The sequence below is a fragment of the Aeromonas sp. ASNIH8 genome (assembly GCF_002919855.1).
GTDB classification, from domain to species: Bacteria; Pseudomonadota; Gammaproteobacteria; order Enterobacterales; family Aeromonadaceae; genus Aeromonas; species Aeromonas caviae.
In genome coordinates, this window is record NZ_PQLN01000021.1 from 1 (window position 1) to 54,702 (window position 54,702).

The 54,702-nt window shown below is 61.8% G+C and carries 42 protein-coding genes and 3 pseudogenes; 26 read left to right on the top strand and 19 right to left on the bottom strand.

Annotation, left to right across the window (positions count from 1 at the left end; all coding sequences use genetic code 11):
- Window positions 1-142 precede the first annotated feature (142 nt).
- The 6 genes and pseudogenes from C3418_RS07685 to C3418_RS07710 all read right to left on the bottom strand — a co-directional run.
- Window positions 143-580 (bottom strand): annotated as a pseudogene (locus tag C3418_RS07685) (substrate-binding periplasmic protein); the annotation flags it as partial.
- A 191-nt stretch (window positions 581-771) separates the two neighbouring features.
- Window positions 772-1,266 carry a GDYXXLXY domain-containing protein gene (locus C3418_RS07690; protein WP_042864057.1) on the bottom strand — a complete coding sequence of 165 codons (495 nt, stop codon included), beginning with the start codon at window positions 1,264-1,266 and terminating at the stop codon, window positions 772-774.
- Window positions 1,263-2,192, bottom strand: a pseudogene (locus C3418_RS07695) (DUF4401 domain-containing protein); the annotation flags it as partial. The pseudogene C3418_RS07695 and the gene C3418_RS07690, both read right to left, overlap by 4 nt.
- Before the next feature lie 287 nt (window positions 2,193-2,479).
- Entirely contained in the window at window positions 2,480-3,418 is a 939-nt protein-coding gene (locus C3418_RS07700; protein WP_103858264.1) for a DUF2157 domain-containing protein, read from the bottom strand.
- Window positions 3,419-3,635: 217 nt separating this feature from the next.
- Window positions 3,636-4,193 carry a TMEM165/GDT1 family protein gene (locus tag C3418_RS07705; RefSeq protein ID WP_010675206.1) on the bottom strand — a complete coding sequence of 186 codons (558 nt, stop codon included), beginning with the start codon at window positions 4,191-4,193 and terminating at the stop codon, window positions 3,636-3,638.
- Between the two features lie 253 nt (window positions 4,194-4,446).
- Window positions 4,447-4,776 carry a translation initiation factor gene (locus C3418_RS07710; RefSeq protein WP_181023076.1) on the bottom strand — a complete coding sequence of 110 codons (330 nt, stop codon included), beginning with the start codon at window positions 4,774-4,776 and terminating at the stop codon, window positions 4,447-4,449.
- A 118-nt stretch (window positions 4,777-4,894) separates the two neighbouring features.
- On the opposite strand from C3418_RS07710, the gene C3418_RS07715 reads away from it, so the two are divergent.
- Genes C3418_RS07715 through C3418_RS07725 form a run of 3 tightly spaced genes read left to right on the top strand, consistent with a single transcriptional unit; the run spans window position 4,895 to window position 7,677 of the window.
- Window positions 4,895-5,122, top strand: coding sequence for a FeoA family protein (locus C3418_RS07715; RefSeq protein WP_010675204.1), 228 nt, complete (start codon window positions 4,895-4,897; stop codon window positions 5,120-5,122).
- The gene (gene feoB, locus C3418_RS07720; protein ID WP_103858266.1) at window positions 5,119-7,389 is read left to right on the top strand and encodes a Fe(2+) transporter permease subunit FeoB; all 2,271 of its coding nucleotides are present in this window, start codon (window positions 5,119-5,121) and stop codon (window positions 7,387-7,389) included. Before C3418_RS07715 ends, feoB begins: the two co-directional genes overlap by 4 nt.
- Before the next feature lie 45 nt (window positions 7,390-7,434).
- Entirely contained in the window at window positions 7,435-7,677 is a 243-nt protein-coding gene (locus tag C3418_RS07725) for a FeoC-like transcriptional regulator (RefSeq protein WP_045524273.1), read from the top strand.
- 61 nt (window positions 7,678-7,738) lie between these two features.
- Here the strand turns inward: C3418_RS07725 and tapW are convergent, their stop codons facing one another.
- Together tapW and C3418_RS07735 are read right to left on the bottom strand one after the other, a co-directional pair.
- Window positions 7,739-8,875 (bottom strand): type IVa pilus ATPase TapW, encoded by a 1,137-nt coding sequence (gene tapW / locus C3418_RS07730; protein WP_029314740.1) that lies wholly within the window; start codon window positions 8,873-8,875, stop codon window positions 7,739-7,741.
- 56 nt (window positions 8,876-8,931) lie between these two features.
- A complete protein-coding gene (locus C3418_RS07735; protein ID WP_010675200.1) occupies window positions 8,932-9,288 on the bottom strand; it encodes a DMT family protein in 357 nt (118 codons plus the stop codon).
- Between the two features lie 112 nt (window positions 9,289-9,400).
- Here C3418_RS07735 and C3418_RS07740 point away from each other — a divergent pair.
- From C3418_RS07740 to C3418_RS07750, 3 genes and pseudogenes are all read left to right on the top strand, one after another.
- Window positions 9,401-10,124 (top strand): annotated as a pseudogene (locus C3418_RS07740) (substrate-binding periplasmic protein).
- 75 nt (window positions 10,125-10,199) lie between these two features.
- Window positions 10,200-11,207: a vitamin B12 ABC transporter permease BtuC gene (gene btuC, locus C3418_RS07745; RefSeq protein ID WP_039041213.1), complete on the top strand. Its 1,008-nt coding sequence runs from the start codon at window positions 10,200-10,202 to the stop codon at window positions 11,205-11,207.
- Window positions 11,194-11,967, top strand: coding sequence for an ATP-binding cassette domain-containing protein (locus C3418_RS07750; protein ID WP_103858267.1), 774 nt, complete (start codon window positions 11,194-11,196; stop codon window positions 11,965-11,967). The genes btuC and C3418_RS07750 overlap by 14 nt, the downstream gene beginning before the upstream one ends.
- 208 nt (window positions 11,968-12,175) lie before the next feature.
- On the opposite strand, the gene C3418_RS07755 is transcribed toward C3418_RS07750, so the two are convergent.
- Window positions 12,176-13,240 (bottom strand): 3-deoxy-7-phosphoheptulonate synthase, encoded by a 1,065-nt coding sequence (locus tag C3418_RS07755; RefSeq protein ID WP_010675196.1) that lies wholly within the window; start codon window positions 13,238-13,240, stop codon window positions 12,176-12,178.
- A gap of 141 nt (window positions 13,241-13,381) precedes the next feature.
- On the opposite strand from C3418_RS07755, the gene C3418_RS07760 reads away from it, so the two are divergent.
- The gene (locus C3418_RS07760; protein WP_052816484.1) at window positions 13,382-13,762 is read left to right on the top strand and encodes a diacylglycerol kinase; all 381 of its coding nucleotides are present in this window, start codon (window positions 13,382-13,384) and stop codon (window positions 13,760-13,762) included.
- A 78-nt stretch (window positions 13,763-13,840) separates the two neighbouring features.
- Here C3418_RS07760 and serA read toward each other — a convergent pair whose 3' ends face one another.
- From serA to C3418_RS07780, 4 genes are all read right to left on the bottom strand, one after another.
- Entirely contained in the window at window positions 13,841-15,073 is a 1,233-nt protein-coding gene (gene serA / locus C3418_RS07765) for a phosphoglycerate dehydrogenase (RefSeq protein ID WP_039040384.1), read from the bottom strand.
- A gap of 265 nt (window positions 15,074-15,338) precedes the next feature.
- Complete coding sequence (gene rpiA, locus C3418_RS07770) at window positions 15,339-15,992, bottom strand: ribose-5-phosphate isomerase RpiA (protein WP_039040383.1); 654 nt, start codon at window positions 15,990-15,992, stop codon at window positions 15,339-15,341.
- Window positions 15,993-16,135: 143 nt separating this feature from the next.
- On the bottom strand, window positions 16,136-16,732 hold the full coding sequence (locus C3418_RS07775) for a 5-formyltetrahydrofolate cyclo-ligase (protein ID WP_103858268.1): 597 nt from the start codon (window positions 16,730-16,732) through the stop codon (window positions 16,136-16,138).
- 104 nt (window positions 16,733-16,836) lie between these two features.
- Window positions 16,837-18,183 carry a Na+/H+ antiporter NhaC family protein gene (locus C3418_RS07780; RefSeq protein WP_103858269.1) on the bottom strand — a complete coding sequence of 449 codons (1,347 nt, stop codon included), beginning with the start codon at window positions 18,181-18,183 and terminating at the stop codon, window positions 16,837-16,839.
- Between the two features lie 316 nt (window positions 18,184-18,499).
- On the opposite strand from C3418_RS07780, the gene dapB reads away from it, so the two are divergent.
- The 6 genes from dapB (at window position 18,500) to C3418_RS07810 (ending at window position 28,972) form a co-directional block, all read left to right on the top strand.
- Window positions 18,500-19,312, top strand: a complete 813-nt coding sequence (gene dapB / locus C3418_RS07785) for a 4-hydroxy-tetrahydrodipicolinate reductase (protein ID WP_010675190.1) — start codon at window positions 18,500-18,502, stop codon at window positions 19,310-19,312.
- A 659-nt stretch (window positions 19,313-19,971) separates the two neighbouring features.
- Window positions 19,972-21,108 carry a glutamine-hydrolyzing carbamoyl-phosphate synthase small subunit gene (gene carA / locus C3418_RS07790; protein ID WP_103858270.1) on the top strand — a complete coding sequence of 379 codons (1,137 nt, stop codon included), beginning with the start codon at window positions 19,972-19,974 and terminating at the stop codon, window positions 21,106-21,108.
- Between the two features lie 16 nt (window positions 21,109-21,124).
- Window positions 21,125-24,349 carry a carbamoyl-phosphate synthase large subunit gene (gene carB / locus C3418_RS07795; protein WP_103242930.1) on the top strand — a complete coding sequence of 1,075 codons (3,225 nt, stop codon included), beginning with the start codon at window positions 21,125-21,127 and terminating at the stop codon, window positions 24,347-24,349.
- A gap of 505 nt (window positions 24,350-24,854) precedes the next feature.
- Window positions 24,855-26,513, top strand: coding sequence for a 2-isopropylmalate synthase (gene leuA, locus C3418_RS07800; RefSeq protein WP_103858271.1), 1,659 nt, complete (start codon window positions 24,855-24,857; stop codon window positions 26,511-26,513).
- 244 nt (window positions 26,514-26,757) lie between these two features.
- Window positions 26,758-27,663, top strand: a complete 906-nt coding sequence (locus tag C3418_RS07805; RefSeq protein WP_052130408.1) for a GGDEF domain-containing protein — start codon at window positions 26,758-26,760, stop codon at window positions 27,661-27,663.
- 145 nt (window positions 27,664-27,808) lie between these two features.
- Window positions 27,809-28,972, top strand: a complete 1,164-nt coding sequence (locus tag C3418_RS07810; RefSeq protein ID WP_181023077.1) for a DUF1615 domain-containing protein — start codon at window positions 27,809-27,811, stop codon at window positions 28,970-28,972.
- Window positions 28,973-29,041: 69 nt separating this feature from the next.
- Here C3418_RS07810 and C3418_RS07815 read toward each other — a convergent pair whose 3' ends face one another.
- The 3 genes from C3418_RS07815 to C3418_RS07825 all read right to left on the bottom strand — a co-directional run bounded on the left by C3418_RS07815 (window position 29,042) and on the right by C3418_RS07825 (window position 31,743).
- A complete protein-coding gene (locus C3418_RS07815) occupies window positions 29,042-29,899 on the bottom strand; it encodes a nuclease-related domain-containing protein (protein WP_103858272.1) in 858 nt (285 codons plus the stop codon).
- Between the two features lie 25 nt (window positions 29,900-29,924).
- Window positions 29,925-30,557 carry a topoisomerase DNA-binding C4 zinc finger domain-containing protein gene (locus C3418_RS07820; RefSeq protein ID WP_052816477.1) on the bottom strand — a complete coding sequence of 211 codons (633 nt, stop codon included), beginning with the start codon at window positions 30,555-30,557 and terminating at the stop codon, window positions 29,925-29,927.
- Between the two features lie 217 nt (window positions 30,558-30,774).
- A complete protein-coding gene (locus C3418_RS07825; RefSeq protein ID WP_181023078.1) occupies window positions 30,775-31,743 on the bottom strand; it encodes a hypothetical protein in 969 nt (322 codons plus the stop codon).
- 331 nt (window positions 31,744-32,074) lie between these two features.
- Here C3418_RS07825 and C3418_RS07830 point away from each other — a divergent pair, with 331 nt between their 5' ends.
- The 5 genes from C3418_RS07830 (at window position 32,075) to C3418_RS07850 (ending at window position 36,787) form a co-directional block, all read left to right on the top strand.
- Window positions 32,075-32,725: a DedA family protein gene (locus tag C3418_RS07830; RefSeq protein ID WP_039040377.1), complete on the top strand. Its 651-nt coding sequence runs from the start codon at window positions 32,075-32,077 to the stop codon at window positions 32,723-32,725.
- A gap of 245 nt (window positions 32,726-32,970) precedes the next feature.
- Window positions 32,971-34,266 carry a DEAD/DEAH box helicase gene (locus C3418_RS07835; protein ID WP_010675179.1) on the top strand — a complete coding sequence of 432 codons (1,296 nt, stop codon included), beginning with the start codon at window positions 32,971-32,973 and terminating at the stop codon, window positions 34,264-34,266.
- Window positions 34,267-34,381: 115 nt separating this feature from the next.
- Window positions 34,382-35,017: a DUF2913 family protein gene (locus C3418_RS07840; protein WP_103858273.1), complete on the top strand. Its 636-nt coding sequence runs from the start codon at window positions 34,382-34,384 to the stop codon at window positions 35,015-35,017.
- Window positions 35,018-35,270: 253 nt separating this feature from the next.
- Window positions 35,271-36,311, top strand: coding sequence for a M35 family metallo-endopeptidase (locus C3418_RS07845; RefSeq protein WP_029314738.1), 1,041 nt, complete (start codon window positions 35,271-35,273; stop codon window positions 36,309-36,311).
- Between the two features lie 44 nt (window positions 36,312-36,355).
- Window positions 36,356-36,787, top strand: a complete 432-nt coding sequence (locus tag C3418_RS07850) for a hypothetical protein (RefSeq protein ID WP_041213092.1) — start codon at window positions 36,356-36,358, stop codon at window positions 36,785-36,787.
- Here the strand turns inward: C3418_RS07850 and C3418_RS07855 are convergent.
- Complete coding sequence (locus C3418_RS07855) at window positions 36,784-36,978, bottom strand: hypothetical protein (protein WP_103858274.1); 195 nt, start codon at window positions 36,976-36,978, stop codon at window positions 36,784-36,786. The genes C3418_RS07850 and C3418_RS07855 overlap by 4 nt on opposite strands.
- Before the next feature lie 61 nt (window positions 36,979-37,039).
- Between C3418_RS07855 and C3418_RS07860 the strand changes: the two genes are divergently transcribed.
- A complete protein-coding gene (locus C3418_RS07860; protein WP_103858275.1) occupies window positions 37,040-37,618 on the top strand; it encodes an O-methyltransferase in 579 nt (192 codons plus the stop codon).
- 82 nt (window positions 37,619-37,700) lie between these two features.
- Here the strand turns inward: C3418_RS07860 and C3418_RS07865 are convergent, their stop codons facing one another.
- Window positions 37,701-39,116: an FAD-dependent oxidoreductase gene (locus tag C3418_RS07865; RefSeq protein ID WP_039040371.1), complete on the bottom strand. Its 1,416-nt coding sequence runs from the start codon at window positions 39,114-39,116 to the stop codon at window positions 37,701-37,703.
- A 12-nt stretch (window positions 39,117-39,128) separates the two neighbouring features.
- Complete coding sequence (gltB, locus tag C3418_RS07870) at window positions 39,129-43,586, bottom strand: glutamate synthase large subunit (RefSeq protein ID WP_103858276.1); 4,458 nt, start codon at window positions 43,584-43,586, stop codon at window positions 39,129-39,131.
- 613 nt (window positions 43,587-44,199) lie between these two features.
- Here gltB and C3418_RS07875 point away from each other — a divergent pair.
- The 7 genes from C3418_RS07875 (at window position 44,200) to C3418_RS07905 (ending at window position 54,606) form a co-directional block, all read left to right on the top strand.
- Window positions 44,200-45,144, top strand: a complete 945-nt coding sequence (locus C3418_RS07875; protein WP_103858277.1) for a TIGR01212 family radical SAM protein — start codon at window positions 44,200-44,202, stop codon at window positions 45,142-45,144.
- Between the two features lie 369 nt (window positions 45,145-45,513).
- Window positions 45,514-47,658 (top strand): type I secretion system permease/ATPase, encoded by a 2,145-nt coding sequence (locus C3418_RS07880; protein WP_103858278.1) that lies wholly within the window; start codon window positions 45,514-45,516, stop codon window positions 47,656-47,658.
- Window positions 47,651-49,066: an HlyD family type I secretion periplasmic adaptor subunit gene (locus tag C3418_RS07885; protein WP_103858279.1), complete on the top strand. Its 1,416-nt coding sequence runs from the start codon at window positions 47,651-47,653 to the stop codon at window positions 49,064-49,066. The genes C3418_RS07880 and C3418_RS07885 overlap by 8 nt, the downstream gene beginning before the upstream one ends.
- Window positions 49,067-49,101: 35 nt before the next feature.
- On the top strand, window positions 49,102-50,433 hold the full coding sequence (locus C3418_RS07890) for a TolC family outer membrane protein (protein WP_010675164.1): 1,332 nt from the start codon (window positions 49,102-49,104) through the stop codon (window positions 50,431-50,433).
- Between the two features lie 114 nt (window positions 50,434-50,547).
- Window positions 50,548-51,291 carry a transglutaminase-like cysteine peptidase gene (locus C3418_RS07895; RefSeq protein WP_372587717.1) on the top strand — a complete coding sequence of 248 codons (744 nt, stop codon included), beginning with the start codon at window positions 50,548-50,550 and terminating at the stop codon, window positions 51,289-51,291.
- Between the two features lie 3 nt (window positions 51,292-51,294).
- Window positions 51,295-53,220, top strand: a complete 1,926-nt coding sequence (locus C3418_RS07900) for an EAL domain-containing protein (RefSeq protein ID WP_103858280.1) — start codon at window positions 51,295-51,297, stop codon at window positions 53,218-53,220.
- Between the two features lie 267 nt (window positions 53,221-53,487).
- Window positions 53,488-54,606 carry a retention module-containing protein gene (locus C3418_RS07905; RefSeq protein ID WP_258039884.1) on the top strand — a complete coding sequence of 373 codons (1,119 nt, stop codon included), beginning with the start codon at window positions 53,488-53,490 and terminating at the stop codon, window positions 54,604-54,606.
- Window positions 54,607-54,702: the final 96 nt, after the last annotated feature.

Below are 54,702 nucleotides of genomic sequence, written 5' to 3' on the forward strand. Positions count from 1 at the left end.
GGAGCGAAGGCCGAGCTCGCTGGCCGCCTGGGAGTCCCCCCACAGAGCGGCGACGTCGTCGGTGTAGCCAATCTCATCGTCGATGGCACGGCGACACAGGGTATCGCTCCACTCCACCGTCATCCCCGGTGAAGTTGTAGGGTTTGTGCTCTTCGAAGCCGGCGTTGAGCAGCAGTTGCTCCCCCACATCGGATCGCACGGCGCCTATGGTGTAGCGCTGGGCATCTTCCAGGCGGGTCAAGGTCAAGGGGCGACTGGCGAGCCCCATCAGCACTATCTCGGCATAGCCGATGGGGCAGGCCCACTTGAACAGGGGATTGCGCGCCTCGGTGCGGGCGGTGGAGAAGAGCACCACATTGGGTTTCTGGGTCAGCAGGTAGTAACCCCTGGCCCAGGGGAGGATGCTGACGGGCTGGACAGGGGTGCCGGTCTTTTGCCACACCAGGTGCAGCAGGTCGATGGCAAAGCCGGTCGGGGCGCCATCCTCCCCGGTGAAGTTGTAGGGTTTGTGCTCTTCGGTGAGGTAGTGCAGGCTGGCGAGCGCCGGGCTGGCCTGGGTCGCGGGAGTGCCCCAGACCATGGCCGCGAGGGCGGCGCAGGCGACCAGTCTGCGAAGGGGGACTGCAATGTCTGTGTTCATCCTGACTGTCCTGCTGCCGAGTGCCCAGTTTCAAGTGTTGCCAAGTCACGGCGTTTCGCCACCCGGCGCAGACGTTATCCGCTGGGGGCCGTCATCATCTTGCCACTCACAACCGGGTCGGCGCCCCCTTTTTACCAGGCCGGGCGGGTGTGACCCAGGGGGGTGAACGCCTCATCCCTCAGCCCCACCAGCAGGGTGCTGCCATCCTCCTGCAGACGAAACTCGCCGTAGCGGGCCGACTCATACTGATCTCCCGTGCCCTCTTCGAAGAAGAAGGCATCAGGCCCGATAAACCACTGGCCGTCGCGCTGGCGCACCTTGAGCAGACGCTCCCCCGGGCCCGGGGCTTCGGGCTTGCCCCCTTCCACCCAGTGCACCACCTGATGTTCATCCAGGCGAACGACCAGGGTGTGGGGGCCGACGGCGGCCTGGCGGCCCGCCAGCTGGCGGGCGAGGGCGTAGTTCAGGCGCATGTAGTCCCCCTGCATCAGGGAGCGGGGGTCGACCGGTGCCAGCTCGATCAGCACCACCTCCCCCTGGCTCATGGCGTGCTCGAAGCGCCAGACGGCGGCGTTGATGCCGGCGAGCAGGGCAAGACCGGTCAGCAAAAAGGCGAGGCGTCTCATGAGGGGCTCCTGTGGTGAAGGTGCTTGAGCCACTGACGGGTACCGAGCAGCAGGGCCCCCGAGGCGAGCAGCAGCCAGGACTTGGTCATCAGGGTCAGCCCCAGATCGTAGTAATAGAGGGAGCCAAAGCCGAGCAGCAGGAGGCCTGCCAGGGTCATCAGGGCCAGGCTGCCGGCGTAGAAGCCGAGCACCAGCACCAGGGCGCCAGCCCCCATGCCGGGAATGATGGCGCTGATCACCACCAGCGGCAGCCCGTAGCGCAGCGGCAGCCTGAGGCGAACCATGACCGCGAGCAGCAGGGCGGCGCAGAGCAGGGGATTGAGCCAGAGGGGCAGGCGGGAGCTGCCGAGCTCATTGAGCACGCTGGTGCCTCCCTCCCACAGGGGGTGGTGCAGCCGTCCCAGCACCAGCAGGGAGAGTGCCAGCCCCAGGGTGAGGGATTCATAGAGCAGATGGCGGGCGGGATCGCGCTCCGCCTGCAGCCAGCACAGGGCGACGGCGCCCATCACCAGCGGCAGGGCCAGCAGGTGCATGCCGAGGCAGGCGAGGGCGAGGGTGAGCAGGATGGCGGCGGCGAAGCTGTGGAACAGCCTGATCAGCCAGTGCTCGAACAGGGCGGCCACCCCGAGGGAGAAGGCGGTCAGACCGAACCAGAGCCACGCGACGTTCAGATCCAGCCTGTCCAGCAGGCCGTAGAGCAGCCAGGCATCTGCCGCCAGCGCCAGCGCCAGCACGAACTGATCCCAGAGATCGCTGCGGGTCGCCATGCGGTTGAGACCGAGGGCGGCGGCCATCAGCACCATCCCCATGGTGAGGGCGTTGTTGGGGTCGCGGGTCAGCTGCTCGAAGGCCATGAAGAGGAAGAAGAGCAGGAAGAGGGCGGCTATCCAGCCCACCATGCCGAGCAGAAAACGGCCCGACCAGTGGGCAATGCTGTTCACTTAAGAGAATTTGAGTTCCAGTCTACGTAGTATCAGGACAAAAAATCGAGGGAGGCATGATGCCTCCCTCTTTCTATTGCAAGCCCCGCTGGATAAAGGCTGGAGGAAGATCGACTGGACACAGCCTTGCCCCCTCAACTCAAATCCAATTTATGAATAATCAGTCAAAAAAGTGCTTATCTGAACAGCATTGCGACCAGTGGGGCTGTTCATCCCGGGGGGCATCCCCTTCCACAAGTTGGGCAGCACGCAGGCGCTCCCAGGGGGTGAGATCAGACATGCAGCCTCCGTTGTTGTTGCAGCCAGCGGCTGGCCATCACCGACAGGCCGATGGCGATGAGAGCCAGCAGCAAGAAGCCGTTCATGTCCGGTTCCATCCACTTGCCAAGGGCCGCGAGGATCACGGCGATGAGGCTCAGGCACCCCATGGCGAGCCCGGCGATGAACCTGTGGTGCCAGCGCAGGTAGGCGGCGCCGAGCCAGGCGAGCCAGGCAGGCCAGACCCAGGGAGAGGCGGCATCGAACAGGGCCAGCAGGGTAAGCAGGGTGATGCCGAGCCCCGCGGCCAGCCCCGCGAGCCAGGAGGGCATCAGGGCGTAGCGGGCGGGCACCAGGATGAGCAGACCCCAGAGGGCGGCGTTGAGCAGGGTCAGGCACCAGCCGAGGGCCTCCTCGTTGAAGGAGAAGAAGAGATCGAGAAGGCCGAGCCGCCAGTAGAGCACCAGGGCGAGCTGACCGAGCAGCCAGGCCAGGGTCCAGAGCAGCGGGCTTCTGCCAAGGGCCGCCAGCGGCAGCAGCATCAGGGCCCAGGTGGCGAAGAGCTGCCAGGGGTCGGCGCCGGTCTGGTAGGTCTGGCCCACCAGGGCGAGCAGGGCGCCGAGGTTGAGGGCCAGGGCCAGCAGCAGGGCCTGGCGAGGGGTATCACTCATGGGTTTGCGCCAGAGCACCAGGAGCATGGTGAGCAACGGCAGCTCCAGCAGGGCGAGACGTGAGAGGCGCCCCAGGGCCTGCCAGTTGAAGGCGACGAAGAAGACGAGGCCGGCGCCAAGGCAGAGGCAGCCGAGCCAGAGCAGCAGCCTGTCGAACAGCCACTGCCAGCGGGCAGGGCCGGGGGGCAGATCGCACAGGGCCAGGGCGGCAGGCAGCGAGGCCCGTGGCAGGCGGCCGCGCCTGACCCAGTCGAGCAGGGTCTGTCTTGAGGTGAGGTGCATGGGGGCTCCTGAAGCCGTGATGCCTGAAAGATAAGGCATTATGGCACGGCGACGCGTCTTGGGGCAGGGGCGCCGTCGGCGCTGCGACACAGGTCGCGGCACGGGGCCATGTCTTTGCACTAAAAAGGCCCCCGCCGTGAGGAGGGGGCCTGAAGGACGTCCGGGGCGGCGGTGGCGATCAGTGCTCACGCTGATCCCCCGCCGGCTTCTATGGAGGTCAAGCGAAGATCAGGGTGGAGATGCCAAGCCCCGCAAAGAGGATGGCGCAGGCAATGCGGATCCCCTTGAGGGGGAGCTTGTCGGCCCCGAGCTTGCCGAGCAGCACCACGGGCACGTTGGCCAGCATCATGCCGAGGGTGGTGCCGGTGATCACCTGGATCAGGGAGTCGTACTTGGCTGCCAGCAGCACGGTGGCTATCTGGGTCTTGTCACCGATCTCGGCGATGAAGAAGAGCACGAAGGTGGCCATGAAGGGGCCGTACTTGTCCAGGGAACTCTCTTCATCGTCCATCTTGTCCGGCACCAGGATCCAGGCGGCCATGGCGATGAAGGCGCCAGCGACCAGCCAGGTCATCACCTTGGGATCCATCCAGCGACTGATGAATTCCCCTATCCAGGCGGCCCCTGCGTGGTTGAGCAGGGTGGCAGCCAGCATGCCGGCGATGATGGGCCAGGGTTTGCGAAAACGACAGATGAGCAACAGGGCCAGCAGCTGTGTCTTGTCGCCAATCTCGGCGATGGCAACGCTGATGGTGGAGGTTAACAAGGCTTCCATAAAAATGACCGGGGGACGGAATTGTTATAAACCAAAGACAAGCCTGCGCCATCCGTCCCCGGTTTTGGCACTGGCCCGTCAAAGGTCTTGTCAAATCCGGCATTGCCCGGATCACCCTGACCATGGTGAGTTGGCACCAAGTATGTTGATCAGGATCGCGCACGAAACGGGTCCGTGGCGAGACTACTCCCCCTCGATGGGAGCGGGCATTCTAGGGAAAAACCCCCGGTGAGGCAAGGCGCGGGATGGGGAATTATCCCCCCACCAGTTTGACCTGAAAGCCGGCCTTCTCCAGTTCGGCCTTGATAAGGTCCCGTTTGTCCCCCTGGATCTCGATGACCCCCTCCTTGAGACCGCCGCCGGTACCGCACTTCTTCTTGATCAGGGTGGCGAGGGCCTTCTGCTGGTCGGCGGGAACGCCGTGGATGCTGATGACCCCGGCCCCCTTGCGTCCCTTGGTCTCGCGGCGGATGCGCACGACCCCGTCGGCGGGGAAGGGGGAGGCGTGCTGGGCAGGGGCGGATTCCTTGATCATGCCGCCGTCCGTGCTGTAGACCAGGCGGCTGTTGTTGTCGTGACTCATGGCAATACTTTGTCGGTTAGCTAAGCGGAGTTTGATTTTACGCAAATAAATGTTGAGGGCACAGCTTATAATCCCCCATTAAAAGCGAATTATTCTTGTTTAACTTCAGGAGCCCGTCATGGTACTCACAGAGCTGTCGCCGGGACAGAGCGCTCGCATCACGCACATGAACCACCTTGGCCGCGCCTTGCGGCGCAAGTTGATGGTGATGGGGCTGCTGCCCCAGACCGAGATCCTCTATCTGCGGGCCGCCCCCCTGGGGGACCCGCTCCAGATCCAGTGCCAGGGCATCTGCCTCTCCATGCAGCGGAGTCTGGCCCAGCAAATCGAGGTGGAGCCGGTATGAGCTACAACCTGGTCACAGTGGGCAATCCCAACAGCGGCAAGACCTCCCTGTTCAACGCCCTGACCGGCTCCCGCCAGCAGGTGGGGAACTGGAGCGGGGTCACCGTCGACAAGAAGATGGGGGCCTTTGCTGCCCGCGGGCAGGAATACACCCTGGTGGACCTGCCCGGCATCTATGCCCTGGCCAACCAGGAGGCGAGCCTGGACGAGCAGATCGCCAGCCGCTTCGTCCAGCGCCAGCAGCCGGATCTGCTGCTCAACGTCATCGATGCCGCCAACCTGGAGCGCTCCCTCTACCTCACCCTGCAACTGCGGGAGCTGGGGCTGCCCATGGTGGTGGTGCTCAACAAGATGGATCTGCTGCAAAAGCGACGCATCACCATCGACGAGGCCTTGCTCGCCAAGGCGCTGGGGTGCCCCGTGGTGTCGCTCTCGGCCCACAATCGCCAGCAGGTGGCGGCCTTCAAAGAGGGGATCCACCAGTTTATCGGCCAGTCCCAGCCCGCCCTCGTGCTCGACTACGGTCAGCCCCTCGAGGGAGACATCGCCGAGCTGGAGACTCTGCTCGCCCCCCATCATCTGCATCGCCGTGGCCGCGCCCTGCGCCTGCTGGAGGAAGACATCGCCATGCAGGAGACCCTGGCGGCGGGGCAGCAGGCGGCGGCCGACAACGTGGTGAGCCGCGCCCACCACGCCCAGGACATCGACCTGCAACTCGCTGATTTGCGCTACGGCCATATCCACCACTGGTGCCAGCAGGCGTGCCGCCATCAGGACAAGCTCACCGTCGCCCAGAGCGAACGGCTGGACAGGGTGCTGCTCAACCGCTGGGTGGGCATCCCCTTCTTCCTGCTGGTGATGTACCTGATGTTCATGTTCGCCATCAAGGTGGGCAGCGCCTTCATCGACTTCTTCGACATCCTCGGGGGGGCCCTCTTCGTGGACGGGGTGCACCACCTGCTGGGGCTGATGAGTGCCCCCGACTGGCTGGGAGCCGTGCTCGCGGACGGCGTGGGTGCCGGTTTGCAGACGGTGGCGACCTTCATCCCCGTGGTGGGCTGCCTCTTTCTCTTCCTCGCGGTGCTGGAGAGCTCCGGCTATCTGGCCCGTGCCGCCTTCGTGGTGGATGCCCTGATGCGTCGCCTCGGCCTGCCCGGCAAGGCCTTCGTCCCCATGCTGATGGGCTTTGGCTGCACCGTGCCCGCGGTGATGGCAACCCGGACCCTGGGGTCGGAGCGCGAGCGGCTGATGACCTCGGCCATGGCGCCCTTCATGTCCTGCGGTGCCCGTCTGCCGGTCTACGCCCTGTTCGCGGTGGCCTTCTTCCCCGAGTCGGGGCAGAACCTGGTGTTCGGTCTCTATCTGTTCGGCATCCTGGTGGCGGTGCTCACCGGCCTCTTCCTGCGCAGCACCCTGCTGCCGGGCAAGAGCGACTCCATGGTGATGGAGATGCCCGATTACGAGTGGCCCCGTCCGGTGGACGTGGGGCTGCGCACCTGGCAGAAACTCAAGGGCTTCATCTTCGGCGCGGGCAAGACCATCGTCCTGATGGTGGCGGTGCTGAGCGTGCTCAACTCCCTCGGCACCGACGGCAGCTTCGGCAACCAGGATCAGGAGAACTCGGTGCTGAGCAAGCTGAGCCAGTCCGTGACCCCGGTGCTGCATCCCATAGGCGTGCGGGACGACAACTGGCAGGCCACGGTGGGCATCCTCACCGGCATCTTTGCCAAGGAGGCGGTGGTCGCTACCCTCAACAGCCTCTACGCCGGCGGCGCCGGTGATGAGGAGGAGAGTGAATACTCCCTGCTGGGCAGCCTGAAAGCGGCGCTGGCCACCATTCCCGCCAACCTGGCGGACATCGACCCCGCCGATCCCATGGGGCTCAAGGTGGGGGATCTGGAGGACAAGCAGGCGGCAGCCGAGGCCCAGGAGGTGGACACCTCCACCTACGGCAACATGCAGACCCACTTCGACGGCGTGGCCGGAGCCTTTGCCTACCTGCTGTTCGTGCTGCTCTACATGCCCTGCGCCGCCGCCATGGGGGCCCTGGTGCGAGAGACCGGTCGCCAGTGGGCCCTGTTCACCGCCGCCTGGTGCAACTACGTCGCCTTCCTGTGCGCCACCCTCTTCTATCAACTGGCGACCTTCGCCGCCCACCCGGCGCAGAGCCTGGTCTGGAGCCTGAGCTATCTGTTCTCCCTGGGGCTGCTCTGGTGGCTGGGGCGTCGTCACGGCGACATCGTCGCCCGCAAGGTGGTGACCCTGTGAAGGGGCTCATGGTCAGGGGCGAGTGCGCCGAGAGGGGGGGATTCTGTGATCCTGCGTGAACTGGGGGACTATCTGGCCCTTCACAAGAAGGTGAGCCGGCGGGCGCTGGCCCGCCACTTTCACACCTCCGAGGATGCGGTAGAGGCCATGCTCGGGGTCTGGATGCGCAAGGGGCACGTCGCCAAGCGGGAGAGCCGCCTGTGTGGCGGCTCCTGCTGCGGCAAGCACGAAGAGGTGACGTTCGAGTGGTGCGAGCCCGGCCAGATAGGGCTGGTCCAGAAGGGCTGACGCCTGCCCATATGCAAAAGGGAACCCGAGGGTTCCCTTTTTCGTGGCCGCCGTGCCCGTCTCAGAAGAGGTCGCCCTCGTCCTTGGTGGGCTCCAGGCTCCAGCCGCTCGCCGCCGCGCTGTTGCCAATCTGGCCCTTCTCCCGCCAGAGTTTGATCTTGAGGCGCAGGTTGTTCTGGGAGTCCGCGTTCTTCACCGCCTCCTCCTCGTCGATCACCCCCTCGACCACCAGATCGAACAGGGTGCTGTCGAAGGTCACCATGCCAAGGGCCCTGGATTTTTCCATGATCTCCTTGAGGCCGCCAAACTCGCCGCGCTTGATGAGATCGCGCACCGTGTGGGTTCCGAGCATCACCTCCACCGCCGCCCGGCGCCCGCCGTCCGTGGTCTTCACCAGCCGCTGGGAGACAAAGGCCTTGAGGTTGTTGCCAAGGTCGTTGAGCAGCTGGGGTCTGCGCTCTTCCGGGAAGAAGTTGATGATGCGATCCAGCGCCTGGTTGGCGTTGTTGGCGTGCAGAGTGGAGATGGCCAGATGCCCGGTCTCCGAGAAGGCGAGGGCATGCTCCATGGTCTCCCGATCGCGGATTTCACCGATGAGGATGACGTCCGGCGCCTGGCGCAGGGTGTTCTTCAGGGCCGCGTGGAAGCTGCGGGTATCCACCCCCACCTCCCGCTGGTTGATGATGCTCTTCTGGTGGCGATGGACGAACTCCACCGGATCCTCGATGGTGATGATGTGGCCGCCGCTGTTGCGGTTGCGATGATCGATGAGGGCCGCGAGCGACGTGGACTTGCCGGACCCCGTGCCGCCGACGAAGAGCACCAGACCCCGCTTCTCCATGATGGTGTCGAGGAGCACCGGAGGGAGTTTGAGATCCTCGAAGCGGGGGATCTCGGTCTTGATGTTGCGCGCCACCAGGGAGACTTCATTGCGCTGCTTGAAGATGTTGACCCGAAAACGGCCTATCTGGGGCAGGGAGATGGCGAGGTTCATCTCCAGCTCTTTCTCGAACTGCTGTTTCTGCTCGAGATCCATGATGTCGTAGGCGATGCGGGCCACCTCGCCCGGCCCCAGGGGCTCCTGGGTGAGGGGGCGCAAGGCGCCGTTGAACTTGGCGCAGGGGGGGGCGCCGGTGGAGAGATAGAGATCGGAACCGTCCTGTTTGGCCAGGATCTGCAGCATGTCTCTCAATTCCATGAGGGGCCTCGTCGCTCAAAGGGCTGGGGGATGATGAATGGCTTGAGTGTACAGCCTCAGGCGCCGGTCAGTTTTTCGCGGAACACAAAAAAGACCGCGCCCAGGATGCACAGACCTGCCCAGAGGTAGTCCCACTTCAGATCTTCTTTCAGATAGAAGATGGAGAAGGGAACGAACACGGTGAGGGTGATCACCTCCTGCAGGATCTTGAGCTGGCCGACGGAGAGCACGGTGTGGCCGATGCGGTTGGCGGGCACCTGCAACAGGTATTCGAACAGTGCTATCCCCCAGCTCACCAGGGCGGCGATGATCCAGGGTTTGTGATTCATGCTCTTGAGATGGGCGTACCAGGCAAACGTCATGAAGACGTTGCTGCAGATGAGCAGGCCGATACTGGTCATGATGGGGTTCATTAGGTTCTCCTTTTAAATCAATGCATTTTATCTCGACTCCATGGGTTTTCATAAGTGGTGCTTGAGGGTATTTTTAGCTCACAAGGATGTAACAAAAGAAGGCGAAAGCTGGATGGGCAAGACAAGCTGGGGTGCGCTTTGTCTGTTGTTTGCCTGCTGGGCGCAAGGTGCGCCGACCCTGACGGTGGCCACCGATGTCTGGCCGCCGTTTCGCATGCTGGCAGAGAACGACGACTTCCAGGGGCTGGATATCGACATTCTGCGCCAGTTGCAGGCACGCAGCGGCATTGTGCTCACCCTCAAACGGGTGCCCTGGGGACGGGCACTCAAACAGATGCAGACCGGTCAGGTGGATCTGATGATAGGGCTGGCTCACACCGAGGAGCGGGCCGCCTTCATCGACTACCTGCAGCCGTCCTATTACCAGTGCCGGCCTGCCTTCTATGGCAAGCCCGCCGCCGTGGCCGGTCTCAGGCGCTACGAGGATCTGCGAGGCCGCGAGATAGGCTATGTGCTCAACTCCGCCTACTTCCCCCCCTTCGATGGCGACACCCAGCTCGACAAGCACGGGGTCCCCACCGAAGACCAGTTGCAGCGCATGGTGGAGCGGGGCCACCTGCCTCTGATGATAGGGACCGACTGCCAGGTGGATTACGCCCTGAGCCAGCGCAACGACGCCGGCCTCGTCAAGGCGCCCTTCCAGCCCGGTGGTGCTCTACCTCGGGATGAGCAAGCACTCACCCCACCATGAGCTGGGCCCCAAGCTGGCGCAGGCGTTGCTAGCCATGGTGGAGAGCGGCGAGATAGCGGCGCTGGCCAAGCCCTACCAGCCTTGACCTTGGGTGGTAACGCGCTGTTATCATGCAGCTTTCCTGCCTGCCCCCCGGCGGGCCTCGCTTCTTGGGGATCCCGTGTATCTCGCTCTCATCCGTCGCCAGCAGCGCTGGCAGCGCCGCTGGCTGCTCCTGCTGTCGCTGCTGACCCTGGCCCTGTTCCTGCTCTCCCTCGCCCTCGGGGAGTTCGTACTGCTGCCCTGGCAGCCGCTGGGGGATCTGGAGCTGCGCATCCTGCTGGAGCTGCGCCTGCCGCGCGCCCTGCTGGCCCTGCTGGCGGGGGCCTCCCTTGCCTGCGGTGGTGCCGTGCTCCAGGTGATGCTGCACAACCCGGTGGCGGAACCCGGCCTGCTTGGCGTCTCGAGCGGCGCTGGCCTCGCCGCCATGGTGGCGATGGCGGTGGCCAAGGGGCTCGGGCTCTATCTGCCAGGTTGGGGGTTGTCGCTGGCGGCCTTTGGCGGCGCCCTGGTGGTGACCATGCTGCTCATCCGTCTCGCACGCCGGGCACGGCTCGGCCATGGGCGGCTGCTGCTGTTCGGGGTCGCCATCGGCATCCTTACCAATGCGGCCATGACCTGGCTGATGTATTTCGCCGACGACGGCGCCTTGCGGGAATTCATGTTCTGGATGATGGGCAGCCTCGCCTACGGCAGCCAGCAGCTTGCCTGGTGGTGGCTGGTGCTGCCCCTCACCCTCGGCTGGCTCTGCTGGCAGGGGCGGGCACTGCAACAACTGCTGCTGGGGGAGACCCAGGCCCGCCTTATGGGGTTGAACGTGGACAGCATGCGGGTACGCCTGGTGCTGGCGGTCTGCCTGCTCACCGGGGTGGCGGTCTCCCTGTGCGGCGTCATCGGTTTCGTCGGCCTGGTAGTGCCTCACCTGCTGCGCCTGTGCGGTGGCAGCGATCAGCGCTTCCTGCTGCCCGCCTCGGCGCTTGGGGGTGGCGCCCTGCTGCTCGGGGCCGATCTGGTGGCCCGCTCGGCGCTGCACGCCGGTGAGTTGCCCATCGGGGTCATCACCGCCTCGGTGGGCGCCCCGCTCTTTATCTATCTGCTGCTGAGGCAAGATGCCGATGTGTCCCGCTGATCCCGCCCCCTGGCGGCTGGAGGCCCGCGCCCTGGCCATCCCCCATCGCCTCGCCCCCCTGGATCTGGCCTGGTTCGGTGGTCAGCTGGTGGCCCTGCTCGGCCCCAACGGCAGCGGCAAGTCCTCCCTGCTCGGGGCCCTGGCGGGCCTGCTGCCCGCCGATGGCGCCGTCTTGCTGGGAGGAGAGGTCATCACGACCCTGAGCTGGCCCGAGCTTGCAACGCGGCGCGCCATGCTGCCCCAGCGCCAGCCCCAGCTGTTCCACATCCCGGTGTTCCAGGTGCTGAGCCTGGGGCTGGAGGAGGGGGGCCCCGATGCCCAGGCACAGGCGGTGGCGGATGTGTGCGACGCCCTGGAACTGGCGCCCCTGCTGGCACGGGACTTCAGCCGCTTGTCCGGGGGGGAGCAGCAGCGGGTGCTGATCGCCCGCACTCTGCTGCAACTGTGGCCAAGCCTCAACCCGACCGGGCGGGTGCTGCTGCTGGACGAACCCCTGGCGGGGCTGGATCTGCATCACCAGATGGCGCTGCTGCGGCTGCTCAAGCAGCTGGCCGCGCAGGGATTGCTGGTGGTGGTGGCCATCCACGACATCAATCTGGCCATCGACTGGGCGGATCGCGTGCTCTGCCTGCAACAGGGCCGCGTGGTGGGGGAAGGGGACGTCGGGATCATCGACGAGGCGCTGCTGGAGCGGGTGTTCCAGATCCGCACCGATCGCATCGAGGCGGCCGGCCGCACCTGGTTTATGCCGAGCCTGTGAGGCGGGCTTCCCCCTCATCCCCAGCCCTTCTCCCATTCTTTTGAAACAAGTGGGAGAAGGGAGCTGCTCCGTCGACTACGGATACAGCATTGAAAACCTGCAGAGGCTGAGTGAAGCCAAGGTGGGCGAGTGAATCACTGTGGAAATGAAAAGAGCCAGGCATCCGTGATGCCTGGCTCTTTTGGTAGAGAGAGCGTTGAGCGGTTGCTCAGGCTTTCTGCTTGTCCAGCCGCACCTGGGCGGCTTCTGCCAGCATGGCCAGCAGGGTTTCGGTGTCACTCCACGACAGACAGGCATCGGTGATGCTCTGGCCGAAGGTGGCGGCACAGCCGTTCTCCACGTCCTGACGCCCTTCCACCAGGAAGCTCTCGGCCATGATGCCGGCGATGCCGGTGCGGCCGCGGCGCAGCTGATCGCAGATATCCTGGGCCACCAGCAGTTGGCGGCGGTGATCCTTCATGCTGTTGCCGTGGCTGAAGTCCACCACCAGGCGCTCCGGCAGGCCCACCTGGGCCAGAGCCTCGCACGCCTCGTCGATGCTGGCGGTGTCGTAGTTGGGCCTGTGGCCGCCGCGCAGGATCACGTGGCCGTAGGGGTTGCCGGCGGTGCGGTAGATGGTCATCTTGCCGTCCTTGTCCGGGGAGTAGAAGATGTGGCTGTGACGGGCGGCGCGCACCGCATCGATGGCGATGCGGGTGTTGCCGTCGGTGCCGTTCTTGAACCCCACCGGGCAGGAGAGGGCGGAGGCCATCTCCCGGTGAACCTGGGACTCGGTGGTGCGCGCGCCGATGGCGCCCCAGGTGATGAGATCGCTGATGTACTGGCCGGTCACCATGTCGAGGAACTCGGTGGCGGTGGGCATGCCGGTCTCGTTGATGTCCACCAGCAGTTTGCGGGCCAGTTTGAGCCCTTCATTGACGTCGAAACTGCCGTCCAGGCGCGGATCATTGATGAGCCCCTTCCAGCCGACGATGGTGCGCGGCTTTTCGAAGTAGGTGCGCATCACGATGCACAGGCTCTCTTTGTACTCTTCACGCAGGGTGTTCAGACGCAGGGCGTATTCGTGGGCGGCGGCGGGATCGTGGATGGAGCAGGGGCCGACGATGACCAGCAGGCGCTGATCCTCACCGGACAGAATGGCTTCCACTTGGCGGCGGGCATCCAGCAGGTTCTGGGCGATGGTGTCGGTTAACGGGAAGGCGTGCGCCAGCTCGCTGGGGGTGATCAGGGCCTCCAGGCGACGGGTGCGCAATTCATCGGTGTGAATGGACATACGACTCAATTCTCGAGTGGATAAGGTGGGCGGGATGCCAAAATGCAAGGGAATAAAATAAAGCAAAAGTCACCCGATGGAAACCTTGGGCGGCTCTGATAGGATGTGAACCCAAAAGCCATTTCAAATGAGGTAGTTATCGTGGCAAAGCCAGGCGCGACCGGGATCACCCGCATCATCAACGCAACCGGTTACAGCATGAAAGGTCTCAAATCGGCCTGGGTCAACGAGGCCGCCTTCCGTCAGGAGCTGCTGCTCATCTTGCTGCTGATGCCGCTGGCATTCTGGATAGGTGACTCCCTCAACGAGATCCTGCTGCTCGTCTGTATCAGCTGGCTGGTGGTGATCGTCGAGGTGCTCAACTCCGCCGTGGAGGCGGTGGTGGATCGCATCGGCTCCGAGCATCACGAACTCTCGGGCCGCGCCAAGGATCTGGGCTCCGCCGCCGTCTTCATCGCCCTGGCCCTCAATGCCCTGGTGTGGGGTGCCCTGGTGGGCCGCAACCTGCTGGGCTGGTGGTAGGTTGCGAGAGCAAGCTTTCTTCTGACATAAAAAAGCCCGTCATCACGACGGGCTTTTTGCTGCGCAGATAAGGGTTTATCAGTGCAGGATCCGGGCACGGATGGTGCCATTGATCTCTTTGAGACGGGCCAGGGCCTTCTCGCTGTGCTCGGTTTCGACGTCGATGACCACGTAACCGATCTCGCTGCTGGTCTGCAGGTACTGACCGGCGATGTTGATCCCCTCGTCGGCGAAGATCTGGTTGATCTGGTTCATCACGCCGGGCTGGTTGCGGTGAATGTGCAGCAGGCGGCTGGAGCCCTTGTGGCCGGGCAGGGAGACTTCCGGGAAGTTGACCGCGGAGAGGGTGGAGCCGTTGTCGGAGTATTTGACCAGCTTGTTGGCCACTTCCAGACCGATGTTCTCCTGGGCTTCCTGGGTGGAGCCGCCGATGTGGGGGGTCAGGATCACGTTGTCCAGGCCGCGCAGGGGGGTGAGGAACTCCTCGTCGTTGGACTTGGGCTCCACCGGGAAGACGTCGATGGCGGCGCCGGAGAGGTGGCCGCTCTTGATGACGTCGGCCAGGGCGTCGATGTCCACCACGGTGCCGCGGGAGGCGTTGATGAAGATGGCGCCCGGTTTCATCATGCGCAGTTGCTCTGCACCGATGAGATCCTTGGTGGAGGCGGTTTCCGGTACGTGCAGGCTGATGACGTCAGACATGTTGAGCAGCTCCACCAGGTTCGGCACCTGGATGGCGTTGCCAAGGGAGAGCTTGTTCTCGATGTCGTAGTAGTAGACCTTCATGCCGATCATCTCGGCGATGATGCCAAGCTGGGTACCGATGTGGCCGTAGCCGATGATGCCGAGCTTCTTGCCGCGGGCTTCGACGCTGCGGTTGGCCAGCTTCTCCCAGACGCCGCGATGGCACTTGGCGTTCTTCTCGGGAATACCGCGCAGCAGCAGCAGGATCTCCCCCAGTACCAGTTCGGCCACGGAGCGGGTGTTGGAGAAGGGGGCGTTGAAGACGGGGATGCCGCGCACGTGGGCGGCGTCGAGGGAGACCTGGTTGGTGCCGATGCAGAAGCAGCCGATGGCCACCAGCTTGGTGGCGGCATCCAGCACCTTCTCGGTGATCTGGGTGCGTGAACGCAGGCCCACGAAATGCACGTCACGAATGCGCTCGATCAACTCCTCTTCCGACAGGGACGTCTTCAGATATTCCACATTGGTGTAGCCGGCTGCCCGAAAGGTCTCCACCGTGTTGGGATGGACTCCCTCCAGCAGCAGTACCTTGATCTTATCCTTGTCCAGCGAAAACTTGGCTGTCATGACGTTCCCTCTATTGTTTTGAAAAATGCGTTCAGGCTTGCAGTGTGAAGAAAACCGTAAAGTAGCAAAAACGTTTGGGAGAGGGAATATTTGTGACGAAAGTCAAATTCTTTGAAGTTATCAACGATTGTTGCAGATGTGCTGCTACAAGCCATTGAGGGATAACCAGAAACGGCGCCATGAGGCGCCGTTGTCCATTTGGGGCAGTCAGATTGACTGACCCGGGCAGGGGCTTGCCCGGAGGGGGAGGTCCGGGGAGCAGGCCTTAGTTGGTGATCACACCCTCGGGGGTGCCGATCAGCACAACGTCGGCGCCACGGTGGGCGAACAGGCCGTTGGTGACCACGCCCACGATGCTGTTGAGGCGGGTTTCCAGAGCCTTGGCATCGGTGATGGCCATGCCCTTGACGTCCAGGATGATGTTGCCGTTGTCGGTCACCACCCCTTCACGCCACACCGGGTTGCCGCCAAGGGCGCGGATCTCGCGGGCCACGTATTCGCGGGCCATGGGGATCACTTCCACCGGCAGGGGGAAGGTGCCCAGCACGTCGACGGTCTTGGTGTTGTCGATGATGCAGATGAACTGGTCGGCCACGGCGGCGACGATCTTCTCGCGGGTCAAGGCGGCGCCGCCCCCCTTGATCATGTCGCGGCTGGCGTTGATCTCGTCGGCACCATCCACGTAGACGGAGAGGGCATCGATGTCGTTGAGGTCAAACACCGGGATGCCGAGACCCTTGAGGCGCTCGGTGGAGGCGATGGAGCTCGACACCGCGCCCTTGATCTGGTCTTTCATGGTCGCCAGTGCGTCGATGAAGTGATTGACGGTAGAGCCGGTGCCCACCCCGACGATGGTGCCGGGTACCACGTATTTGAGCGCAGCCCAACCGGCCGCCTTCTTCATTTCATCTTGAGTCATGATGGATCCTTATGGAAAAAGCGGGCGCATTATATCCAAGCATCCCCCCCAGAGCGACCATGGTGCTCACGTTCCGGCGCAAAAATCCCCAAGATGTAAATCGTTTGCCTGTTTATTGAACCGAAGGGGGCGCCCCCGCCTGATCAGGCAAAGTGCCAGCTGCGGCTGGGGGTGATGATCTGGGGGAGCGGCACGTCCCACTGCTCCCGGGGGACGGCATCCACCTGCTGGCAGTCGTGGGCGAGCCCCAGGGGTCTTGGGCCGAGCTGGTGCTCGTGCCAGCAGGCGAGGGTGCGATCGTAGTAGCCGCCCCCCATGCCGAGGCGGTTGCCAGCCTCATCGAAGGCCACCAGCGGGGTGCAGATGATGTCCAGCATGCTGTGGGGCAGCACCTGCTGCACGTCGAGCTCGGGCTCGGCGATGCCGTAGCGGTTGCGGGTCATGGGGGTGGTGGCGGTGTAGCGCAAGAAGAGCAGGTGACCCGGGGTGAAGGGGTGCAGCACCGGCAGGTAGACCTCCTTTTGCCGGGCCCACAGCCAGTGGATGGCGGGCAGGGGATCGAGCTCCCCGTCGTTGGCCAGATAGAGGGCGATGCGACTGGCCGCGAGGATGCCGGGGTGTTCCTGGAAGCGTTCGACCAGCTGTTGGGCCGCCGCCTGCTGCTCGGCCTGGCTCAGGCTTTTTCTGCGCTGGCGAATGAGCTGGCGCAGGTTCTGGCGTTCGGGTTGGGTATCCGGCATGGGGACTCCTGGGCAAAGGTGGGCTGGCGCTACCTTAGCAAGGGGCCGACGGGATGAAAAGCTGATGGCGGGGCCGCCAGCCGGGCGGCCCCTGAGGTCGGGTGTCAGGAACGGTGGGGGGCGGGAGCCACTGCGCCCATCTGGTGCTTGAGGAAGACGGCCACGATGGCGGCCAGGGCCAGCGCCATGGGGTAGAGGCTCATGCTCACGACCAGGATCGGCGAGAGGGCGAAGATGGAACCCAGCAGCAGCGCCTGGGCGCCCCAGGGAATCAGCCCCTGTACCACGCAGGAGAAGATGTCCAGCATGGAGGCGGCGCGGCGCGGGGTGACCCCGTGATGGTCCGCCAGATCCCTGGCCACCTTGCTCGCGACTATGATGGCCACGGTGTTGTTGGCGGTGCACAGGTTGGTGAGGCTCACCACGCCGGCGATGCCGAGCTCGGCCGCCTTCTCGTTCTGCTCGCCATCGTGGTGGCGGGTGAAGCGGGCAATCAGGGCGGCGATGCGCTCACTTATCCAGGCTAGCCCCCCCTGGCGTTCCATCAGGGCACCCAGACCACCGATGAGCATGGAGAGCAGGAAGATCTCCTGCATGCTGGTGAAGCCCTGATAGATGTCCTTGCTGAACTGGCCGAGGGAGTAGCTGCCAAGCAGCCCCACGCCACCGGCCGCCAGGATGCCGAGCCCCAGTACCATGAAGACGTTCATGCCAGAGAGGGCCAGCACCAGGATCAGCAGATAGGGGGCGACCTTGAGCAAGTCCGCCTCGGCGGTGGGGGCCGGCGCTTCACCGGTGGAGCCCAGCACCAGATAGAGCAGGATCACCAGCACGGCGGCGGGGGCGGCAATCTTGATGTTCTCGCGAAACTTGTCCTTCATCTCGCAGCCCTGGCTGCGGGTGGCGGCGATGGTGGTGTCTGAGATGATGGAGAGGTTGTCCCCGAACATGGCGCCGGAGAGGATGGTCCCCGCCATCAGCATCGGATCGATGCCGGCGGCCTGGGCGACGCCCAGCGCCACCGGTGCCACGGCGCCGATGGTGCCCATGGAGGTACCCATGGCGGTGGCAATGAAGGCAGAGATGAGGAAGAGCCCCGGCAGCAGGCACCAGCCCGGAATGAGGGAGAGGCCGAGGGCGACCGTGGCATCCACCCCGCCGGTGGCCTTGGCCACGGTGGCGAAGGCGCCCGCCAGCAAATAGATGAGGCACATGGCCATGATGTTGCTCTCGCCCACCCCCTTGAAGAAGGTCTCGAGGTTCTTGTTGAACCCCTCGCGTCCCATCAGCAGGGCCAGCATGACGGCAGGCAGGGCGGCAACGGGGGCGGGGAGCTGGTAGAAGGCGAACTCGACCCCCTGCAGGGTCAGCCAGGTACCGGTACCGATGAAGAGGGCAAGAAAGACCAGAAGGGGCAGCAGGGCTCTGGCACGGGGTTGGGTCTGGATCATGTGTTCCTCGAAACTTGAACAATGACCTCCTGTCGTTGCCTGTGGCGCCTCCAGGGCGGGCACAGGGCGGGCATCCTGCCACCATGGGGGGCCAACAGTAGTGAGTCGGCCCGCCCGGGTCAAGATAGCCATCCAGATGGATAGGGCTTTTTACTTCGTTATTCTGATTTGTCTGTTTATTCCGTCATTTATTCTGTTTTTATTGAATTTATCGTTTAAATGTCGGGGTGGTTTGGCGGGCCAGATCGGGCTTTTCAAAGGGGGCGCGGGCTGGTAAAACGGTCTCTTTCCATAATAAAGAGATGAGAGGGTGGAGATGGACAATCCGATCCGTGTGGCCGTGATGGGCTGTAATGGTCGTATGGGCAAGGTGCTGCTGGAGGCTATCGCCAACGCCGAGGGCGTGGTGGTGGGAGCGGCGCTGGAACGACCGGGCTCTGCCGTGATCGGTCTGGATGCGGGTGAACTCAACGGCCTGGGGCGCCTTGGCGTCATCATCAGCGACAGTCTGGAGAAGGTGAAGGACGAATTCGATCTCATCATCGACTTCACTCGCCCCGAGGTGACCCTGGCGAACCTCGCCTTTGCACTGGCGCATGGCAAGCAGATGGTGATCGGCACCACCGGCTTTGACGAGGCGGGCAAGGCGGCCCTGCACGAGGCGGGCAAGCAGATCGGCATCGTCTTCGCCTCCAACTACTCGGTCGGGGTCAACCTGGTGTTCAAGCTGCTGGAGCAGGCGGCCAGGGTGATGGGGGAGTACACCGACATCGAGATCATCGAGGGGCACCACAGACACAAGGTGGATGCTCCGTCCGGCACTGCGCTCTCCATGGGGGAGGTGGTGGCGAAAACCCTGGGCCGGGATCTCAAAGAGTGCGCCGTCTATGGCCGTGAGGGGATCACCGGTGAGCGGGATCGCAACACCATCGGCTTTGCCACCATCCGCGCCGGCGATCTGGTGGGGGAGCACACCGTCATGTTCGCCGACATCGGCGAGCGGGTCGAGATCAGCCACAAGGCTTCCAGCCGTCTGACCTTCGCCAACGGTGCAGTGCGGGCGGGCAAGTGGCTCGGCCAGCAAGGGGCCGGTCTCTATGATATGCAGGATGTGCTCGGTCTGAAATAAACCGTCTTCAGGGGGAGTGCAGACTCCCGTACTGGTTGCCAAACCCCGGTCCGCCGGGGTTTTTTGTCACTTTTTTGTAGAAATGAGCCTTAATCATCACTTTTTGAGTGAACCTCGCTAAATCCTGCCATTCTTACAAGCCTGCCACCCTCTTGCGACAAAAATGTCATCAAGGGGTAACGGGTTTGGGTCTCAATATTCCCCTGCGGGGGGCATTTCGCCTTGATGTGAAATAGACTAAAAATGCAATCCAAGAAAAACGTTTTCTATTCTTGGCGTTCACTTTTCTGGCTTCAAATGGTGTTTTTGCTGTTGTGTTGTTTATTTTTTAATTTTCTATCTTGCTGTTTATTAAGTGGTAAATTTGGTTTTTTGTACGTTGCATGGCATCGGGCGCCGCTTTGTGGTCTGTGTTTGGCTTTTCTTTTTGAAGAGGGGGTTGCAAAGCGAGTGAGTGCATAGATAATGGGTAATGTTGCTTGTTTATTGAATTTAGATGCATTTCAAACGAGAAAAGACGTTGAAATGAGATCGTTTTTAAGTAGAATGCGCCCAATTTGCCAGAAATCTGCCGGGTTCGAGTCCTGTCAAAGACCGGAACCGAGCCCGCAACACCCAGGTAAATTGCTGAATTTAAAGCTAAATAACTGGAGGTTGTCTTGAATCACACTGCATTGCTAGTGCTGGAAGATGGAACTGTGTTCAAAGGCGTGTCGATAGGCGCCGAGGGATGTTCCGTTGGTGAAGTGGTTTTCAACACGTCGATGACGGGTTATCAGGAAATCCTCACAGATCCCTCCTATTCCCGTCAGATCGTTACCCTCACTTACCCCCATATAGGCAACACCGGCACCAACAGCGAAGATGAAGAGTCCAGTCAGGTCCATGCTCAGGGCCTCATCATCCGGGACCTTCCGATACTGGCCTCCAACTTCCGCAATCAGCAATCCCTCTCCGATTACCTCAAGTCTCACAACATCGTTGGCATCGCCGACATCGACACCCGCAAGCTGACCCGCATCCTGCGTGAAAAAGGCGCCCAGGCCGGTTGCATCCTGGCCGGCAAGCAGCTCGATGAAGCCCATGCCCTCGAACAGGCCCGCGCCTTCCCCGGTTTGAAGGGGATGGACCTGGCCAAGGAAGTGACCGTGAGCGAATCCTACAGCTGGACTGAAGGCAGCTGGCAGCTCGGCAAGGGTCATGTCACCCCGACGGCCGATGAGTTGAAATACCATGTGGTGGCCTACGACTTCGGCGTGAAGCGCAACATTCTGCGCATGCTGGTGGACCGTGGCTGCCGCCTGACCGTGGTGCCGGCCAAGACCCCGGCCGCCGAGGTACTGGCGATGAACCCGGATGGTATCTTCCTCTCCAACGGCCCCGGCGACCCCGAGCCGTGCGACTACGCCATCGAGGCGATCAAGACCTTCCTTGATACCAACACGCCGGTGTTCGGTATCTGCCTGGGCCACCAGTTGCTGGGCCTGGCCTCCGGCGCCAAGACCATCAAGATGAAGTTCGGCCACCACGGTGCCAACCACCCGGTGAAGAGTCTGGACGACAACACCGTGATGATCACCGCCCAGAACCACGGCTTTGCGGTGGACGAGCAGACCCTGCCCGAGTGCCTGCGTGCCACCCACGTCTCCCTGTTCGATGGGTCGCTCCAGGGCATCCATCGCACCGACCGTCCGGCCTTCAGCTTCCAGGGTCACCCCGAAGCGAGCCCGGGCCCGCACGATTGTGCCGGTCTGTTCGACCACTTTATTGAATTGATTAAGCAGTATCGCGCCTAAGAGGATAAAGAGAGCCATGCCAAAACGTAACGACCTACAGAGCATCCTGATCCTCGGCGCCGGCCCCATCGTCATCGGTCAGGCCTGCGAATTCGACTACTCCGGCGCCCAGGCGTGCAAGGCCCTGAAAGAAGAGGGCTACCGCGTCATCCTGGTGAACTCCAACCCGGCCACCATCATGACCGACCCGGAGATGGCCGACGCCACCTACATCGAGCCCATCACCTGGGAAGTGGTGCGCGAGATCATCAAGAAAGAGCGCCCGGACGCCATCCTGCCCACCATGGGTGGTCAGACTGCGCTGAACTGCGCCCTGGCGCTGGAGCAGCATGGCGTGCTCAAGGAGTTCGGTGTCGAGATGATCGGCGCCACCGCCGACGCCATCGACAAGGCCGAGGATCGCTCCCGCTTTGACAAGGCCATGCGCAGCATCGGTCTCGAATGCCCCCGTGCCGGCATCGCCCACAACATGGAAGAGGCCTGGGGCGTGCAGCAGATGGTGGGCTTCCCCTGCATCATCCGTCCCTCCTTCACCATGGGCGGCTCCGGTGGCGGCATCGCCTACAACACCGAAGAGTTCGTCGAAATCTGCGAACGCGGCCTGGATCTCTCCCCCACCAAGGAGCTGCTCATCGACGAGTCGCTCATCGGCTGGAAAGAGTACGAGATGGAAGTGGTGCGGGATCGCAACGACAACTGCATCATCGTCTGCGCCATCGAGAACTTCGACCCCATGGGCATCCACACCGGTGACTCCATCACGGTCGCGCCAGCCCAGACGCTGACCGACAAGGAGTACCAGATCATGCGCAACGCCTCCATGGCGGTGCTGCGCGAGATCGGCGTCGAGACCGGCGGTTCCAACGTCCAGTTCGGCATCAACCCCAAAGACGGCCGCATGGTCATCATCGAGATGAACCCGCGGGTGTCGCGCTCCTCTGCGCTGGCCTCCAAGGCGACCGGCTTCCCCATCGCCAAGATCGCCGCCAAGCTCGCCATCGGTTACACCCTGGACGAGCTGATGAACGACATCACCGGCGGTCGCACCCCGGCCTCCTTCGAGCCGGCCATCGACTACGTGGTGACCAAGGTGCCGCGCTTCAACTTCGAGAAGTTCGCCGGTGCCAACGACCGTCTGACCACCCAGATGAAGTCCGTGGGTGAAGTGATGGCCATCGGCCGCAACTTCCAGGAGTCCCTGCACAAGGCCCTGCGTGGTCTCGAGACCGGCAAGACCGGCTTCGACCCCATGGTTGACCTGAACGCCCCCGACTCCCTGACCCGCATCCGTCACGAGCTGCAGGATGCCGGTGCCGAGCGCATCTTCTACATCGCCGACGCCTTCCGCGCCGGTCTCTCCATGGACGGCGTGTTCAAGCTGACCAAGATTGACCCCTGGTTCCTGGTGCAGATTGAAGAGCTGGTGAAACTGGAAGAGCAGGTGAAAGAGCGCGGCATGGCCGGTCTTGACGCCGACTTCCTGCGTGCCCTCAAGCGCAAAGGCTTTGCCGACGCGCGTCTGGCCAAGATCCTCGGCGTGGCCGAAGGGGAAGTGCGTAAATTGCGTGCCCGCCACAACATCTTCCCGGTCTACAAGCGGGTCGATACCTGCGCGGCCGAGTTCGCCACCAACACCGCCTACATGTACTCCAGCTATGACGAGGAGTGCGAGGCCAACCCCACCAACCGCGACAAGATCATGGTCATCGGTGGCGGCCCGAACCGTATCGGTCAGGGCATCGAGTTCGACTACTGCTGCGTACACGCGGCCCTGGCCCTGCGTGAAGACGGTTACGAGACCATCATGGTCAACTGCAACCCGGAAACCGTCTCCACCGACTACGACACTTCCGACCGTCTCTACTTCGAGCCAGTCACCCTGGAAGACGTGCTGGAAATCGTGCGGGTCGAGCAGCCCAAGGGCGTCATCGTCCAGTACGGCGGCCAGACTCCGCTGAAACTGGCGCGGGCATTGGAAGCCAACGGCGTGCCGGTGATTGGTACCAGCCCGGATGCCATCGACCGCGCGGAAGATCGCGAGCGCTTCCAGTCCGCCGTCGAGCGCCTGGGGCTCAAGCAGCCGGAAAACGGCACCGTCACCGCCCTGGAGCAGGCCGTGCAACTGGCCACGCGCATCACCTACCCGCTGGTGGTTCGCCCCTCCTACGTGCTGGGTGGCCGCGCCATGGAAATCGTCTATGACGAGCAGGACCTGCGCCGCTACTTCGCCGAGGCAGTGAGCGTCTCCAACGAGTCGCCTGTGCTGCTGGACCGCTTCCTGGACGACGCCACCGAGGTGGACGTGGACGCCATCTGCGACGGCGTTGACGTGGTCATCGGCGGCATCATGGAGCACATCGAACAGGCCGGCATTCACTCCGGTGACTCCGCCTGCTCCCTGCCGCCCTACACCCTGTCCAAGGCGATTCAGGACGAGATGCGCGAGCAGGTGCGCAAACTGGCGCTGGAACTTGGCGTGGTCGGTCTGATGAACGTGCAGTTCGCGGTGAAAGACAACGAGATCTACCTCATCGAGGTGAACCCCCGTGCCGCCCGTACCGTGCCCTTCGTCTCCAAGGCCACCGGCGCTCCGCTGGCCAAGATTGCCGCACGCGTCATGGCCGGTCAGAGCCTGAAAGAACAGGGCTTCACCACCGAGATCATCCCGCCCTACTACTCGGTGAAGGAAGTGGTACTGCCGTTCGCCAAGTTCCCGGGTGTGGACCCGCTGCTGGGGCCGGAAATGCGCTCCACCGGTGAAGTCATGGGGGTGGGCAGCAGCTTCGCCGAGGCCTATGCCAAGGCGCAGCTGGGTGCCGGTCACCAGGTGCCGAGCGAAGGTCGCGCCCTCTTGTCCGTGCGTCACGGCGACAAGGAGCGGGTGGTCAACCTGGCCGCCAAGCTGCTGGAGCTGGGCTATGACCTCGACGCCACCCACGGCACCGCCGTGACCTTGGGCGAGGCGAGCATCAACCCGCGTCTGGTCAACAAGGTGCACGAGGGGCGTCCGCACATTCTGGATCGCATCAAGAATGGCGAGTACACCTACATCGTCAACACCGCCGAGGGTCGTCAGGCCATCCAGGATTCCAAGCAGCTGCGCCGCGGCGCCCTGCAGCACAAGGTGGCCTACACCACCACGCTGCACGCGGCCTTCGCCACCTGCATGGCCATCAGTGTCGATGCCACCGCCAACGTCAACTCGGTGCAGGAGCTGCACGAGAGGGTGAACAACCGCTAAGAGCACCGGCAGCACGCTGCCCGCTCGATGCACGCAAACCCCGCCAGCGATGGCGGGGTTTTTTTATTGCCTGCGCCCGGCCACTCCCGGTGGGGGCGCCAGCAAGGAAGATGGGTGAGATGGCGGATAATGCATCATGGGTGGTGATACTCACCCCTTTATTGGAGATTCACTGCATCCATATTGCTGAATTGGTATGATGGGGTGCAATCTTCGCAATCTCTCGCCCCCACGACCTCCCTATACTGGGTGCTCATACAAACAAGGTCGTCTGCGCCGACACACCGAAAGGTGGCGTGCGAGAGGATCAGCGCCCGCAGCCCGATCCGGCTGCCGTGGCCGGCCCCGGTGACCGACGGGGGCCGCAGGAAAACCGGTCGCGGGGTTACCGCCGCGCGACTCGTCAGGGACGGTGTTACCGCACCAACCCGCTTCCCCTCCTTGCCCCACCCGCCTGTCGGCCCGGTCGTCCGGCGCCTCGCCCATCCGTCAAGGGAATCTGAATATGAGCTTCGATCATCGCAAATACCGCCGTGCCCCCGTGATCAACCTGGCGGATCGCCAGTGGCCCAACCGGGTACTGGAGCGGGCACCGCTCTGGTGCGCCGTGGACCTGCGCGATGGCAACCAGGCGCTGGTCGAGCCCATGACGGTGGCCCAGAAGCTGCAAATGTGGGCGCTGATGACCCACATCGGTTTCAAGCACATCGAGGTGGGCTTCCCGGCGGCCTCCCAGCCCGACTTCGATTTTGTGCGCGAACTCATCGAGCGCAACCTCATCCCCGATGACGTCACCATCCAGGTGCTGGTGCAGGCGCGCGAAGATCTGATCGCCCGCACCTTCGAGGCGCTCAAGGGGGCGAAGCGGGCCATCGTTCACGTCTACAACTCGGTCAACCCGACCCAGCGCAACTATGTGTTCAACTCAGGCAAGGACGGGGTCAAGGCCATCGCCGTGCAGGGGGCGCGCTGGGTGAGGGAGTATGCGGCCCGCAATCCGGGCACCGAGTGGAGTTTCCAGTATTCTCCGGAGAGCTTCAGCAGCACCGAGGTGGAGTTCGCCGTCGAGGTGTGTGACGCCGTCATCGACGAGTGGCGTGCCGCTGCCCGTCCCATGATCCTGAACCTCCCCGCCACGGTGGAGGTGAGCACCCCCAACGTGTTTGCGGATCAGGTGGAGTGGTTCTGCCGACACCTCAAGGCGCGATCCGAGGTGAGCATCTCTATCCACACCCACAACGACAGAGGCTGCGGGGTGGCCGCCGCCGAGCTGGCGGTGCTGGCGGGGGCGGATCGCATTGAGGGCACCCTGCTCGGCAACGGGGAGCGCACCGGCAACATGGACATCGTCACCATGGCCATGAACCTCTACAGCCAGGGGATTGACCCCGAGCTGGACCTGTCCGACATGGATGCCATCGTCGCCACCGTGGGGGCCTGCACCCAGATTGCCCTGCACCCGCGCCACCCCTATGCCGGCGAGCTGGTCTACACGGCGTTTTCCGGCAGCCACCAGGACGCCATCCGCAAGTCTCTCGCGGCAGAAAAACCGGATCACTACTGGGACGTGGCTTACCTGCCCATCGATCCTGCCGATCTCGGTCGCAGCTACGAGGCGGTGATCCGCATCAACAGCCAGTCCGGCAAGGGAGGGGTGACCTATCTGCTGGAGCGTGACCTCGGTCTGCAACTGCCGCGCTGGCTGCAAATCGACTTCAGCCGCCGGGTTCAAGCCGAGGCTGAGGCGAGCAGCAGCGAAATCAGCCCGGAGCAGATCCGCACCCTGTTCGAGCAGCACTATCTTGAGCCGGCCCACGGCTATCGCATCGGGCGCTTCCAGCTCGGTCATGACAGTCAGGAGAGCCTGCGCCTGGAGTTGCAGACCCCCCACGGCACCCTGCAATTGTGTGGTGAAGGGGAGGGTGCCATCACGGCCCTGGTCAACGGCTGGCAGCGTCAGACCGGCATGCACATCGATGTGCTGGATTACTCCGAGCATGCGCTCACCGCCGGCACCGAATCCCGCGCCGCCGCCTATGTGCTGCTGAGCGTCGAGGGCACCCGGATGTGTGGCGTCGCCGTCGGTCGCGACGTGGTCAACGCCTCCCTGCAGGCGGTGATCAACGGCGCCGCCCAGCATCAGGCCCTGCGCCAGAGCGCCTGAGGCGGCACTGCCCACTTGCCGTGAGGACGAGCAGGGAAGGGCCGCCCGCCCCGATGTCACGGCAGATCGCGCCGTCCCCGTTGCAACAATCCCCTGACCCCTATGGTGAGGGGATTGTTTTTTATGGAAAAATCGGCCCACAATATCAGTGATTTGCCACCAGGAATGCCGTCGGGGTTCGCTGGCGATGGCAGCCAACGGCTGCCATTCGGGATAGAAGACATGCGCGCTTGGAGCCCAAAACATGATGAAGACTCCCCTCAGGTTATCCGTTCACCCCGCCCGGTTCTTCTCGCTTCCTCCCTGCCGTCGTCTCGCGCTGGTGAGCCTGCCCTGTCTGTTGCTGCTGACGGGGATCCTGGCCGGGGTCAGCTTTGATCCCCTGGCAGAGCACAACCTCTATACCGTCGGGGCTCTGGCCGAAGCGCTCAACGTGCTGACTCTGCTGTTCATGTTCTGGGTAGTGCAGTGTGCCCAGATCACCTTGAGAACCTATCTCTCCCTCACCGGCGGGCTGACCCTCTGGCTCGTTTCCGGCGTCATCGATCTGATGGATGAAGTCTATTTCCAGCCCTGGTGGCTCTCCACGGTGGAAGACAGCCTGCGCACGATCGGCATGCTGGCCTCGGCCTGGGGTGTGCTGCTGATGGTGCAGCAGATGTATGGCACCCAGATGCGGCTCTCCTCTCTCGCCATGTCAGACGAGCTGACCGGGCTCTCCAATCGCCGCGCGTTTCGCGCCGTGCTGGAGGCGCACGGAGAGGAGGGGACGCCGCTCCTGCTGCTGGATCTCGATCACTTCAAGCTGATCAACGATCGCTATGGCCACGCCATCGGCGACAATGTGCTGCGTGAATTCAGCACCCTGCTGCGCCAGCTCTGCCCATTGGATGGGGTGGTGGCACGCCTTGGGGGAGAGGAGTTTGCCATCTGGCTGCCCGGCATGACGGGCGACAAGGCCCGTGCGCTGGCGGAGCAGATAAGGTGCGCGACCGAAGAGCTGGTCTCAGGTGACGGGGTAAGATTCACCGTGAGCCTTGCCCTGGGCATCAGCCAGAGCGGGGAGGGGGTGGATGCCCTGCTCCAGCGCACCGATCTCGCCCTCTATCAGGCCAAGCACCTGGGACGCAACCGGGTGGAGCTGGCGTGATGACGCCAGGGAATGCCGCAGCCAGCGGGCCAGCCGGTTCATCCGCCTTCATCTTGTCAGACTTGTTCCCTACAATGTCCGCCTCCATGCATTCGAGCCCTCTCATTCGCGATGAGGGGCAGGTCCCGCTCTTCAGGAAGCCTTCATGATCCCCTCTCACTCCTTGTTTGATGCCCATTGGCGCTGGCTGTCACTGCTTTCCCTTGCCCTGCTGTCGGGTTGTGCCAGCGAGCCTCCCGCCCCGACCAGCCCGGCGACGCCGGCGGGGCGCCCCATTCCCAAGGCGATGCAGCCGCAAAAACCGGCCGACATGAAGAGCCGCATCGTGCGCTTCCTGCCGCGCAGCGTGGTGGACAAGCCAGGCTGGGCCAATGACGTGGTGACGGCGCTCACCACCCAGGGGCTGACGGTGAGCGATCACAACGTCTGCAGCGTGCTGGCGGTGGCGGAGCAGGAGGCGACCTATCAGGCGGACCCCGTGGTGCCCAACCTCAACAAGATTGCCTGGAAGGAGATCAATGCCCGGGCCGGCAAGCTGCTCATCCCCGAGTTCATGGTGCGCACGGCCCTCTCCATCCAATCCCCCACCGGCAAGAGCTATGCCGAGCGCATCGACAAACTTCGCACCGAGCGGGAGATGAGCGAGATCTTCGAAGACATGACAGGCAGCGTCCCCATGGGCAAGCAGCTCTTTGGCAATCTCAACCCGGTACGCACCGGCGGCCCCATGCAGGTGAGCGTCGCCTTTGCTGAGGCCAACGCCCGTGGCTACCCCTATCCCGTGAAGGAGTCCATTCGCCACGAGGTGTTCACTCGTCGCGGCGGCATCTGGTTTGGCACCAAACACATCTTCGGCTATCCCGCGGACTACCCGGATACCCTCTATCGCTTCGCCGACTTCAATGCGGGCTGGTACGCGAGCCGCAATGCGGCCTTCCAGGCGGCGGTAAGCCGGGTGAGTGGCAAGCCCCTGGCCCTGGATGGGGATCTCATCCGCTACGACTCGGATCTGCCCGGCAAGACCGAACTCGCGGTCCACAGCGTCGCCAGCCGCGTCAACATGAGCAAGCAGGCCATTCACCAGAGCCTGAAGCTGGGGGACAGCAGCGACTTTGCCAAAAGCGATCTCTACCACAGGGTCTTCGCCCTGGCCGACAAACAGGCCGGGACACGGCAACCCCGCGCCATCTTGCCCGGTATCCAGCTAAAGAGCCCCAAGATCACCCGCAATCTCACCACCGCCTGGTTTGCCAAGCGGGTGGATGAGCGCGAGCAGCGCTGCGTGCAGAAGATGGCAACGATCCGCTGATTTGCTGAAATAACAAAGGCGGCCAATTGGCCGCCTTTGTTTTATGCCTCCGTCGTTCAGCCTTCCCATCTACTTCATCAGCGCTCTGGTCCCCCTGCATGTGGGGAATTCATGGCATCCCCAGAACGGTTTTCCCTTGTTGTCACCTCTACCGGCAGTGCGCAATACCATGGTGCTGCCACATCTGGGGCAGATCGGGGGTGGATTGTCCGGTGGCGATACGCTCTGTGAGGGTGGGTTTGCAACTGATTGCCTGACAGGTTCGCGGGTGGAAACATGGTTGGCGGATGGGTCGGCATGACGAGTCTTGAGCTGGGTGACATGCTGTCTGTGAGTCTGCCAGTTGGCGGCAAGTCGCCCTTGTTGAATGGTGTCGACAACGTGAGCGACCTCGCTCTCGGCCAATACCGGCGTGGTTATACCCTTGACGTAGCGAATGAGCCCGCGGTTCATCACGTTCTGCGGCATAGGGGTCTTGAAGGTGCAGTCGCCGATAAAGAAGATGACGGAGTGAAGCTGGTTGTCTGAGAGCCCCAGCAGGGATTTGAGGGTCATCATGTGCAGGTGGTTCTGATGCAGCGGGTTCTGGAAGCTGTGCTTGCGGCGATAGATCTGCTGGGTCCAGCTTTTCTGGGTCGGGTTGCCGAATATCCAGCCCTTCATGTTCTTGGTCTCAATCACGAATAGCCCGAAGCGAGAGACGATCACGTGATCGATCTGAGTGCTGCCCTGGGGGGTGGGCAGGGTCACGTCCTTGAGCAGGCGATATTCCCGCTTGTCGAGAAATAGCCGAATACAGAGATTGATAAACCACTCCCCGACCATCCCTTTGAACCAGGCCGTTTTGAGCAGGGTGGCAATCAACAGCAGTGGCAGGAGAAACCAGAGCTGAGTCAGCAGCGGCGCTATGGCAGCAGTGATATCCATGTGATTTAGCCTTCACAGATCCCGGTCAGGGATGGGTCTCGATGGGGATGATGCTGCGACACTTGGGGTATTCGGGGCAGCCCCAGAAGCTGTTACCCTTGGTATCTCCCCGTTTGCTGGTCCTCAGTACCATGGTTGTGCCGCATTTTGGACAAACCGGTGCTGTACCTGCATGGGCGGCCACGTTGTCCTGCGGGTCACTGTCGCTTGCGACGCGCTCCAACGTGATGCGCACCTCCTCGCTCACCCGAATAATGCGCTGAGCTTCATCGTAGGCATCGCGGTACAGCTCACTGTCATCCGCCCGCCGGATCAACACCCCCATCTCGTTGTTGTTCACCTGGCTGAATTCGTAGAGGTTCAGGCTGGTGACAATGCACATCTCCTCATTGAGGTAGCACTTGGCATGGAGATTTTTGCAAAAGCTGGTGCGGATATAGGTGAGCTCCTTGAGCCAGCTGATCTCTTCCGGTTGGAGTTCGCTCTTGCCATAGACGATCCGCACATCGATCTTGAGCCGGTTCTTGTCGGTCAGCAGCTCCTTGATCCTGTCATTGAGTTTGAGAAAGGGGCTGATCAGGATTAACCGCTCCTTGGCATCCTTTATCAGCTCTTCGAGGAAATAGTTGGTTGCGCTGGTATTCAGAAATTTGGCCATAACAAGCTCCCTGTCCCTGGAAATGTCATGTGTTCTCTGCTCAACAGTAGGTAGTCAGCCTGACCACAATCCCCGGCGTGGTTCTGCTTTACGTCTTCACCCACCGTCCGTATCCCCATGCTAGGAGATACAGGTGGGACCTCATAGCGGCAATGGAGTCAAATGTGCGTTCAGTCAGAGATTTGGTGATGGGGACGGTTCATGTCGCCTTGCTGCGCTAGAAACTCATCGCCAGTCCGATGGAGTAGCCGCTGGTACTGTTGCTGAACATATAGCGGGCCACCAGCCGGGTGCGGGTGATGAAGATGTCGTACTTGCTGCTGTCGAGTTCGAGGCCAAGTCCCAGGGAGTTGAGGCTGTTGAAACCGAGCTGCCCCCGTTGCTGCCCCAGGTATTCGGTTCTGGCCCCTTCCAGCACGTAGCGAAGGGGCCTGTCCAGCAGGGTCCAGTGCCACAGGGGGGCGCGGCGGCGCAGGTAAAGCCCGAGGTTTTCCGCATCGGCCTGACCGCTGACGCTCTCGGCGGTGCCGGTGAAGCTTTGCAGATGCTGGTAGGAGTAGCGCAGCTCGGCATCGATGTCCTGGGCGGCGGAGAAGAGTTCATAGTCCAGCATCAATGAGCCGCCGAGGCCATAGACATTGAGGGTGCCGCCGTCGAGGAAGTCCAGATTCTGGCCACTCCTGTGCTCGAGCAGGGCGGCCCCGATGCGAAGGTCGCTGGCCACCGTGCCCAGGGTGACATTGGCGATGGGCCGCAGCACCAGATTGCCACCAAAGCGATCCCGGTGGACGCCGATATCCCAGCCGATGCCGCCGGTGGCGCTCAGGCTGTTCCATTTGGTGGGTATGGTGCGGGTCTCGTTGCCATCGGTGAACACAAACTGGGGATCGTAGCGGCTGTAACCCAGGGTGCCCTCCAGATAGAGGGGAACATCCTCGCTCAGGGTGGCGCCACCCCCGAACTGGGTGATGGTGAGGGCGGAGGTGTCGTTGGTGCCGCTGCCGATATTCAGGTTGCTGGCGGTGATATCCGGCACCACGGCGTAGCTCATCAGGGAGACGACGGCGTTGGCGCGCTGTTGAACCAGGCTCTCGTCGCTGGCACGGGCCTTTGTCACAAGACCGGCAGAGACGCCGGCAATAACCGCCAGCAAGGAAAGTGTGTGAAAAGAGAGCTGTCTTGCCATACCTGGCTCCATGAGTACCCCATCCATTGGGGCATGTTCACACTGTAACGGGTTTCATCTGGCTTGGCAGCCTGGCAAGGGCCGACCCGTCCTGTTTTGGGGTGTGCGCATTGGCCTGATGGGCCAAGCTGCCCTCGCTTTGGCGGGGGCAGGGGGGGCGAGAAGGGTGAACCGCTGGGCAGAAATCACAGACATTAATTTATTGTTCAGTTCCCCGGGTGTATAAGAGGCCTCCCATACGAACATTGGGGTGGTAGCAGGGATGGATTACCAGACGGGGCCTTCGGGTCATCATGACGAATGCGCATTACGTTGATGGGAGTCACACCAGATGCAGGACATGCTGCTTGCCATATGGCATCAGGATTTTGATCAGCTTATACAAATGCAGGCAATCGGTCTGCTCGTCACCTGTCTGGTGGTGATCCTCTTCCTTGAATCGAGCTTCGTCTTTCTGCCCCTGCCCGGTGACAGCCTGGTGCTGCTGGCGGGCGGTCTGGTGGGCATGGGGGTGCTGGGGCCCGAGGTGACCTTGCTCTATCTGCCGCTCGCGGCCGGGATAGGGAGCGTGCTCGCCTACTGGCAGGGGCAGGCACTGCATGGCACCCGTTTCATGGGCCATGTGGAGCGAATGATCCCGGAAGGGAGCCTGCCCAGGGCCTCCCGACTGCTGGATCGTTACGGCTTCTGGGCCATGTTCGTGTCCCGTTTCATCCCCTTCGTGAGAGTGTTGACCCCCATGTTGATGGGAGTCTCCCGCCTGCACCTGCTGCGGGTGGCCGTGGCGAGTTTTGCCAGCGCCTTCCTCTGGTCCCTGGTGCTGAGCATGGCCGGCAAGATGGTGATGGCGACCCCGGTCTTTGCCCATCATCAGGAGCTGCTGACCAAGTGCCTGCTTGTCACCTCTTTCGGGTTGTTCGTCATCGCGGTGGCGGCCATCGGCATGCGGCTGCTCAAGCGTCCGAGCAAGCGGGTGCGCTGATCTCACTGCCCGGGCTGCGCCTGCTGCCGCGTCTGGCGGGCGCAGCCCCCGGAAAAATACAGACCATTTGAGGCGGCATTCCTGCCGCCTATCTGTTACACTTCGCGCCCGCCATTTTCCGGCTCATCTTCTGATCTGATGTCAGACCCAGCCGTCCTTGGCTTCACGCCTCGCCGATGCCAGGCCACACGCCGGCCCAGGCCACCCACGCCAACTACAGCTCCGCTGGAACACAGGAACCCAACATGAGATTTGAATCGTTCGATTTTGCCCCCGAGATTTTGCGCGCCATCTCAGATTGCGGTTATCAGGAGATGACCCCTGTGCAGAGCCAGGCCATCCCGGCCATTCGCCGTGGCCGCGATGTGCTGGCCAGTGCCCAGACCGGTACCGGCAAGACAGCCGCCTTTGCGTTGCCCATCCTGCAACGCCTGGTAGACAACCCGGCGCCGGTGCAGCCTTCCAATGCCCGCGTGCTGATCCTGACCCCGACCCGCGAGCTGGCGGCCCAGGTGGCGAGCAATATCAACGATTTTGCCAAGTATCTTGATATCACTACCCTCACCATCGTGGGTGGTGGCAAACAGGATGTGCAGGCCAAGAAGCTCAAAGCGGGCGCACACATCATAGTGGCCACCCCTGGCCGTCTGCTCGAGCACCTCACCGCCTGCAACCTGAGCCTCTCCGGGGTCGAGACCCTGGTGCTGGACGAGGCGGATCGCATCCTCGACATGGGCTTTAGCGCCGATGTGCAGCAGATCCTGCAGGCGGTCAACAAGACCCGCCAGAACCTGCTCTTCTCCGCCACCTTCTCCGAGGCGGTGAAAAAGCTGGCCAACCTCATGCTGGACAAACCCCAGGTGGTGGCCGTCGACAAGCAGAACTCCACTGCCGACACCGTGAGCCATACCGTTTATCCGGTGGAACAGAAGCGCAAGCGCGAGCTGCTCTCCGAGCTTATCGGCAAGCAGAACTGGCAGCAGGTGCTGGTGTTTGCCAGCACCCGCGAGAGTTGCGATGAACTGGTGGAGGAGCTCAACCTAGACGGCATCAAGTCTGCCGTGGTGCACGGTGACAAGGCCCAGGGGAGCCGTCGCCGTGCCTTGCGTGAATTCACCGAAGGCAAGCTGCGGGTGCTGGTGGCCACCGAGGTGGCCGCCCGCGGCCTGGACATTCCGAGCCTGGAATACGTGGTCAACTATGATCTGCCGTTCCTCGCGGAAGATTACGTGCACCGTATCGGCCGAACCGGTCGCGCTGGCAAGAGCGGCATGGCCATCTCCTTCGTCAGTCGCGAGGAGGAGCGCACCCTGCTGGAGATCGAGGCCCTCATCGGCCAGAAGATCCGCCGCATCATGGTGCCGGGTTACGAGGTGAGCAGCCGTGACGACCTCATCAAGCAGTTGCAGGAGCGCCGCCGCTTCGGCAAGCGCCCGCAGCGTGAAGACAATGCCGCCGCCCAGGCCATGGCCGAGGCGAAACTGCAAGGTCAGCGCCTCAAGCGTCTGGCGGCGGCCAAGAAGCCCCGTCAACCGAAATAAGGCAACGTCGCACCCTCCCGGTCGGGGAGGGGCGTTTACTCTCCAAAGGCGCCACTGGCGCCTTTGTGCTGTCGATGACGCGGCCCCTGGCCGCCCCGTTTCAAGAGGATCCGAGATGACCCTTCCTGCTTACAATCAGGCCCTGCTCGAGATGGCCCGCCAGAGCCTGGCGGAGCTGGAGCGCACCGCTGCCCAGAAGACGGGCAAACGCACCCCCGCCCAGGAGAGCCACTTTCTCTGTACCTGGATGGCGGATTCTCTCAAGGAGAAACGCTTCTCCCGGCTGGTGATGGAGGATCTCAAGGCCTGGGTGCAACTGGGGCGGACGCTGGGGGCGGGGGCCGATCTCAAGGGGCTGCTTGAGCGGGTGCAGCGCCAGTATGAGCGTGCCATGCATGAGCCGGTACAGCTGGGGGCGCGCCTGGCCGATCTGCTTTTGGTGCTGGAGGGGGCGGGCTGGCTGGTGTTCACTGACAGCGAACTGCACACCCGGCAGCGGCTGCTGAGCCAGGGGCAATCCAGCCTGATCATCTCGGCCAGCGAGTATCAGGGCCATATCGAGGGAGGTGAGCTGGTCAAGCCCCTCACCCTCTATGTGCGCGGGGACGAGCAGGTACTGGCCGAGGCGGCATTTGCCCGGGGCCTGCTGCTGAGCCAAGGCAACAAGAAAACCACCCTGGTCAAGCACCACAAGGCCTATCGGCTGATGCCGGGCAACGCGCAGCCTGCCCTGGCGCTGCTGTCCTCCTGATCCCGCCTTCTCATCCCGTCACCCGGCCCTGCGCCGGGTTTTTTTATGGCAAATGCACCCCACGGGGTTGCCTGCACGCTCGGGCCGGGCGGGCAATCTTTGTCGCAGCCAAGGGGCTCCCCCTCTGATGGGGGGCGTCCCCCATATGGAGGGATGGTGGGGTGGTGCTTCTGCTCTAGGGTGGATGGGCCCCAAAGAGGGCCTTAAAGGAAGCAGACCGCCTGACAAGGCGACACTCAATGAATGAGGAAACATGATGAAAGCGACTCCAATTGCCCTGTTGCTGGCCGGCGTGCTGGCGTCCCCGCTCTGCGCCGCCGGACTCGATGCCCGGCTCACCCTGGTGGAGGGCAGCACAGACGATGTGCGCGTCAACCTGACCCTGACCAACACCGGGGAGAAGCCGGTTCGTCTGCTCAAATGGCAACTGCCGGGCAGCGAGGATGCTCCCCTGTTCCAGGTGGAGCGTGACGGCCAGCCGGTGGATTACGAAGGGGCCCTGATCAAGCGGGCCGCACCGAGTGACAAGGACTACCAACTGCTCAAGGCGGGCCAGAGCCTGACAGTGCAGGCGGAGGTCTCCGGTCTCTACGACATGAGTGCCCAGGGCCAGTACAGCATCCGTTACCTGCTGCCGACCGTGGCGCAGGAGGGGAAAGCGGCCAAGGCCAAACAGGCCCAGGCGAGCGAGTCCAATGCCGTGACCCTCTGGGTGGACGGGGTGAGCGACGATCGGGTGCTGGCCAAGGCGGCGGTGGCCGAGCCCCAGGCGGTGAGCGCCTCGGTCAGCTTCAGCGGCCGTTGCACCAACACCCAGAAGAGCGACATCCTGGCGGCGCTCGATGCCGCGAGTGGCATCGCCAACAACTCCAGCAGCTACCTCGCGGTGGACAAGCCGAATGGGCAGCGCTACCGCAGCTGGTTTGGCGCCTATGACGCCACCCGCTGGAACCAGGCCGAGACCAACTTCAGCAAGATCAAGGATGCCATCGACAACAAGCCGCTCACCTTCGACTGCGGTTGCAAGCAGAGCTACTTTGCCTATGTCTATCCGGACCAGCCCTACAAGGTCTATCTGTGCAAGAGCTTCTGGACAGCGCCGGTCACCGGGACCGATTCCCGCGCCGGCACCATTGTCCACGAGCTGAGCCACTTCAACGTGGTGGCGGGCACCGACGATCTGGGATACGGTCAGGCCAATGCGCGCAATCTGGCGAGCACGGATCCCCAGAAGGCCCTGAACAATGCCGACAACCATGAATATTTCGCCGAGAATACCCCGAGCGAAAATTGAGTTGCAAACAGGGGCCGGATGGCCCCTTTTTTGACGGAGGCACCATGATGACACTCTTGCTTACCACCCTGGCACTGGCGCCCTTGCAGTGCGAGCTGTCGGTCAGCGCAGAGAGCGGGGTGAACGAACCCCTGCCCCTGGTGATGACCCTGACCAACCGGGGGGAGACGCCCCTCGAGGTATTGACCTGGTTCACCCCCTTCGAGGGGTGGTTTGCCGATGCCATCGACCTGACCCGCGATGGGCAGCCGCTGGACTATCGAGGGCCGCTTGCCAAGCGAGGTACCCCCGGGGACGGCGACTTCCTGCACCTGGGGGCGGGGGAGCAGAGCCAGGCCGATGCAGACCTGGCGCAGGCCTACGATCTGTCCCAACCGGGCCGCTACCGGCTCAGCTATCGTGCCCAGCCCCTGACGCTGACCAAGGGCGTGGCGCCCAGCTGCCCCGCCATCGACTTTACCCGGGTGGCCCCCTAGGCGATCTGCTGCTTGCCCTTGGTATCCAGCAGCCCGACGGCGCGGGGGGCCACCGCCAGACCGCGTGACGATTGGCTTTCCCGCCAGCAGCAGTGCACCAGCGTGATCACATGGTGAGCCAGGGTGTTGTCTTTATCCGGATGACGCAGGGGATGGGCCACCGAGTGGGTCGATAGCAAAATGATGAACATGAGGGGCGGTCCAGCCATGCCATGCACCGGGCCGACTCGTTTACACCGTCAAGGAGGAGACATGGCACTGGAACAACTGAAACGGGAGCTGGAGCGCTTTGGCGAGCAGAATGACGGCGCGCAACACTCCCGTGGCAGCAAGATGCTCAACATTACCCGCGACACCGGCGAACTGCTGGCGGTGCTGGTGCAGACGAGGGGGGCGCAGGCTGTGCTGGAGATCGGCACCTCCAACGGTTACTCCACCCTCTGGCTGGCCGAGGCAGTGAAACGGCTGGGGGGCCGGGTCACCACCATCGAGCTGGACGAGGGCAAACGGACCATGGCGGCGACCAACTTTGAGCGGGCCGGGCTCACTCCCTGGATTGAGCAGTTGGCGGGGGAGGCCGGCAGCCTGTTGCCCTGCCTGCCGACGGCGGGCTATCAGCTCATCTTCCTCGACTCCGAGCGCCGCCACTACCAGGCCTGGTGGCCCGAGATCCAGCGCCTGCTTGCCCCTCGTGGCCTGCTGGTGGTGGACAATGCCATCTCCCATGAGGACGAGATGAGGGAGTGGATGGCACAGGTGCGGCGTGACCCCGATTTCCTGACTTCCCTGGTGCCGGTGGGCAAGGGGGAGTTTCTGGTGGTGCGGTGCTAGAGCGCAGCACCAAAGCCAGGCATAAAAAAACAGCCCCGCACGAGCGGGGCTGTTTGCATGGCTGCTTGGTTATGGCGGCAGATCACACGGCCAGGTAGTCCATGATCCCTTCGGCCGCCTTGCGACCCTCATAGATGGCGGTCACCACCAGATCCGAGCCGCGCACCGCGTCACCACCGGCGAACACCTTGGGGTTGCTGGTCTGGAAGGCGTACTCGGCCTTCTCGGGCGCCTTGATGCGATCCCGGCCGTCGAGCTCGACGCCGTGCTCTGCCATCCAGGGTTGGGGGTTGGGCTGGAAGCCGAACGCCATCACCACCGCATCGGCGGGCAGCACCTGCTCGGAGCCTTCAATGACTACCGGATTGCGGCGGCCATTGGCATCGGGGGCGCCGAGCTCTGTGCTCACCACCTTGATGCCGCAGGTGCGGCCGTGAGCGTCCAGTTCGACCCCGACAGGTTGCAGGTTGAACATGAATTCCACCCCTTCCTCCTGGGCGTTTTTCACCTCCCGCTTGGAGCCCGGCATGTTCTCGGCATCCCGGCGGTAGGCGCAGATCACCCGATCGGCCCCCTGGCGGATGGCGGTGCGCACGCAGTCCATGGCGGTGTCGCCGCCCCCCAGCACCACTACCTGCTTGCCGGCGAAGTCGATGTAATCGGCTTGCGCCTTCTCAAAGCCCAGCAAGCGATTGGCGTTGGAGATGAGGTAGGGCAGGGCGTCATAGACCCCCGGCGCCTCTTCGTTGGCAAAGCCGCCCTTCATGTACTTGTAGGTGCCGACCCCGAGGAAGACCGCATCGAACTCGCCGAGCAGGTCGGCGAAGGTGACGTCACGGCCCACTTCGGTCTCGAGGCGAAACTCCACCCCCATCCCCTCGAAGATCTCGCGGCGGCGCTGCATCACCTCTTTCTCCAGCTTGAAGGAGGGGATACCGAAGGTGAGCAGGCCGCCGATCTCCGGGTACTTGTCGAACACCACAGGGGTGACGCCATTGCGTGCCAGCACGTCGGCACAGGCAAGGCCAGCTGGGCCCGCGCCAATGACGGCGACCCGCTTGCCTGTCTTGACCACCTTGGAGAGATCCGGGCGCCAGCCCATCTCGAACGCCTTGTCGGTGATGTATTTTTCGATGTTGCCGATGGTCACGGCGCCGAATCTGTCGTTGAGGGTGCAGGCACCCTCACACAGTCTGTCTTGCGGGCAAACGCGGCCACATACCTCCGGCAGGCTGTTGGTCTGGTGGGAGAGCTCCACCGCCTCCAGAATGCGTCCCTCGTTGGCCAGCTTCAGCCAGTTGGGGATGTAGTTGTGTACCGGGCACTTCCACTCGCAATAGGGGTTGCCGCAGTCGAGGCAGCGATCTGCCTGCATGCCGACCTGGGCCTGGTTGAAGGGCTCGTAGATCTCCACGAACTGGATCTTGCGGATCTTGAGCGGCTTCTTGGGCGGGTCGACCCGCTGGACATCGATAAACTGGAATACGTTCTGGCTCATAGGGTTCCCTCCTTATTGCGCCTGGATTCTGAGTTCTGCACTGGAACGGCTGGTGTGGCCAAGCAGCGATTTGACGTCGCTGGACTTGGGTTTGATCAGCCTGAACTTGGGCACATAGGAGTCGAAGTTGGCCAGGATCTCCTCGGCACGCGAGCTGCCTGTCTCGTTGAGGTGCGCCGTGATGATACCGCGCAGGTGCTCCTGGTGGATGGCCAGATCCGCCACCTCCAGCAGTTCGACCAGCTCGGGGTTGGTGCGCTTGGCAAAGTTGCCGCACTCGTCGAGCACGTAGGCAAAACCGCCTGTCATGCCCGCCGCGAAGTTGACACCGGTCTTGCCGAGCACGGTGACGATGCCGCCTGTCATGTATTCACAGCCGTTGTCGCCAATCCCCTCGACCACCGCCAAGGCCCCTGAGTTGCGCACCGCGAACCGCTCGCCTGCGGTCCCTGCGGCATAGAGCTTGCCGCCGGTGGCGCCATAGAGGCAGGTGTTGCCGATGATGGCCGCCTCGTGGGATTTGAACGCCACGCCGACGTGGGGTTTGATCACCAGCTTGCCGCCGGTCATCCCCTTGCCCACGTAGTCGTTGGCATCCCCGGTGAGGATCATCTCAAGGCCACCGGCGTTCCAGACGCCGAAGCTCTGGCCGGCGGTGCCGTTGAAGTGCACCTTGACCGGATCGGCCGCCATGCCCTGGTTGCCGTGGCGCTTGACGATTTCGCCGGACAGACGCGCACCCACGGAGCGGTCGGTGTTGCGGATGTCGTAGCGGAACTCGCCGCCACTCATGTTTTCCACCGCATCCAGCAGGTCTTCCACCATCTTGAGGTTCAAGGGCCCCTTGTCGAAGGTGGGGTTGTGCTGCTGGCTGAACAGACTGGAGCCTGCCGGTGCAACCGGGGCCGCCAGGATGCCGGACAAGTCCAGCTTGGCCTGACGGGCGGTGAGGCCGGGCAGGGCTTCCAGCAGGTCGGTACGACCGATGAGGTCGGTGAGCTGGGTGACGCCCAGCTCGGCCATCAGCTCGCGCGTCTCCTCGGCGATGAACTTGAAGTAGTTCATCACCATCTCCGGCAGGCCGGTGAAGTGTTCGCGGCGCAGCTTCTCATCCTGGGTGGCGACGCCGGTGGCGCAGTTGTTCAGGTGGCAGATACGCAGGTATTTGCAACCGAGCGCCACCATGGGGCCGGTACCGAAGCCAAAGCTCTCGGCGCCGAGGATGGCCGCCTTGATGATGTCCAGACCCGTCTTGAGGCCGCCATCCACCTGCAGACGCACCTTGTGGCGCAGGCCGTTGGCCACCAGGGCTTGCTGGGTTTCGGCCAGGCCCAGCTCCCAGGGGGAGCCGGCGTATTTGACCGAGGTGAGCGGGCTGGCGCCAGTGCCGCCGTCGTAGCCGGAGACGGTAATGAAGTCAGCATAGGCCTTGGCCACGCCACAGGCGATGGTGCCGACGCCAGGTTCGGACACCAGTTTCACCGACACCAGGCAGTTCGGGTTGATCTGCTTGATGTCGAAGATGAGCTGGGCCAGATCCTCGATGGAGTAGATGTCGTGGTGGGGCGGCGGGGAGATCAGGGTCACGCCGGGCACGGAGTAGCGCAGCTGGGCGATTTGCGCGGTGACCTTATCACCGGGCAGCTGGCCCCCTTCACCGGGCTTGGCACCCTGGGCGACCTTGATCTGCACCACGTCCGCGTTCATCAGGTAGTGAGGGGTGACGCCAAAGCGACCGGAAGCCACCTGCTTGATGCGAGAGTTCTTCTCGGTACCAAAACGCTTGGGATCTTCACCGCCTTCGCCGGAGTTGCTCTGACCGCCGAGGCGGTTCATGGCGATGGCCAGGGCCTCGTGGGCTTCAGGGCCGAGGGCGCCGATGGACATGGCCGCGGAGTCGAAGCGGGGGAACAGCCTGGCGGCTGGCTCCACCTGATCCAGCGCAACCGGGGTGGTGCCCTGTTTGAGCGACAGCAGATCCCGCAAGGTGGCGACCGGCCGCTCGTTCACCAGACGGGCATACTCCTTGTAATCGGCGTAGTTGCCGGAGCGCACCGCCACTTGCAGGGTCTGCACCACGTCCGGGTTGTAGGTGTGGTACTCGCCACCGTGGACGAATTTCAAGAGGCCGCCCTGGGTCAGCGGCTTGCGGCCGAGCCAGGCCAGACGGGACAGATTGATCTGATCCTGCTGGATGTCGGCAAAGTCGGCACCCTGGATGCGGCTCGATACGCCGCGGAAGCAGAGTTCGACAACAGCCTTGGAGAGGCCCACCGCCTCAAACAGCTGGGAGCAGCGGTAGCTTGCCACCGTGCTGATGCCCATCTTGGACATCACCTTGTAGAGGCCCTTGTTGATGCCGTTGCGGTAGTTGAGCATGGCCTGGCGCAGGCTCATCTTGAGCACGCCTTCTTCTACCTGCTTGGCGAGGGTCTCGTAGGCGAGATAGGGGTAGATGGCGGTGGCGCCAAAGCCCAGCAGCACGGCGAAGTGGTGCGGGTCGCGCACGCTCGCGGTCTCCACCAGGATATTGGCGTCGCAGCGCAGGTTGTTGTCCACCAGGGTACGCTGCACCGCCCCCACCGCCATGGCGGCCGGGATGGGCAGGGTGTCCGGGCTGATGTCCCGGTCTGACAATACCAGCAGCACCGCGCCGCTGCGGGCCGCTTCAGCTGCCTCGTGGCAGAGGCGCTCGAGGGCGGCTTGCAGCCCCTCTTCGGGCAGGTAGTTGAGGCTCAGCACCGCATGGCGGTAGTGTTCCCCCTCCAGGGCCAGCAACTGATGGAAGTCGGAGTAGAGCAGGATCGGCGACTGGAACAGCACCCGGTGGGCGTGGCCGAAGGTCTCGTTGAACACGTTCTGTTCGCGGCCGATACAGGTGGCCAGGGACATGACGTGATTTTCCCGCAGGGGATCGATGGGCGGGTTGGTCACCTGGGCGAACATCTGGCGGAAGTAGTCGTACAGGGTTCGCTGGCTGGAGGAGAGCACCGCCATCGGGGTGTCATCCCCCATGGAGCCCACCGCCTCCTGGCCGTTCTCGCCGAGCACGCGGATCACCTGATCCAGCTCTTCAAAGGAGTAGCCGAACAGCTTCTGGTAAGTCTTGAGCCGGTCATCCGGGAATTCCCGCGATCCCGTGCTGGCATCGTCCATCTGCTCGAAGGGCACCAGGCGCTTGCAGTGCTTGTCCATCCACTGCTTGTAGGTGTGACGGCTCTTGAGATCGTCGTCAATTTCGAAGCTGGTCCAGATCTTGCCGTTGCTGGTATCGACCACGAACAGCTCCCCCGGGCCGACACGGCCCTTCTCCAGCACTTCGTCCGGGGTGTAGTCCCAGGTGCCCACTTCGGAGGCCAGCGTGATGAACTTGTCCTTGGTGATGACGTAACGTGCCGGACGCAGACCGTTTCTGTCGAGTGCGCAGGTGGCGTAGCGACCGTCGGTCATGACGATGCCGGCCGGGCCGTCCCAGGGCTCCATGTGCATGGAGTTGAAGTCGTAGAAGGCGCGCAGGTCGTCATCCATGTTCGGGTGCTTCTGCCACGCAGGCGGGATCAGCAGGCGCATGGCACGGAACAGGTCCATGCCGCCGGCCAGGAAGAGATCCAGCATGTTGTCGAGGCTGGAGGAGTCCGACCCCGTGGTGTTGACGAAGGGGGCGGCCTCTTGCAGATCCGGGATCAGCGGGGTGGCGAACTTGTAGCTGCGCGCCTTGGCCCACTGGCGGTTGCCGGCAATGGTGTTGATCTCGCCGTTGTGGGCGAGGTAGCGGAACGGCTGCGCTAGCGGCCAGCGCGGGCTGGTGTTGGTGGAGAAACGCTGGTGGAACACGCAAATGGCGGCCTGCATGCGGATGTCGGCCAGATCCAGATAGAAGCGCGGCAAATCCACCGGCATGCACAGTCCCTTGTAGACGGTGACCAGGTTGGAAAGGCTGACCACATAGAAGTAGTCGTCGCTGATGCGTTTCTCGATGCGGCGGCGCACGATATAGAGGCGGCGCTCGAGATCCTTGTCGACCCAGCCCGGGGGCGCGTTGACAAAGACCTGTTCAATACTGGGCAGGGACGCCTTGGCGATGGAACCGAGTACATTGGTATCGATGGGCACCTTGCGCCAGCCGACCAGACTCAGGGTCTCTCTTTCCAGCTCCTCGTCGATGATGTCGCGAGTTGCCTGGGCCAATACGGGGTCCGGGTTGAGAAACAGCATACCGACCGCGTAGTTGCGGCCCAGGTGCCATCCCTTCTCTTCGGCGACCGCTCTAAAGAAGCTGTCGGGTTTTTGCAGCAACAGGCCGCAGCCGTCGCCGGTCTTACCATCAGCGGAGATACCGCCGCGGTGCTGCATGCGAGCCAAGGCTGACATCGCGAGACGGACAAGCTTGTGGCTGGCTTCCCCTTCCATGTGGGCCAACAGGCCGAAGCCACAGTTATCCCTCTCCAGCTTTGGATCATATAGTGACATTGCATTTCTCCCTTGCTCGGCCTTCCATCGCACTGTCATCAACAGACTGCATAAATTGCGATTGGCTCTTGTGGTTCCGTCCGCCTGAGGTGGCGAATCTCCAAACTAATGGGATTTTCGGGCAAGGTCAATTGGACATCCCGCTTGTTTGCAATGTTACATCACCATAACAAAATGTGGGTTTTTGAGACTCAATCAGCATTTTTGTGTATTTATGACTGACTTTTATTTATTTGTTGGATTTATATTCTGTTTATGGACGATTTAGTGGTTGACTGCATGGTGGCGGGAAACTGTAGTAATTTTACAAAGTCATCTCTGGTGTGCTTGGCGGGGATCACATTTCAGGATCCTGCGTCTTGCATTTGTCCATAAGCAGACTAAACAGGATTTTTTCAGTAGTTACAGCCGGTTATGGGCGAGAGGTTATGACACTTTTCTCCAGGTGGCAGGAGTGACAGGTTGTCAAAAGTGACCGTGAATGCTGACTGTTGGGTATTTATCGCATCTAACGTGAATATTTATATGATTTTTGGGTAGAGAGCGGGATTGATCCAGCGCAGCCTGCCCGCCGGGCTGCGTCGCTAGAATGACACCTCATTTCGGAGGTGTCATGCAGTTACACGAACTCATCAATACATTTGGCCAGGATCTCAAGCTGCGCCACGGCCAGAAGATCCACAAGCTCTCCATCCATGGGGCCTTTACCTGCCCCAACCGGGACGGCACCCTGGGCCGGGGTGGCTGCACTTTCTGCAATGTCTCCTCCTTTGCCGACGAGTCGGCCCAGCAACTCTCCGTGGTGCAGCAACTGCTGGCACGCCGGGACGAGGTGACCCGGGCCAGGCGCTATCTGGCCTACTTTCAGGCCTATACCAGCACCTATGCCGAAGTGGAGTACCTTCAGCGCATGTATGAAGAAGCCTTGTCGGTGAGCGACATGGTGGGGCTCTGCGTCGGAACTCGCCCTGATTGTGTACCCGATGCGGTGCTGGATCTGCTGGCAGGTTATCAGGCCCGCGGCTACGAGGTGTGGCTGGAGCTCGGGCTGCAGAGCGCCAACGACAAGACGTTGCAACGCATCAATCGGGGCCACGGCTATGCCGCCTATGTTGACGCTGTAACCAGAGCCCATCTGCGGGGCATCAAGGTGTGTGCACACCTCATCGTCGGCCTGCCCGGCGAGGCGCCGATGGACAGCCTGGAAACCCTGCACCGTGTCGTGGAGACCGGCGTCGAGGGGATCAAGCTTCACCCACTGCATGTGGTGGAGGGGAGCACCCTTGGCAAGGCGTGGCAGGCGGGACGGCTGGATGTGTTGACGATGGAGCAGTATGTGGCGGCGGCGGTCGCCATGATCCAGTACACGCCTCCCGAGGTGGTCTATCACAGGGTCTCGGCGTCGGCGCGCCGCCCGACCCTGCTGGCCCCCGCCTGGTGCGAGAATCGCTGGAGCGCCATGACCGCCATTGCCGCGGCGCTGGCACGCTCAGGCCCTCAGGGGCACTGCCTGGGACGCCCTTTTTCTCTCCCTTCCACGGGCGAGTGCCAACTCTAATTTCGTCAAAAAACAGTGGGTTATTAGATGAAATTCAGTCTTTGGAGTATAGTTTCGTTCAAGTCACCTTGATAAGATGGTCGGCTTGAAAAAAGATATAGTTATCAATAACTCTTTGCAGTTTGTATACCGGGCGGTGTCTCTTCGAACCGGGTGGCATATTTCTTGGCAACACCAGGTGCCTGGTATGTCCCCTCCGTTTCCGGCATGAAAATCTGTGAGGGAGGCGAGACATGCAGTGTCCCGGCTCTGTGCGCTAATCGGGTTGTGGGTCTGGGTGGCGAGGTCTGTTCTGTTTTTCCGGATCGCCGCCGGGCTTTGGATATTCGGCCCCGAGACAACCTTCTGAATCATGTTTGATGGGATGCTATGCAAGCAGAAACCAGCCATATAGATGAACTGTTGGAGTGCCTGGTCTTTTTGACCCGCTTTTACGGGGTGCCCAACAGTCAGGATGCTCTCACCACCGGCTTGCCACTGGTCTCCGGGCGTCTCAGCACGGCGCTCTTCAGTCGTGCCGCCGAGCGGGGCGGTCTCTCTGCCCGCGAAGTGATCCAGCCCCTTGAACAGATCTCCTCCCTGCTGCTGCCCTGCGTCTTGCAGACGCGCAATGGCGGCGCCTGCATCTTGCTTGAATGGAATGAAGAACGCACCCAGGCGAGGATCATCTTTCCCCAGGCCGGAGACGCGGCCCAATGGGTCAGTCTTGCCCAGCTGGGTGACGAGTACAATGGTCGTCTGTTCTACGTCAAGCGGCAGTTCAAGTTTGATGAGCGCTCGCCCAAAGTGCTGGAGACCCGTGATGGTCACTGGTTCTGGAGCACCTTGTTCGAGTCCCGCGGTATCTATCGGGATGTGCTGGTGGCCTCGATCCTCATCAACCTGTTTGCCATCGCCAGCCCCCTGTTCACCATGAACGTCTATGACAAGATTGTGCCCAACCTGGCATTCGACTCCCTCTGGGTGCTGGCGGTTGGAGCCATGGTGGTGTTCACCTTCGACTTCGTGATGCGCCAGCTGCGCAGCTACTTCATCGATATTGCAGGCAAGAAATCCGACGTGCTGTTGTCGGCCAAAATCTTTGCCAAGGTGATGGGCATGAAGATGGAGTCCAGGCCTGCGTCGACCGGTGCCTTTGCCAAGCACTTGCAGGAGTTTGAATCGGTGCGCGAGTTTTTCACGTCGGCCACCGTCTCCACCCTGATCGATCTGCCGTTTGCCATCTTCTTCCTCTTCATCATCTGGATTTTCGCCGGTGTGATGGTGGTGGTGCCCATCATCGCCATCCTGATCCTGGTGGCCTACAGCTTCTACATTCAGGCACCGCTGAAGCAATCCATCGAGGAGGGCTCCCGGCTCGCCTCCCAGAAGAACGCCAATCTGATCGAAAGCATCTCGGGCCTTGAGACCGTGAAGATTTTCGGGGCCGAGAGCATGTTCCAGCACCGCTGGGAGCAGGCGGTGTCCCACATCTCGACCTGGGGCGTGCAGACCCGGCGCATCACCAACTCCATGTCTTCTCTGGCGAGCTACATCCAGCAGGTGGTGACAGTGGGACTGGTGATCGTCGGTGTTTACCAGATCTCGGAAGGGTTGGTGACCATGGGGGGCATGATAGCGGCCGTGATGCTGTCGAGCCGGGCCATCGCCCCCATGGTGCAGCTGTCGGTGCTTTCCACCCGCTACAACCAGGCCAAGTCGGCGCTCGAGATCCTGGAGAAGATCATGATGACGCCGGGTGAGCAGGAGGAGGGCAGGCAGTACATCCACCATCCGGTCATCCAGGGGCGCATCGAGTTTGAAAATGTCTCCTTCAAGTATCCGGGCATGGAGAGCAGTACCCTGCACAACATCAACCTGCGCATCGAGCCGGGTGAGAAGGTGGCCATCATTGGACGCATCGGTGCGGGTAAAACCACGCTGGAGAAATTGCTGATGGGCCTCTATCGCCCGACTGACGGCCTGGTGCGTCTGGACGGCTTTGAGCTGGACCAACTGCCGCCGACCATCATTCGCCGCAACATCGGCTGTGTGCCGCAAGATGTGACCCTCTTCTTTGGTTCCGTGCGGGACAACATCATGCTGGGTAATCCCCTGGTGGACGATGCCCGTGTCTTGCGCGCCGCCAAGCGGGCCGGGGTCACCAACTTTACCAACCGGGATCCCAACGGTCTCGACAGACAGATAGGTGAAGGGGGACGTCAGCTCTCCGGTGGCCAGCGTCAGTCCATCCTGCTGGCTCGCGCCTTGCTCAACGATCCCCCCATTCTGGTGATGGACGAGCCGACCTCCAACATGGACAACCAGTCAGAGATGCACGTGAAGCAGGAGCTGGCACGGCTCGGCCCCGAAACCACCCTTATCCTCATCACTCACAAGACCTCCATGCTGGATGTCGCTTCCCGGGTCATCGTCGTGGAGCAGGGGAAGATAGTGGCGGACGGTCCCAAAGAGGTGGTGTTGCAGCAATTGAAGGAAGGCAAGGTGCGGGTGCAGGAGACGGCGAATGGCTAACCACTGGTTCAAGAAAACGCCCTCAGATACGGTCTTGCCTGCACCCGAGCATCTCGAGTACGTGGATGACGGCGCCGCCGCCGTGCTGCTGACGACACCCACCCGTGCCAGAGTCCTGCTGTGGGCCTGCTTCCTGTTTTTTGTCAGCGCCATCGTCTGGGCAGCCTGGGCAGAGCTGGATGAAGTGACCGTCGGCCAGGGCAAGGTGATACCGTCGCGCCAATTGCAGGTGATCCAGAACCTGGAAGGGGGGATCGTCAAGGAGATCTTCGTCAAGGAGGGGGACATCGTCGAGAAGGGACAGCCACTGCTGCGCATCGACGATACCCGCTTCAAGTCGGATTTTCGCGAACGGGAGCAGGAGCTGGTCACCCTCAAGGGGGATATCGCCCGCCTGCGCGCCGAAATTCGCAGCGTGGTGGTCAAGAACGAGCCCAATCTGGGCTGGCGCGAACAGGTAGCCATCGACAAACAAGCCATCGAGTTCCCCGAAGGGTACGAGAATGTATTCGCCGAATATGCCGCCCGTGAAAGATCGGTGCAGGAGGCGCGGTTAAACAACCTCAAGAACCAGCTCTACATCTTGGGACAGCAGATCGAGCAGAAAGAGCAGGAGACCATAGAGCTCAATGCCAAGATCCGGACCGTGGGCCGCAGCGTTGATCTGGCTCGTCAGGAGCTGAACATCAGCCGTCCTCTCGCAAAAGAGGGTATAGTTCCTCAAGTGGAGCTAATTAAACTGGAGCGGCAGGTCAACGAAATGCAAGGGGAGCTGGAGGCGAACCGCCTGCTGGTGCCCAAGCTCAACTCGGTACTGCGGGAGACCATCTCGAAGCGAAATGATATCGCCCTGAAATTCCGGGCGGACTCCCAGACCGAGCTAAACGAACGTCAAGGCAAGTTGAGCCAGTTGTCGGAGGGTCAGGTCGGCCTCAGGGACAGAGTCGATCGTACCAGTGTGATCGCGCCTCTCAAGGGGACCATCAAAAAGCTGAAGATTAATACGCTGGGTGGGGTCGTTCAGCCGGGCATGGACCTGATGGAGATAGTGCCGCTGGAAGACACCCTGCTGGTTGAAGCCAAGGTGTCGCCAAAGGACATCGCGTTCCTCAGACCCGGACTGGAGGCCGTGGTCAAGATAACTGCCTATGATTTCACTATTTATGGAGGTTTACATGGCAAGGTTGAACAGATAAGTGCCGACTCAATCCAGGATGAGGAGGGTAATTCCTTCTATCTGGTGCGAGTACGAACCGAGAAGAGTTATCTGGGCGATGAGCTTAACGCACTTCCCATCATCCCCGGTATGTTAGCCAGTGCATATATTATTACTGGTAAAAAAAGTGTCCTAGACTACTTGCTGAAACCCATCTTGAGGGCTAAGCAGTCGGCACTGAGAGAACGATAAGCCAACAATCTAAAAACAACATGACTGGAGATACCATGAAGAAGACGATTGTTGCCATGCTGGTTAGTGGCACCATACTGTTCCCGGGCCTGAGCCAGGCACAGACGCTGGAACAGTCAGTGGCGCAGTCACTGGCTACCCATCCGAAAATCAAGGAAGCTTTTGATCTCTATCAGGCACGACTGTATCAGCATGATGGAGCCAAGGGCGGCTATTACCCCACCATTGATCTGCGTGGTGGCGTCGGTTACGAGAAGACTGACAGTCCCTCGACCCGTGCCGCAGGTCCCAATTCACAGACGATCGATGACTCCATGACGCGCAAGGAGGCCGGGATCAGCCTTCGCCAGATGCTGTTTGACGGCTTTGATGTCAGCAGCAACGTGGCACGGACCGATGCCGCCGCCCAGGCCCAGCGCCTGGCGATGATCTCCGAGGCGGAGAACACGGCCCTGCGCGTGGCCGAGGTCTATCTCAACATGCTGCGTCAGCAGGAGATCCTGGAGCTGTCCAAGCAGAACCTTGAAACCCACGAGCAGATCCGCAGTGACATCCAGAAACGGACCGACTCCGGTCTTGGGTCGACCGCTGACCAGACCCAGATCGACGGTCGTGTGGCTCGGGCTTACTCCAATCAGGCGGCAGCGGAGAACAACTATCGGGATGCCGAGAGCGAGTTTATCCGTGTCGTCAATGAAGTGCCCAAGGATCTCGTTCAGCCAGTACCGAACACCCAGCTCCTGCCCGCAACACTGGAAGATGCGCTGAAGACGGCAACAGAGGTTCACCCGACCCTGCTGTCATCCCTGCAGGACATCGAAGAGGCGAAGTACCAGCATGAAGGCTCCAAGTCAGGGTTCTACCCGAACGTAGCCTTTGAAGTGGATCAGAACTGGAACGAGGACATCGATGCGGTCAAAGGCCGTAACGACGATCTCACCGCCATGGTCCGGATGCGTTACAACCTGTTCCGCGGTGGGTCCGATCTGGCAGAAAGTAAGGCAACCTCAGCGCTCTATTCCCAGGCCAAAGACATTCACATGAATGCCTTCCGTCAGGTGGAAGAGGGGACCCGCCTCGCCTGGAACGCCAAAGAGTCGCTGGCCAAGCAAAAAGTCTTCCTCAAAGAGCACGTGGACGCCAGCTATGACACCGTACAGGCGTACAAGAAGCAATTCGGCCTGGGCCAACGGACCTTGCTGGACGTGCTGAACACGGAGAACGAACTGTTCGAGGCTCGCCGCAGCTACATCACTGCCGAGTACGACTCCCTGTTGGCGGATTATCGTATCCTCAATGCCACCGGTGGTCTGCTCAATGCCCTGAATGTGCAGCAACCGGCTGAATGGCAGGCCAACAACAACTGATGGCCCTGCCACTGATGTCATATCAGGCAAGGGGAATGGCTGCAGCGTGCTGCAGTCATTCTTTTATGCGTCCGGCGGTCAGGGGATGATGGCGGCGTCATGACACAGAAAGAAGTGGCATCGACAGGTTGGAGCCGACGTGATGGGTATCGAGCTGTCGCAGGTGCACGTGCGCCCTGGCGGGTTCGCCTGCTGTGGCTGGCCCTGCTGGCGATCCCCCTGCTGCTCAGCGCCAGCCAGCCTCTCTCACCGGAGGATATGAAACTGGTCAAGCGCGCGGAGGAGACCTATGGCCCCAGGGCCGGCAAACGGGTCACCAGCTGGCGCACTTTGGCAATGCAGAACAAGGCGGCGGGGCTGACGGATCGGCAGAAGCTGGAGAAGGTGAACCAGTTCTTCAACCAGATGCGTTTCATCGATGACATCAAGTTGTGGCACAAGAAGGATTATTGGGCGACACCGCTGGAATTTCTGGGCGCAGCGGGGGGAGATTGTGAAGACTTCAGCATTTCCAAGTATTTTACCTTGCTGGAACTTGGCATCCCTGATGAAAAAATGCGAATGGTATATGTCAAGGCATTGGATTATAACCAGTTTCATATGGTCGTTGCCTACTATGAGACGCCTGCGGCAGTACCCCTGATTCTGGACAATCTTGTCGGATCAATTCGCCCGGCGACCCAACGGGCGGATTTGTTGCCAATTTACAGTTTTAACGGTAGTCACTTGTGGCTGATGAAGGCGCGTGGTCAAGGGGAACTGGCCGGGCAATCATCCCGCTTGGGATTATGGACAGACTTACGCAATCGCATGACATCGGGGCGATTGGCTCGGCCTGCGGTCAATTTGGATGATTAACCTATGACGCTCTACAGACAACTATTGGCAACCATGCTGCTGCTGTTCGGATTGCTGTTTGCCGCCACCTATTGGGTGCAATTCAATTCGACCCGCAACTACCTGGCGCAGCAGCAGGAGACCACCGTCATCAATACGTCCACCGCACTGGGTCTGGCGCTGACCCCCTATCTGGAGAACGGCGACAAGGTCAGTGCCGAATCCGTGATCAAGGCGGTGTTCGACGGGGGTTACTACAAGCTGGTCCGTCTCGATCTGCTGGCCTCCAAGGATGTCATCGAGCTGGAGAACAGCAGCCATATCGAAGGGGTCCCACAGTGGTTCATTGGGCTGGAGCTGTTCCCTGAAGTGGCCAATGAATCGATTTTGACGTCAGGTTGGCTGCAACTGGGCAAGCTGAAGGTCGTCGGCCACCCTGGACAAGCCTACTACGAGCTTTGGAAAGGAATGAGCGAACTGGCCACCTGGTTCCTGGTCGGCTTTCTCGTCACCACTCTCTTGCTGATGCGGGCGCTCAATTATCTGCTCAAACCGCTCAAGCTGATTTGCGATCAGGCGGTTGAAATCGAGCTGCACCATTTCGGCCACGCCATTCCCGAGCCCAAGACCCGCGAGCTGCGGCAAGTGGTACAGGCCATCAATACCCTTTCCAGCAAGCTTGCCGTGCAGTTCAAAGAGCAGGCCGACGAGGCCGAGAATCTGCGAGCCCGCGTCTATGTGGATGCCGTCTCCGGGCTTGGCAACCGCTCTTACTTCGTCGGGCAGGTCAATGCCTGGATTGCGGAGGCCGGGCAGGGCGGGGTCATGCTGGTGGCCGTCGACATGCTGGACGATCTCTATCGGGAAGAGGGCTTTGCTGCAAGGGACAACATGGTCAAATCCATTGCACAGGTGCTCAGGGAATTGCTGGATGGCTGGGATGGCGCGGCGCTGGCCCGGATCTCGGCGACGGAGTATGCCTTGCTCTGCCCCACCGATGATCTGTCTCAGCTCAAGGAGCTGGCGGAGCTCATCAACAGCCGTATCGCCGATCTGGTTGTCAATCCCATGGGAGAAAGCGGTGCGCTGTCCGTCGTCGGCATCGCTGGCCGTGATGGCAATGACGATCTCTCGGCCCTGCTGACGAAGGCGGATAACGCCCTTGGCAAAGCGCGCAATGAGCGGCGCGGTGCCGTCGTGATGGAAGGCGGCAATGAGCAGGGACTGATGGGACGCCTTGCCTGGCGAGACCTGGTGCAGGATGCCATTGCCAGACATCTCTGGCGCTTCAAGGCACAGCCTGCATGCCGCTTCGATGATGGTACCCGCCTGCATGCCGAGTTGTTCGCGGCCATCTCGCGAGATGGAACGGATTACTTCGCAGGGCAGTTCTTGCCTGCGATCGAGCAGTTCAAGATGGGGGCCGAGTTTGACAAGGCGGTGCTGGAAGCCTGCGTCCCCTTGTTCAAGCAGCAACCGGAATTGGTGTTGGCAGTCAATATCACGGCGGGTTCTCTCTGTTCGGATGAGTTCCTGACATGGCTCAGAGGCTATCTGTCGCTGAACTTGGAGCTGAAGGAGCGACTGCTGTTCGAGATCCCGGAAGCGGCCATCATGAAACACAAAGAGTATGTGACTCATCTGGTTGAGCTGTTGCGAGAGCACGGCTTCTTGTGGGGGGTCGATCACTATGGCCGGCACTTCCAGTCCCTCGGCTATCTGGAAGAGCTGACCCCCGCTTATGTCAAGGTGGACCACGGGTATACCAGCCAGGTCATGGAACCAGGCGCCGATACCTCCTTCCTGGCGGCTGTCTGTCGGGCTGCCCACAACGCGGGTGTCACGACCATCGCCACCCGTGTGGAAGATAAACGGCAGGTTGAATTGTTGTCCAGTTTGCATATCGATGGTTATCAGGGGTTCGTTCACCCTGCATTTCCACTGGCATAAGCGGTACAACTCGATAGAAAGGGGCCCATTAAGGGCCCTTTTTTATATCTGTTTAGAATATGTACATCATTTTTACGCGACATATAGGTAATATCACTAAAACTCGCGCTGTTACCTATTTGATTTTTATATGTAAAAAATATTCGTTCGATTCGCTGCATCGGATGAAGTCAAAGAGACTCAACCCTGTACATTTTTGCAACGGAAGCAGGACGGGGGCGTATCTAGAGTGTAGGCATCAAGATCTGTCACCCTGGAGCAATGGATATGCGCACCCAAATCATCGACAAAACCGTGGTCGTCTCTTCCGTAGAAGGCAACGTTCAGATCCTGCTTGCCGATGGCAGCAGTCGCCCTCTCCAGCCTGGCGAGATACTGCAGCCTGGCGCCAGACTCAATATCGCTGATGATGCCAAATTGATGCTGGCGCCCTACGATGACAAACCTGCAGAGGGCAATGGTGTCCCGGCAGGGACAGAGATGCCTCCAGAGGGGCAATCTTCCTCATCGGTTGCCAATCATCAGCAAGGCTCGCCTGAAGTGTCGCCAGAAATTGCGGCGTTGCAACAATCCATCCTGCAAGGGGTTGACCCGACCAAGAACTTCGAAGCCTCTGCTGCCGGTGGGGCACCTGCCGCCGGTGGTGGTGGCGGTATCGGCGGGGTCGCTGGGGCCAGTGGCAATGGTGGTTTTGTTGTCATAGATCGCATCGGAGATGCGACCATAGCCGAGGCCGGATTCGATACCGGCTATGACACGTTGATCGATCAGAATGTGCTGCAGGAAGACGATCTTCTGCCCGAGAATCAGCTCGATGATCAGGATGAGTCCGCTGTTACCCAGGAAGATCAGGCCATCAGTGGCAATGTGCTCGACAACAGCAACAATCCGGATGGTCCCCTTGATACGTCTGTCATTTCCTATAGCTGGGGCAGCAATCAGGGAATTGCTGCCGGCGTTGAGAGCACGCTGGATGGGATTGGTACGCTGATCATCAATGCCGACGGCTCCTATACCTTTACCCCTGCGCTGAACTACACAGGCCCTGTACCTGCGGTCAATTACACCGTAACGGATGGGGATGATACCAACGACTCCACTCTGACCATCACCATCACCCCTGTAGATGAGCCTGTCTCGCTGAATGGATTGCAGGTCGAGGGTGGTGAGCTTGTCCTTGAAGAAGCCGCATTGCCGGATGGCTCAGCCCCCGATGGCGCCGCCTTGACCAAGAGCAGTACCTTTACATTCAATGCGGCAGATGGAGTACAAAGCCTGACACTGGGAGGTGTGACGCTGATCAGCAATGGCCAGGTCTTGACCACCTTCCCCCAGGGGATCCCCAGGGCGGGAGCACACTTTGTTGATATTTTAACCAAAGAATAACTGAGCCCGATAGTCGTCATTCCAGCCGGCTCTTTTTAGCTTGTTTCTCTGACTTCGAGCACCACAATTGCTCTGTTTTACGATATTCATTACGAT

Bases quoted from the DNA above. Each gene is read 5' to 3' on its own strand.
- C3418_RS07690 (WP_042864057.1), bottom strand. From the start codon at position 1,266: ATGAGACGCCTCGCCTTTTTGCTGACCGGTCTTGCCCTGCTCGCCGGC.
- C3418_RS07700 (WP_103858264.1), bottom strand. From the start codon at position 3,418: ATGCACCTCACCTCAAGACAGACCCTGCTCGACTGGGTCAGGCGCGGC.
- C3418_RS07705 (WP_010675206.1), bottom strand. From the start codon at position 4,193: ATGGAAGCCTTGTTAACCTCCACCATCAGCGTTGCCATCGCCGAGATT.
- C3418_RS07710 (WP_181023076.1), bottom strand. From the start codon at position 4,776: ATGAGTCACGACAACAACAGCCGCCTGGTCTACAGCACGGACGGCGGC.
- C3418_RS07715 (WP_010675204.1), top strand. From the start codon at position 4,895: ATGGTACTCACAGAGCTGTCGCCGGGACAGAGCGCTCGCATCACGCAC.
- feoB (WP_103858266.1), top strand. From the start codon at position 5,119: ATGAGCTACAACCTGGTCACAGTGGGCAATCCCAACAGCGGCAAGACC.
- tapW (WP_029314740.1), bottom strand. From the start codon at position 8,875: ATGGAATTGAGAGACATGCTGCAGATCCTGGCCAAACAGGACGGTTCC.
- C3418_RS07735 (WP_010675200.1), bottom strand. From the start codon at position 9,288: ATGAACCCCATCATGACCAGTATCGGCCTGCTCATCTGCAGCAACGTC.
- C3418_RS07750 (WP_103858267.1), top strand. From the start codon at position 11,194: ATGTGTCCCGCTGATCCCGCCCCCTGGCGGCTGGAGGCCCGCGCCCTG.
- C3418_RS07755 (WP_010675196.1), bottom strand. From the start codon at position 13,240: ATGTCCATTCACACCGATGAATTGCGCACCCGTCGCCTGGAGGCCCTG.
- serA (WP_039040384.1), bottom strand. From the start codon at position 15,073: ATGACAGCCAAGTTTTCGCTGGACAAGGATAAGATCAAGGTACTGCTG.
- rpiA (WP_039040383.1), bottom strand. From the start codon at position 15,992: ATGACTCAAGATGAAATGAAGAAGGCGGCCGGTTGGGCTGCGCTCAAA.
- C3418_RS07775 (WP_103858268.1), bottom strand. From the start codon at position 16,732: ATGCCGGATACCCAACCCGAACGCCAGAACCTGCGCCAGCTCATTCGC.
- C3418_RS07780 (WP_103858269.1), bottom strand. From the start codon at position 18,183: ATGATCCAGACCCAACCCCGTGCCAGAGCCCTGCTGCCCCTTCTGGTC.
- dapB (WP_010675190.1), top strand. From the start codon at position 18,500: ATGGACAATCCGATCCGTGTGGCCGTGATGGGCTGTAATGGTCGTATG.
- carB (WP_103242930.1), top strand. From the start codon at position 21,125: ATGCCAAAACGTAACGACCTACAGAGCATCCTGATCCTCGGCGCCGGC.
- leuA (WP_103858271.1), top strand. From the start codon at position 24,855: ATGAGCTTCGATCATCGCAAATACCGCCGTGCCCCCGTGATCAACCTG.
- C3418_RS07805 (WP_052130408.1), top strand. From the start codon at position 26,758: ATGATGAAGACTCCCCTCAGGTTATCCGTTCACCCCGCCCGGTTCTTC.
- C3418_RS07810 (WP_181023077.1), top strand. From the start codon at position 27,809: ATGATCCCCTCTCACTCCTTGTTTGATGCCCATTGGCGCTGGCTGTCA.
- C3418_RS07815 (WP_103858272.1), bottom strand. From the start codon at position 29,899: ATGGATATCACTGCTGCCATAGCGCCGCTGCTGACTCAGCTCTGGTTT.
- C3418_RS07820 (WP_052816477.1), bottom strand. From the start codon at position 30,557: ATGGCCAAATTTCTGAATACCAGCGCAACCAACTATTTCCTCGAAGAG.
- C3418_RS07825 (WP_181023078.1), bottom strand. From the start codon at position 31,743: ATGGCAAGACAGCTCTCTTTTCACACACTTTCCTTGCTGGCGGTTATT.
- C3418_RS07830 (WP_039040377.1), top strand. From the start codon at position 32,075: ATGCAGGACATGCTGCTTGCCATATGGCATCAGGATTTTGATCAGCTT.
- C3418_RS07835 (WP_010675179.1), top strand. From the start codon at position 32,971: ATGAGATTTGAATCGTTCGATTTTGCCCCCGAGATTTTGCGCGCCATC.
- C3418_RS07840 (WP_103858273.1), top strand. From the start codon at position 34,382: ATGACCCTTCCTGCTTACAATCAGGCCCTGCTCGAGATGGCCCGCCAG.
- C3418_RS07845 (WP_029314738.1), top strand. From the start codon at position 35,271: ATGATGAAAGCGACTCCAATTGCCCTGTTGCTGGCCGGCGTGCTGGCG.
- C3418_RS07850 (WP_041213092.1), top strand. From the start codon at position 36,356: ATGATGACACTCTTGCTTACCACCCTGGCACTGGCGCCCTTGCAGTGC.
- C3418_RS07855 (WP_103858274.1), bottom strand. From the start codon at position 36,978: ATGTTCATCATTTTGCTATCGACCCACTCGGTGGCCCATCCCCTGCGT.
- C3418_RS07860 (WP_103858275.1), top strand. From the start codon at position 37,040: ATGGCACTGGAACAACTGAAACGGGAGCTGGAGCGCTTTGGCGAGCAG.
- C3418_RS07865 (WP_039040371.1), bottom strand. From the start codon at position 39,116: ATGAGCCAGAACGTATTCCAGTTTATCGATGTCCAGCGGGTCGACCCG.
- gltB (WP_103858276.1), bottom strand. From the start codon at position 43,586: ATGTCACTATATGATCCAAAGCTGGAGAGGGATAACTGTGGCTTCGGC.
- C3418_RS07875 (WP_103858277.1), top strand. From the start codon at position 44,200: ATGCAGTTACACGAACTCATCAATACATTTGGCCAGGATCTCAAGCTG.
- C3418_RS07880 (WP_103858278.1), top strand. From the start codon at position 45,514: ATGCAAGCAGAAACCAGCCATATAGATGAACTGTTGGAGTGCCTGGTC.
- C3418_RS07885 (WP_103858279.1), top strand. From the start codon at position 47,651: ATGGCTAACCACTGGTTCAAGAAAACGCCCTCAGATACGGTCTTGCCT.
- C3418_RS07890 (WP_010675164.1), top strand. From the start codon at position 49,102: ATGAAGAAGACGATTGTTGCCATGCTGGTTAGTGGCACCATACTGTTC.
- C3418_RS07900 (WP_103858280.1), top strand. From the start codon at position 51,295: ATGACGCTCTACAGACAACTATTGGCAACCATGCTGCTGCTGTTCGGA.
- C3418_RS07905 (WP_258039884.1), top strand. From the start codon at position 53,488: ATGCGCACCCAAATCATCGACAAAACCGTGGTCGTCTCTTCCGTAGAA.